Below are 57,671 nucleotides of genomic sequence, written 5' to 3' on the forward strand. Positions count from 1 at the left end.
GGTGGCTGAGCGTGTCGAAGCCTCCGCGGGCGTCGCGCGGGGGCCCGGTCCCTTCGACGGGCTCAGGGACCTGTGTTGTGCGGTGGTGGCTGAGCCTGTCGAAGCTTCCGCGGGCGTCGCGCGGGGGCCCGGTCCCTTCGACGGGCTCAGGGACCTGCGTTGTGCGGTGGTGGCTGAGCGTGTCGAAGCCTCCGCGGGCGTCGCGCGGGGGCCCGGTCCCTTCGACGGGCTCAGGGACCTGTGTTGTGCGGTGGTGGCTGAGCGTGTCGAAGCCTCCGCGGGCGTCGCGCGGGCGGCGGGGCGTGCAGCGGTGGCTGAGCCTGTCGAAGCCTCCGCGCCCCGAACGTGGCCGTGGCCATGAGGCCGTGGCATCCATCCCCCGAACGAAGGAGCCGCGTCGATGAAGATCGTGGTGCTGATCAAAGAAGTGCCCGACACGTGGGGCGAGCGCCGGCTCGACCTCGAGACCGGGCTGACCGACCGGGCGGCCGCGACGCCCGTGCTCGACGAGATCGACGAGCGCGCGGTCGAGGCCGCGCTCGCCCACGCCGATGCGCATGAGGGAACCGAGGTGGTCGTGCTGACAATGGCGCCGGCATCGGCCGCGGCCACGGTGCGCAAGGCGCTGGCGATGGGAGCGACGTCCGCCGTGCACGTCGTCGACGATGCGCTGCACGGGGCCGATCTGCTGCTGACCGCCGAGGTGCTCGCGGCGGCCATCCGGCGCACGGGATTCGACCTCGTGATCGCCGGCAACCTCTCGACCGACGGGGGTGGCGGCGTGCTGCCCGCGATGGTCGCCGAGATCCTCGCCGTGCCGAACCTGACCGCGCTGTCGAGCCTCGAGCTGACGGGCGACTCCGCTTCCGGCGACCGTGTGAGCGACGCGGGCACGATGCGGGTGTCGGCCGCGCTCCCGGCGGTCGTCTCGATCACCGAGGCGATGCCCGAGGGGCGGTTCACGACCTTCAAGGGCATCATGGCGGCGAAGAAGAAGCCGTACGAGACTCTGGATGCCACGGCCCTCGGCGTCGAGGCGGAGGATCCCGCCGTGCCCCGGTACATCATGCTGTCGGTCACCGAGCGCCCTCCCCGCGAGGCGGGGATCAAGATCACCGACGACGGAGACGCCGCCGAGAAGCTCGCCGCCTTCCTCGCCGACGAGGGGGTGCTGCGATGACCGTCGCGCTCGTGCTGCTCGAGGTACTCCCCAATGGGGCGCTCGCCGCGTCGTCCGCGGGGCTGCTAGCCGCGGCCGGCCGGGTGGGGGAGTCGGTCGCGGTCGTCGTGGGACCGTCGCGCGCCGCGGAGGAGGCCGCCGGCCTCGGCGCGGTGCGCGTGCTCACCGCCGACGCCGATTCCGACGCCCTGACCCTTCCCGTGGTCGACGCGCTCGCCGCGGCGGTCGCGCGCGAGCGCCCCGACCTCGTGCTCGCGTCGAACTCCATCGAATCGCGCGACGCCGTGGCCCGCTTGGCCGCACGTCTGCGGTTGCCGCTCGCTGCCGACGTGGTGGGTCTCGACCGCGACGAGCTCGGGATCGTGGCGCGGCATTCCGCCTTCGGTGGGGCATTCACGGTGGAGGGTGCCCCGACCTTCGGGCCGCTTGTCGCCACCCTGCGGCCGGGCGCGGTCACCGAGCGCCTCGACACGCAGCCTCTTGTCGTCGAGCGGCTGGAGGTCGTGGCATCCGGAGTCCCGGCGGGTCGAGTCGAGAGTTTCTCCGAGACCGCCGCGCCGTCGTCGCGCCCCGAGCTGCGCGGCGCGGACATCGTGGTGGCCGGAGGGCGCGGCGTGGGCTCGCGCGAAAACTTCGCGCTCGTCGAGCAGCTCGCCGACGTGCTCGGCGCCGCGGTCGGCGCATCGCGCGCGGCGGTCGACGCCGGATACGTGCCGGCCGCCGCGCAGGTCGGACAGACGGGCGTGACCGTGTCGCCGCGGCTGTACATCGCGCTCGGGATCTCGGGGGCGATCCAACACCGCGCCGGCATGCAGACCGCTACCACCATCGTCGCGGTCGACAAAGACGCCGAGGCGCCGATCTTCGCGATCGCCGACTTCGGTATCGTCGGAGATCTGTTCACCGTCGTCCCGCACCTGATCAGCGCGCTCGAGGCTCCGAAGAAATAGATGGCGTCCACACCACGCAACCCGCGTCGCGGGCTGCCGCGCGTCCCCGGCGGGGAGCCCTGGCCGCCCGCGGTCTCCGGCGCGCCCGAGGCGGGGGACGACATCTCCGTGGTGGGCGCCGCGCCGGTGCAGGGTGCGCGGGGCGACGGCGAGCCGTGGCCGCCAGGTTCCGTTGTTGCGGATTCGGAGAACGGCGGCGGATCCGGACGTAGCGGCGAGATCGATCCGAATCCGGTGACGCTTTCCGAATCCGCGGCCGTGTCGGTCGCGCAGGATGCGGCCGGTCTCGCGGATTCCGCGAGTTCCGGGCGTGAGCCTCTTTCGGATCCGGATGCCGCGGACTCCGCGCCCGCGTCGGAGGTGCGGCGGGGGCTGCCTCGCGTTTCGGGTGGCGAGCCGTGGCCGCCGGCTTCCGCGCGCGCAGATTCGGAGAACGGCGGCAGATCCGGACGCATCGGCGAGATCGATCCGAATCCGGTGACGCTTTCCGAATCCGCGACCCCGTCGGCCGCCCCTCGCCCGCCCCTCGCGGTGCGGAGGACGGTGTGGCCGGGCGTCGCGGCATCCGCACCTCGCCCCGCGAAGGCCGAACCGCACCGCATCGGCCCCTACACGCCGCTGCAGTGGCTCGGCTCGATGATCGTGCTCGGAGTCTTCGCGTTCGCGCTGGCCGGGATCGCGGTGCTGCTCGCGCGGTTCGTCCTGGCTCTCGAGCCGGGGCGCGACTTCCTGGCCGCCTTCCCGGGCGAGTACCCGCTCCCCGAGGGGGCGCCGGTGGGGCTCCCCGTATGGCTGAACTGGTCGCACTTCCTCAACAGCTTCTTCCTGCTCTTCATCATCCGCACGGGATGGCAGGTGCGGCGTGAGAAGCGGCCGAGCGCCTTCTGGTCCCCGCGGAAGAACAAGAAGCGCCGCATCAGCCTGACGCTGTGGTTCCACCAGGCTGTCGACATCCTGTGGATCGCGAACGGTGTCGTCTTCGTCGTCCTGCTGTTCGCGACCGGGCAGTGGATGCGCATCGTCCCGACGTCGTGGGAGGTCTTCCCGAACGCGCTGTCAGCCGCGCTGCAGTACGTCTCGCTCGACTGGCCCACCGAGAACGGCTGGGTGAATTACAACAGCCTCCAGCAGCTGTCGTACTTCGCGATCACGTTCGTCGCCGCGCCGCTCGCGATCGTCAGCGGCGTGCGGCTGTCGGGCGTGTGGCCCAAGAACGCCGAGAAGCTCAACCGGATGTACCCCCTCGAGTGGGCGCGCAGAATCCACTTCCCCGTGATGCTGTTCTTCGTGGCGTTCATCGTCGTGCACGTCGGGCTGGTGCTGGCGACGGGCGCCCTGCGCAACCTGAATCACATGTACGCCGCCCGCGGCGCGGTCGACCCCGACGCCTTCACGAGCGACCCGACCGGGTTGCTGATCTTCGCGGCATCCCTGCTCATGATGGCCGCGGGATGGGTGGCCGCGCGACCGCGCGTCCTGGCGCCGATCGCTCGGCTCTTCGGCGACGTGAAGATGCGCTGAGCGGGCAGGGCCTTGCGGCTACTGCTCGGGCGAAACGATGTGCGGCGCGCTGCGCGCTCATCGCGTGCGCGCGGGCGTCCGCGCGGCTCCGCGCGAGCCGCGCATAAACGCTGTTTGCGCGCATAAACGCGTGCACAGCGTGTTTCTGTGAGCGGATGGCGTTTATGGATGCCGAATGCCGGCCGCGGCCTCGCGCCCACCCAACCGCGGCTCCGTGCCACGCCTCCCGCGGCTCCGCGCCGCGCCTCCCGCGGCTCCGCGCCGCGCCTCCCGCGGCTCCGCGCCGCGCCATGCCCTCGCCCCCGCTCTGGTCCCGCGCTCCGGCCCCGCGCTCCGCGCTCCGCGCCAGCGCGCATAAACGCTGTTTGCGTGCATAAACGCGTGCAGAGCGTGTTTCTGTGAGCGGATGGCGTTTATGGATGCCGAATGCGCGGCTGCGGCCCGGCGTCTGCCCGACCGCTACCTCGCGCGGTCCCCGCGCGCCCCGCGGCTCTGCCCTCTGGCGGCCTCGCGCCAGTACGCATAAACGCTGTTTGCGCGCATAAACGCGTGCAGAGCGTGTTTCTGTGAGCGGATGGCGTTTATGGATGCCGAATGCCGACCCGCGCCGCCCCGCCCGCAGCCCCGCCGCGCCGCCCGCGCCCGCAACCCGCAGCCCCGCCCGCAACCCACCCCCTACGCGAGCGGCCCCGCGCCCGCGCGCGCCCGCAGCCCGTCGGCGATGAGGTCGAGTCCGAAGGCGAAGTCGTCGCTCTCGAGGCCCGAGGTGCCCTCGCGCGCGCCGAGGCTGTCGTACTGCAGGCGCTGCTGCTCGTGCCAGACGAAGCCCAGCACGTAGTGCAGCACCGTGGTGGCGCCGCGGCGCGCGGTGTCGGCGTCGAACCCGGCGGCGGCGACCGCGGCGGTCAGCCGATCGTGCGCCAGCGTCGACCCGAGGCCGAGCGCGAGGGTGCTCGAGACGACCTCGGCGCCGTCGCGGTACGCGAGCAGAGCGTCCCGCAGGGCGAGAGCTTCGGTGCGGAGGTCGACGGGGATTCCGGATGCCATCCGGCCGACGATCCTGTCCGAGAGCTCCGCGAGCAGGGTCTGCTTGTTCGGGAAGTGCCAGTACAGAGCGCTGGGCTGCACCTCCAGGGCTGCTGCGAGTCGGCGCATGGTGAGGTCGGGGAGTCCGTGATCATCGAGGATCCGCAGGGCCGTCTGGGCGACGTCGTCGGCGGAGTGTCCTCGGGGTGCCATGCGTCTGAGTATAGTGAACGCTGTTCAGGTGAACACCGTTCAGGAAAGGCGTGCTCATGACCCGCACTCTCGATGCCACCGACCTCGCCCGCGTCGCCGTCTTCGCCGCGCTCATCGCGGTCCTGGGGCTGCCCGGGAGCTTCCCCCTCTTCGGCGGCGTGCCGATCACGGCGCAGACGCTCGGAGTGATGCTGGCCGGCGCAGTTCTCGGACCGTGGCTCGGTGCGCTCTCGGTGTCGATCCTCCTCGCGCTCGCCGCAGTGGGACTCCCCGTCCTCGCGGGCGGGCGGGGAGGATTCGGCGTCTTCCTGGGACCGACTGCGGGGTACGCCCTCGGGTGGATCCTCGGGGCTATCGTTATCGGACTGATCGTGCACGCGGGCGGACGTCGTCCCGTGGCGTGGCGCACCGCCGCGGCGATGATCGTCGGGGGGATCGGCGCCATCTACGCCCTCGGCATCCCGGTGCAGAGCCTGGTGACGCGTCTGCCGCTCGCCGAGACGGCGCTGACGAGCCTGGTGTTCGTGCCGGGGGATCTCCTCAAAGCGGCTATTGCGACGATCGTGGTGTCGGTGCTGGTGCGTGCCTATCCGCGAGGTTTCCGGCGCGCGTGGCGCGGGGCTGCCGGTGAACGGACGCCGGCCGACGTGCACGCGTGATCCGCTGCCGGCGACTAACCGCCCGCCTCGGCGACACGGAGGTGCTCCACGACGTGACCCTGGACCTCGAAGCCCGGACCATCGCGATCATCGGCGACAACGGCTCGGGCAAGTCCACCTTCGCCCGACTCGCGGCCGGGCTCGTGCGGCGCGCGTCGGGAGAGCTGCAGGTTCTCGGTCTCGATCCGGACAGGGATGCCGCTGACCTCCGCCGTCGCGTCGCCCTCGTGCTCAGCAACCCGGACGCGCAGATCATCATGCCCACCGTCGCCGAGGATGTCGCGCTCTCGCTCCGTCCGCTCCGCCTCGCGCGCGAGGAACGAAACCGCCGCGTCGCCGCGGCACTCGAACGCTTCGGCCTGGAAGCCCTCGCCGACCGCCCCGCCCACGACCTTTCCGGGGGTCAGAAGCAGCTCCTCGCGCTGTGCGGTGCGTTCGTGCGCGAGCCCGACCTGGTCGTCGCCGATGAGCCCACGGCGTTCCTCGACGCGCGCAACGCCCGCGCCGTCGCCGACCACCTCTTCGCCGACACCGGGCACGCGCTCATTGTCGTCACGCACGACCTCGCCCTGGCACGCCGGTGCGAGGAGGCCGTGCTGTTCGCGGACGGCCGGGTCGTAGCATCCGGTGCCGCGGGCGCGGTCGTCGATGCCTACGAGAGCGCCCTGGCGTGCTGACGATGTACCGCCCCGGCGCGGGATGGATGCACCGGATGCCGGCCGGCCCGAAGCTCGCGGTTTTCGCGGTCGTGGCGGTCATTGTCGCGGCGCTGCCGCCGGTGTGGATCACGGTCCCGATCGCGGTCGCCGTTCCGATCGCGGTGTATGCCGCGGCGGGAATGGGCGTCGGACGGGGGCTTCGCGCGCTCGGCGGCCAGGCCTGGGCACTCCGCTGGATGATCGCCATCACGGCGGCGGGGCAGCTGATCTTCCTCGGGCTCGAGCCGGCCGCGGCGAACACCGCCCGGGTGGCGGCGGCCGTCCTCATCGCGGGGGTGGTGCCGCTCACGACCCCCGTCTCCGCGATGCTCGACGCGCTCGAGAGAGGGCTGCGGCCGCTGCGTCTCGTCGGCATCGACCCAGCGCGCGTCGCCCTGCTGTGGATGGTGACGCTCACGACGATCCCCGTCCTCGCCCGCCACGCCGCGGAGGTGCGCGATGCCCAGCGCGCGCGGGGGCTCCGTCCGTCGCTCGTGCGCGGAACCTTGCCGTTCCTGGTGGTCGCCCTGCGCCACGCGGATGACCTGGGCGACGCGCTCGCCGCTCGCGGCATCCGCTGACTGAGCCCCCTCGTCCCACTTCTGGTCGGTGCGGGCCTCTCCAGGTGACCACAAGTGGGACATGCACCCCTATATGTGGGACGAGGGGGGACAGGGGGTCAGTCGCACGCCGCGCGACCCGTCGCGAAGCCCTCGGCGTACGCCTCGTCCGCTCCCTGGCGGAACATGTCGCGCTCGGGATCCCGCACGATCGAGCGCGCGCCGGGCAGGTCGAGATCGCCCACGAGGTCTGCGCGTCCCCGCACGATCGCGACGGGGCGGCGCGACGCCTTGCCCTTCACGAGGTCGGTCGCCGCGGCGATCTCGTCGGCCACGCACGGCAGGGTGACGACGAGGGGGCGGCCCTCGGCATCCGACGTCCCGCGGAGGTCTTCGAACACATGGATGCCGCCGGCCCCGATCGCGTGATCCGTCTGGCCCTCGCGCCAGGCGCGGCCCAGGGTGTCGGTGATGATCACGCCCACTCGGGCGACGGAGCGCAGGCCCTCGGCGATGCGCCGGGCCGAGGCGTCGGGGTCGACCGGCAGCAAGAGCACCGTGCCCTCGGGGGTGTTGCTGGCGTCGACCCCGGCGGCGGCGGAGACGATTCCGAGGCGGTTCTCGACGATGCGCGTCACGTGCCCGGCGGGGGAGGTGCGGGATGCCACGAGCCGCACGGTCTCGCGCGTGATCGCGTCTTCGCGGTCGTCGGCGTGCAGGATCCGGCCCTCGGCCTTCGACACGATCTTGCTCGTGACGACGACGATGTCGCCGTCACGGAGCGAGCCGCCCGCGGCCTCGAGGATCACCCCGACCAGGTCGGTGCCGGGCGTGACCTCGCCGATGCCCTCGAGGGCCCAGATCTCCAGCACGTCAGCGGACGAAGCGCACCTCGGTGAGTTCCTCACCGAGGAAGGGCTCGACGTGCGACGCGCCGTCCAGCGCGAAGCCGTTCCGCGCGTAGAAGCGGTGGGCGCGGGGGTTGTCCTCCGCGACCCACAGGTACAGCTCTTCGCCCTCGTCGACGGCGGCGTCGAAGAGCTGCTGGCCGATGCCGGTTCCGTGGAACTGGTCGAGCAGATAGATGAAGTACAGCTCGCGCGCCCGCGGGGCGTCCTCGTCGCGGGCGGGACCCGAGCCGACGAAGCCGACGATCTCGCCGTCGACGAGGGCCGCACGCATGCGGTAGTCCTCGCCCTGGGCGGCCCAGTGGGTCCACAGCTCGGCCATGCGCTTGGGGGAGACGGCCTCGAGGGCGGCCGTGCTGATCAGGTGGTCGTACGTCTCGTGCCAGCACGTCGCGTGCACGCGGCCGAGGGCCTCGGCATCCACATCGCGTACCGGACGGACGACGATGTCGGTTCGGGTTTCCGCAGTCATGGCGCGACTCTACGCGGCCCTCCCGCCACCCGGAAATCGGATGCCGACGACCCCGCGATGCGGTAGGGCATCGGCGTCCTGCCAGACTCGCGTGCCACGATCCGGGGCATGATCGCGCGCCCCGCCCTCACGTCGGTCGAGGCCCGCATCGACGCGTACGCGAACCGGCTGCTGCGCTCGGCCCCCGCCACCGGTGCCCGCGCGCGTCTCGTCGAGTTCGCCGTCTTCGTGCTCAAGCAGGCGTGGGCGTGCGTGTTCGGGGCGGCGTTCCTCGCGGCCGTCCTCGCCGCGAAGCTCTGGTACCCCGACGACGCGGCGCTCGCCCGCAACGACGCCCTGACGATCGCCGCGGTCGTGATCCAGGTCGCGATGGTCGTCGGCCGGCTCGAGACGCTCCGCGAACTGCGCGTCATCGTGCTGTTCCACGTCGTCGGCACGGTGATGGAGCTGTTCAAGACCGACGTCGGGTCGTGGATGTACGCCGCCGACGGCGTCCTCCGCATCGGCGGCGTCCCGCTCTACAGCGGTTTCATGTACGCCGCGGTCGGCAGCTACATGGTGCGGGTCTACCGGCTGTTCGACCTGCGTTTCATGCGCTACCCGCGGCGGTGGCTCACGGCGATCGTGGCCGCCGCGATCTACGCGAACTTCTTCACCCACCACTGGATCGTCGACCTCCGCTGGGTGCTCGTCCTCGCGGTCCTCGTGCTGTGGGGGCGCACGATGATGCATTTCCGCTTCTTCCGGGGCACATTCCGGATGCCACTCCTCCTCGCCTTCGCCGGTGTCGCGGTGTTCATCTGGCTCGCGGAGAACATCGCGACGTACGCCGGCGCGTGGCTGTATCCGTCGCAGGTGGGCGGGTGGCATCCGGTCGACGCGTCAAAGCTGTCTTCGTGGTTCCTGCTGATGATCGTGTCGGTCGTGCTGGTGGCCTGGGTGTATCCGCCGCGCGGACCCGACCCCCCGGCGTTGTCGGCTGGGCACAAAGGAATCGCCGCTTCGTAGGAAGATCACTACGCTCGCGGCTCGTGAACGTCCTCTGGCGCACCCTTCTCGTCCTCCTCCGCGCGCAGCGTCGCCTGCGGCGCGAGGGCCCCGTCGACCCGAACTCGGTCGGACGCATCCGCATCCGCGTGCTGCCCACCGACATCGACCTGCTGCGGCACCTCAACAACGGCCGCTACCTGTCGCTGTTCGACCTCGGGCGCTGGGACCTGCTCACGCGCACGGGCATCGCGGGCGCGATGAAGGCGCACGGCTGGTACGCCGTGGTCGCGGCCGAGACGATCACGTTCCGGCGTTCGCTGGAACTGTGGCAGCGGTTCGAGCTCGAGACCCGCATGCTCGGCCACGACGACCGCGCCGTCTACCTCGAGCACCGCGCCGTCGTCGACGGCGAGATCTTCGCGCGCGCGATCATCCGCGCCCGCATCCTCCGCCGCACCGGCGGGACCGTGCCGCACGAGGAGCTGTTCGCCGCGGTCGGACGCCCCGAGGGCGTGCCCGACGTCGAGCCGTGGGTGCACGAGTGGGCCGCAGCCTCGGCGCTGCCCTCGACGAAGCGGCCCGCGCCCAGCGACTGGCGCTGAGGCCCCTGCACGTGAGTTGCCACGAGTTGTCGCCTCCGGGCACGGCCGGGCGACAAATCGCGGCAACTCACGCGCTCGAGGCGACGCCGAAGCGGGCGTCGAGCCACGCGACCTGACGCGCCCAGTGGCGTGATCCGCCGCCCTCGTGGCCGTTGTACGGGTAGATCTCGATCGCGGCGTCCTCGGATGCCAGGGCGTGGAACGCCGCGAACACCCCCGACGGCAGCACGATGTCATCCATCAGTCCGACCGAGAAGAACGCGGGCACCGCGATCCGTCGCGCGAGGATCGCGCCGTCGATGTGCGACAGCGTGTGCAGGGCCGTCGCGGTGTCGTCGCGGTGGATCGAGAGCCACCGCGTGACCTCGGTGAACGGCGGGGACGGGGTCCGCACGATCGCGTTCGGGATGTCGCACAGGAACGGCACGTCCGGCATCACCGCGGCGACCGCATCGCCCGACAGCGCCGCCGCGGCGATCGCGAGCGCGCCGCCCTGGCTGCCGCCGGTGACGGCGATGCGCGTGGCATCCACCCCGGGAAGCTCGCGGACCACGTCGACCAGGCGCGCGGCGTCGGTGTACAGGCGGCGGTAGTAGTACTCGCGCGGATCGTGGATGCCACGGGTCATGACGCCCGGGTAGGCGGCGATGGATCCGTGGGGGTCCGGGGTGTCGCCGATGCTCCATCCCGAGCCCTGGCCGCGGGTGTCCATGATGACGTGGACGTAGCCGGCCGCGGCCCACGCGATCTTGTCGCCGGGGAGGCCGCGCCCGCCGCCGTACCCGATGAACTCGACGACCGCCGGCAGCGGTTCGTCGCCGTGCGGGCGCACGACCCAGCCGCGGATCTCGTCGCCCGCGTACCCCGTGAAGGTCAGGTCCCGAACCGACAGGGCCCGGACGGGGCCGTCCACCGCGGTGAGCGTCGCGGGACGGGCGGCGGCGCGGGCCTCCGCGAGCGTCTCGATCCAGAAGGCATCCAGGCCCTCGGGCTCGAGGAGCTCCGGGCGGTACTCGTGCAGCAGGTCCAGCGGCATGTCGGTGAAGGTCTGAGCCATGGCGATCTCCAGTGGTCGGGGCGAATCGACAGTAGCGAACCAGGGTCGCGGCCGGGGGCCGGAGGCGCGTGGGGCCCAACACGCGCCGTCGTGTGTGAAGCCTCACATTTCGCGACCGGGAGCGCTACCACGGGTGATAGCTGTTGACACGGGGGTGGGGCAACCCCAAAAATGATGCAAAAGTGAGCGCTCACAATTCGAGCTCGCTTCCGCCGGCCCCGCCGGATCACCCATCGTCGAGGAGGACGATCTTGGTGCTGTCACGCCCCCGAACCCCTGAGGCCGCGCGCGGGAGGGCACTCCGTCGCGCCGGTTCTCTCCTGGCCGCTGCCGCCGTCGTCCTGAGCGGGCTCGTGCCCGCGGTGGGTGCGGCTGCGGCGCCGCTGCCCGTGCCCCTGGCGTCGTACGACTTCGCCGCGACGACCGGGACCACCGTTCCCGACGCGTCCGGCCACGGTCACGTCGCGACGATCCGCGGCACCGGCTTCGCCCTCGACGGCGACAAGCTGTCGCTCCCGGGCGGGGCCGCGGGGTCGAACGCGGCGTACGTCGAACTGCCCACCGGGCTCTTCGACGGCCGCAGCACCGTGACGGTGTCCGCGTGGCTGCAGGACCGCACCGGGGCGGGGAACCAGGCCGCGATGTTCTTCGGCACCACCGAGAACCTGCCGCAGCAGTACTGGTTGCTGAATCCGTCGAACCCCGCCGGCCGCGTGAAGTCGGTGCTCACCGACGGTCCGCGCATCGGCCAGCCGTGGACGCTCGAGCGCGGCATCTCGCCGACCGACGCGTCGCGCGGCGTCGCCGGTCCCGCGGCGACCGACGCGTGGGCGCTGTACACGACGGTCATCACGCCCACCTCGATCACGGCGTACCTCGACGGCACGAAGCTCGGCACCGTGGCATCCACCCGGACCGTCGCCGACTTCGGGACCGGGCTCGTGTCCTACATCGGCAAGTCGTCGTACCCCGACCGCATCTGGAAGGGCGGCGTGCGCGACGTCGCGATCTACGACGCCGCGCTCACCGACGACGAGGTCAAGGCGCTCGTCGCCGAGGGCACGCCCTCGAACCAGCAGGACGTGGATGCCGCGGCCGCGGCGCTCGCGATCCCCGGCGCCGACGACGTCCGGGGCAACGTCACCCTGCCCACCGCCGGACAGAACGGCACCACCGTCGCGTGGACGTCGTCCGACGCCGCGGTCGTCACGGCCACCGGCGAGGTGACGCGCCCCGCGCACGGCTCCGCCGCGAAGACCGTCGAGGTCACCGCGACCGTGAGCAAGGGGTCGAGCTCCGTGACCCGCACCTTCTCGCTCGTCGTGCAGCCACTGCCGGAGAAGCAGGAACTCGGCGCGTACTTCTTCCCGTTCTTCACCGGCGAGAGCACGACGACCGACGAGGAGATCTCGTTCGCGACGTCGCGCGGCAACGACCCGAAGAGCTGGCTGACCCTCAACGACGGCAAGCCCGTGCTCACCTCCGATCAGGGCGAGGAAGGCATCCGCGATCCGTTCGTGATGCGCTCGCCCGACGGGGACCGCTTCTACATGCTGTCCACCGACCTCAACATGTTCGACCGCTACAACGGCGACTTCGGCCGTGCCCAGGAGGTCGGCAGCCGCAAGCTCAACGTCTGGCAGTCCGACGACCTCGTGACCTGGAGCCCGCTGCGTCAGATCACCGTGTCCAGCGCGCTCGCCGGCAACACGTGGGCGCCCGAGGCCACGTGGGACCCGGACCGCGGCGAGTACGTCGTCTACTGGGCCTCGAACCTGTACCCGAGCGCCTCGACCGACGGCCGCCGCGCCGCCGACAGCTACAACCGCATGATGATGGTCACCACCCGTGACTTCGTCACGTTCAGCGAGCCGCAGCCGTGGGTCGACGTCAAGCGCGGCGCGGGCAAGGGCACGATCGACGCCACCGTCGTGCGCGACGGCGACGTGTACTACCGGTTCATCAAGGACGAGGCATCCATGACCGTCCGTCAGGAGCGCTCGACCGACCTGACCGCGACCGTCACCGGCTCGCTCCCCACGACCACCTCGACGCCCGGCTGGCAGCTCGTGAAGGAGCAGATCGGCGTGGGCCAGCCCAACCCGTGGGGCGGCACGTTCACCAACGGCGAGGGTCCGACGGTGTTCGCCGACAACGCCGAAGCCGGCCACTGGTACATGCTCATCGACCAGCCCAGCTACCACGGCGGCCAGGGCTACATGATGTTCGAGACGCGCGACATCGCGTCGGGGAACTGGACGTCGGTCCCGGATGCCGGGCTCCCGAGCCGTCCGCGTCACGGTACGGTCCTGCCGATCAGCGTCGCCGAGCAGCAGCGTCTGAACGCCGCGTACCCGACCGACGAGACCGCGGACTACTCGATCACCGCCGACCCGTCGAAGGACGGTGCCGAGATCTCGGACGAGATGTACGGCGTGTTCTTCGAGGACATCAACAACGCCGCGGACGGCGGGCTCTACGCCGAGCTCGTGCGCAACCGGTCGTTCGAGTTCCTCCCCGTCGACAACCAGGGCTTCACCGGCATGACCGCGTGGACGCCCGTCGGTCTCGGCGGCGGCGCGGGGTCGGCGAAGCCGGTCAACGACGCCGCGCGCATGAACGACCGCAACCGCACGTACCTGCGGCTCGACCTGAACAACGCCGGTGCGGGCACCTTCGGCGTGGAGAACGCCGGGTTCGACACGGGCATCGCGCTGACATCGGGCGGGTTGTACGACGTGTCGTTCTGGGCGCGGACGACGGCTCCGGCCGGCACGCCGGTCTCGATCGTGCTGCGTTCGGCCGGTGGCTCCGCGCTCTCCGACGCGGTCACCGCGACGGTGGCCGGCGACGGCTGGGTCAAGTACAGCGGCACCGTCACGGCATCCGCGACGACCGACGGCGCCCGTCTGCTCGTGCAGGCCGGCGGCGCCGGCACGCTGCGCCTCGACGAGGTCTCGCTCTTCCCGCGCGACACGTTCAAGGGCCACGCGAACGGGCTGCGCAAGGACATCGCGCAGAAGATCGCCGACCTGCACCCGAAGTTCGTCCGCTTCCCCGGTGGCTGCATCGTCAACGTGAACAGCCACGAGGACTACTCCGCGGCATCCGGCTACCAGCGTGCCCGGTCGTACCAGTGGAAGGACAGCGTCGGACCCGTGGAGACCCGCGCGACCAACGCCAACTTCTGGGGCTACAACCAGTCGCTCGGCCTCGGGTACTACGAGTACTTCCAGTTCGCGGAGGACATCGGCGCCAAGCCCGTGCCCGACGTGCCGGCGCTGTTGAACGGCTGCGGCCAGGGTCTGCAGCAGACCGATCCCGCGCTGCTCCAGCGCCACATCCAGGACACGCTCGACCTCATCGAGTTCGCCAACGGCGGCGTCGACACGACGTGGGGCAAGCTCCGCGCCGAGATGGGACACCCCGCTCCGTTCGGTCTCGACCGCATCGAGATCGGCAACGAGGAGAACTATCCCGAGGCGTTCATGGCGAACTTCGTGCAGTTCCGGGATGCGATCAAGGCGAAGTACCCCGACATGATCCTGATCAGCAACTCGGGTCCGGATGCCGAGGGCGCGAACTTCGAGAAGCACTGGGCGCAGAACCGGGCCGAGAACGTCGACATGGTCGACGAACACTACTACCGCGACCCGTCGTGGTTCCTCTCGCACAACATCCGGTACGACTCCTACGACCGCAACGGCCCGAAGGTGTGGATCGGCGAGTACGCCTCGCGCGACAACCGCTTCTACAACGCGCTGTCGGAGGCGGCCTACATGACCGGCCTCGAGCGCAACGCCGACGTCGTGAAGATGGCGTCCTACGCACCGCTCCTCGCCGACCAGAGCAGCAACCAGTGGCGGCCCGACCTCATCTGGTTCGACCGCGACCAGGTGTGGGGCTCGGCCAACTACGAGGTGCAGAAGCTGTTCATGACCAACACGGGCGGCCGCGTCGTGCCCACCACGGCCGACGGAGACCTGGCATCCACGGGTCTCGCCGGATCGGTCGGGCTCTCGACCTGGAGCACGTCGGCGCGCTACGACGACGTGAAGGTCACCGACCCGGACGGGAAGACGCTCTTCGCGGACGACTTCTCCGACAAGAACGACGACGGCTGGACGAAGCTCGCGAACGCGGGATCGTGGTCGGCGGCCGACGGCAGCTACGTGCAGTCGTCGACGACGGCGAACAACACCCTCGTCGCGGGTCCCGCCCTGGATGCCACGGACTACGACGTGTCGCTGAAGGCCACGAAGCTCGCCGGTGCCGAGGGCTTCCTCGTCGGGTTCGGCGTGAAGGGCTCGGCCGACTACCTGTGGTGGAACCTCGGCGGCTGGGGCAACACCCGCAGCGTCGTGGAGAAGGCCGTCGACGGGGCGAAGTCGATCGTGACCGACACCGGGACGCCGCGGGTCGAGGCGGGACGCACCTACGACCTGCGCATCCAGGTGCGCGGCCCGGAGGTGACGCTCTTCGTCGACGGGCAGCAGGCCGGCCACTTCACCAACACCGCGGTCGAACCGTTCGCCCAGGTGATGACGAAGGACGAGGTGACCGGTGACGTCATCCTCAAGGTCGTCAACGCGCAGGCGAAGGAGGCCGTGACGAAGGTGGATCTCGGCGGACTCCCGGTGCTGCCGACCGCGCAGATGACGGTGCTGGCCGCCGCCCCGGGTGCGGTGAACACGGCCGATGCCACTCCGGTGGCGCCGACCACGTCGGACGTGACCGTGAGCGGGAGCTTCACGCGGACGTTCGCGCCGTACTCCGTCACGTTCCTGCGGATGCACACCCGGACGCCCGACACCCAGGCGCCGAGCGTGACGGTCTCGAGCTCGCCCGCCGCGCCGGACGGTGCGAACGGCTGGTTCGTGTCGCCCGTCTCGGTCACCGCGACCGCGACCGACGACACCGACGCCGCCCCGCGGCTCGAGGTCAGCACCGACGGCGGCACGACGTGGGCCGCGTACAGCGGCGCGGTCACCCCGGCGGACGGCACGGCGAACCTCGCGTTCCGCGCCACGGACGCGGCCGGCAACGTCTCGGCATCCGTTCCCGCGACGGTTCGCGTCGACCGCGCCGCGCCGACGGTGACGAGCGCGGTGGATGCCACGACCCGCAGGGTGCGCCTGACCGCGGCCGACGCCGCCTCCGGCGTGGACCGCATCGAGTACCGTCTGGGCGACGCCGCGACCTGGACCGCCGTGTCCGGCGCCGAGGCCGTCGTGACCGCTCCGGCGGGTGCCGTCACGATGTCCTACCGCGCGGTGGACGTGGCCGGCAACGTCGGGGGGACGGGCTCGGCCTCGGTCGGCGCCACCGCGGGCGACCCGACGCTGGCGGTGTCGGGTGACCTGATCGCGGGCGGGACGATCACCGTCACGGGCACCGGCTGGCCGGCGAACGCCGACGGTCGACTCGAGCTGCACTCGGCGCCGATCGCCCTCGGCGCACTGCGCACCGACGGTGACGGGACGTTCCGGGTCACCGTGACGCTGCCGGCTGACGTTCCCGCGGGGACGCACGACCTGGTCGCGATCATCGGGGACGTGCAGGCGTCCGTGCCGGTGGAGATCCGCGCGGCGGCCGGCATCACGCCCCCGGTTCCGGCCGCTCCGACCGCGAGCACGCCCCTCGCGGTCACCGGCGGCACGGTGTCGATCGCCGCGCTCGTGCTGGGTCTGCTCGCGCTGGCCGCGGGCGTCTTGATCCGGCGGCGGCGCCGCGTCCGCGCGAACTGACGCGTTCGCCAGAGGAGGGGTCCCGTCGCTCGCGCGGCGGGGCCCCTCCCGCGTCGATTCGAGGCCACGCGGCGGGGCCGCCGGGGGCGGGCGCGTCGGCTCCTTAGGCTGTGGGGCATGAGCGAGAACGAGCCGCACGCGGACGGTCCCCTGCTCTCCACCGACCCGGTCGAGCGCGCCGTCTCCTACGCCGCGACGTTCGCGGCGTCCCCCTCCGCGTCTCCCGAGATCGCGGGGTTCCTGGCCCGCGCCGCGGACGGTGTGCTGCGGCCCGAGGGGACAGCCGCTCCCGCCGCCGCCCTCCCGCGGCTCTCGGGTGAGGTCCCGGCCGGACTGCCCTGGGTGGCGCGTGGCGCGGTCCAGCTCGGCGCGGCGATCGCCCCCGTGCTGCCGTCCCCGGCGGTCCCTCTCGCGCGGCGCTTCCTCTCCGACGCGCTGTCGTCCCTGTTCCTCGACGCGCGCGGCGACCACCTCGGTCCGGCGCTCGCCGCGCTGGGCCCCGACGTGACCCCCGACCTGCGGCTGACCGGGCCTGCCGTGCGGGGCGAATCGGCCGCGCGGCACCGGGTCGATGGCATCCGGGCCCTCGTCGCGCGCGAGGACGTGCCGCGCGTCTCCGTCGCCGTGACCGAGGTCGTCGCGGGGCTGTCGCGGTGGGCGTTCGAAGCCGACGTCGAGTACGCGGCCGAGCGGCTGCTTCCGCTGTTCCTGGATGCCGCGGGCTCGGGCACGCGCGTCACCCTCGTCGCCGAGGGGCGCGACGACCTCGACCTCACCGTCGCCGTCCTCACCCGCGTGCTCGAGGAACCGCGCCTGCGCGACGCGTCCGCCGGGATCGCGCTGCCCGTCGCCGTGCCCGAGACGCTGGGGGCCCTGCGCGAACTCGCCGCGTGGGCGCGGGTTCGCGTCAGCGGCGGAGGATCGCCGCTCGCGGTGCGCCTCGACGACGCGATTCCCGTCACGGACGACGCCCTCCGCGCCGCTCGGGGCGGCTGGCCCGCCCCGGCCGTCACGGCCCCGGCCGAGCTGGACGCACTCACGGTCGCGACGGCGCGCGAAGCACTCGGTCGCCGCGCGACCGAGGGACTGCGGGTCGAGTTCGCCACCGGCGACCCGGTGCGCGCCGCGATCGTGCGCGCCCTCGCCGAGGACGCGGAGGCGCACATCGATCTCGCGCTGCTGCTCGGCGGCTGGGCCGTCGACGGACAGCACGTCCTGCTCGCGCCCGTGGTGCATCCCGACGACGCCGACGCGGTGATCGCCGGGCTCGCCGCGCGGGCGGCGCAGCGGCATCCCGAGGGCGACGACGGCGACGGCGACCCCGAGACCCGCATCGCCGCCGCGTTCGCGACGCCCGAGGCGACGCCCGCGCCCGGCCGCGCCCCGCAGCGCGGCATCGCGCCGACCCCGCCGATCCTGCGCGAACCCGCCGATGCCGATGCCGAGGAGCCGGGCCTGACGCAGGCGGTGCTCGGCATCGCCCGCGACGCCGCCCCCGGCGACACGCAGGCGCTGGGGCCGGACGTGCAGCAGATGCTCTTCGGCGGTCAGGCCTTCGTCGACACCGCGGTGTTCTCGGTGCGCGAGACCGTCGAGCTGTCGGGCGCGGCACCCGGTTTCCGCAACGTCCCCGCTGCCGACCCCAGCGTCCCCGAAGACCGCGCGTGGGCGCACGACGTCCTCGCCGCCGTCGCCGGATCGACGGCCGGGGACGCGACGGCCGCCGCCGGTCGCATCGATGACGAATCGGGCCTGGATGCCGTGATCTCCCGGGTCCGCGACGCCGCGGAGGAGTGGGGGAGCCGAGCCGCGACCGACCGCGCCGCGGTGATCGAAGCGGCATCCCGGTCGCTCGCCGAGCGCCGGGCGGAGCTGGTCGAGGTACTCGCGTCGGAGGGCGGCGCACTGTTCGCCGAGGCCGACGCGGAGGTCGACCAGGCCATCGACGCCGCCGCGTACTACGCCGCGACCGCGAAGGAACTGGATCGGGTCGCGGGGGCCGTGTTCGTGCCCGACCGGCTCACGGTCGTCGCGCCGCGCTGGAACTCCTCGGTGGGACTGTGCGCGGCCGAGACCCTCGCGGCGCTCGCCGCCGGTTCCGGCGTCGTGCTCACGCCGTCGCCGCGCGCGCGGCGGGCCGGAGCCGTCGTCGCCGAGGCGCTGTGGGCCGCCGGGGTCCCGCGCGACGCGCTCGCCTACGTCGACCTGAACGAAGAGGCATCCGGTCGCGCCCTGATCGTGCACCCCGGCGTCGACCGCGTGCTGCTCGCGGGAGCCCGCGCGACGGCCGAGCGCTTCGTCGAGTGGCGCCCCGACCTGCCGCTGCAGGCGCTCACGGCCGGGCGCAACGCCGTGATCGTCGCGCCGTCGGCCGACCTCGACCGCGCGGTCGCCGACATCGTCTCGGGGGCTTTCGCCCGGGCCGGTCAGGCCGCGACGGCGTCGTCGCTCGTCATCCTCGTGGGGGCCGTCGCGCGCTCGACGCGCTTCCTGGCGCAGCTGAAGGATGCCGTCGGGTCGCTCCGCGTGGGGCCCGCCGACGATCCGCTGTCCGACGTCGGTCCGCTGGTCGAGGAACCCACGGGCGACGTCCGCCGCGCGCTGACCGTCCTCGCCGACGGCGAGCGGTGGCTCGTCGAGCCGCGCGAACTCGACCTCGGACCCGAGACCGCGGGCCGCTTCTGGACGCCCGGCGTTCGGACCGGGGTCCACGCCGGCTCGCACCTGACCCGGACCGCCGTCGCGGCGCCGGTGCTCGGCATCCTGCACGCCCCGACCCTGGCCCGCGCGATCGAGCTGCAGAACCTCGTCGGCTCGGGCTTCGTCGCCGGGCTCCACACCCGCGACGCCGCCGATCTCGAGCTGTGGCTCGACACTGCCGACGCCGCGATGCTGCGCGTCAACCGCCCCACTACGGGCGCCGTCGTGCAGCGCGAGCCGCTCGGCGGCTGGGGTACGGCGGGCGTGGGCCCGGGCGCGATGTCGGGCGGCCCGAACCGGCTCGTGGCGCTGGGGGCGTGGCGGCCGTCGTCCGGTGGCCCGGCGTCGTCGACGCTGCACCTGCGCGGGCTCGACACGCGCATCTCGTCGCTCATCGAGGCCGCCCAGCCGACGCTCGACTACGCCGCGTTCGAATGGCTCCGGCGCGGGGCGCTCTCCGACGCCGTCGCGTGGGACCGCGAATTCGGGCGGGTGAAGGATGCCTCCCGCCTCGGTGTCGAGCGGAACCTCCTGCGGTATCGACCGACCGACGTCGCGGTGCGCGCGACCGCCGACGCCCCGTGGCAGGCGGTGCTGCGCGTGCTCGTCGCGGCCGTCCGGTCCGGATCCCGCTTCACGCTGAGCACCCCCGTCGGACTCCCCGCCGCGGTGCGGCACCTGCTCGGCGAGAGCGGTGTGCCCGTCTCGGTCGAGTCCGACGAGGAGTGGCTGCAGCGCCTGGCGGGTGGCATCCCGGATGCCGAGTCCACCGACGACACGGCGGTCGCCCTTCGTCCGTCGCGCGTGCGGCTCGTCGGCACAGCGGCCTCGGCGGAGGGCCTGAGGGTCGCGCTGGCCGAGACCCTCGGCGGCGACTCCACGCTGACGGTGTACGCCGGCGAGGTCACGACGGCCGGCCGCATCGAACTGCTGCCGTTCCTGCGCGAGCAGGCGGTGTCGATCGAGGCGTTCCGTTTCGGCCTCCCCGACCCCTGGAGCGCGGCGGTCATCTGACCCGGTCGGGGCGCGGCCTGTGGGTGCTGGCATCCACATCACGTGATCTGGTCGAGGTGACCCGAAATGGCGTGTAACGGCGCGTGATCTCGGCCACGTCGCGTGATCTGGCGCCACCGCCGGGGCCCGCGCCACCGCTCGGGCATGCAACCCGGTCCTTCCGGCGGCGGGAGTTTCGAAAACGTTTTACGACGTCGAGCAGGGCGGGTAGCGTCGGGACCGACCGGAGGAGCAACGATGACCACCGCACGCCTGACCGTCGACCCCCGCTTCCCCATCGGGGCCGTGCGGCGCCGCCTCTTCGGCGGCTTCGTCGAGCACCTCGGCCGCCACGTGTACGACGGCATCTACGAACCCGGCCACCCCGAGGCCGACGAGCAGGGGTTCCGTCGCGACGTCCTCGAGCTCGTGCGCGAGCTGGGGGTGAGCATGATCCGGTACCCCGGCGGCAACTTCGTCTCGGGCTTCCGGTGGGAGGACAGCGTCGGCCCGCGCGACCAGCGCCCGCGCCGCCTCGACCTCGCGTGGCACTCGACCGAGACGAACGAGGTGGGACTGCACGAGTTCTCCGACTGGCTCGAGAAGGCCGGCAGCGAGCTGATGCTCGCGGTGAACCTCGGCACGCGCGGGACGCTCGAGGCCATCGACCTGCTGGAGTACAGCAACCTGCCCGGTGGCACCGCTCTGTCGCAGCAGCGCATCGACAACGGACGCGAGGCCCCCTTCGACGTGCGCGTGTGGTGCCTCGGCAACGAGATGGACGGACCCTGGCAGCTCGGCCACCGCTCCGCCGACGACTACGGCAAGCTCGCCGCGCAGACGGCGAAGGGCATGCGTCAGCTCGACCCGTCCATCGAGCTCGTGGTGTGCGGATCCTCCGGCGCGCAGATGCCGACGTTCGGCGAGTGGGAGCGCGTCGTCCTCACCCACACGTACGACGAGGTCGACATGATCTCGTGCCACGCCTACTACCAGGAGCACGACGGCGACATCGATTCGTTCCTCGCGTCGTCGGTCGACACCGACCGGTTCATCGAGGCGGTCGTCGCGACCGCCGACCACGTCGGCGCGGTGCGCGGCAGCGACAAGAGGATCGACATCTCCTTCGACGAGTGGAACATCTGGTACCAGACGCGCTTCCACGACGTGGATCAGCTCAGCGGTATCGACAACTGGCCGGTGGCTCCGCGGCTCCTCGAGGACGTGTATTCGGCGGTGGATGCCGTCGTCTTCGGCAGCCTCATGATCTCGCTGCTCACGCACGCCGACCGCGTGGCATCCGCTTCCCTCGCTCAGCTCGTGAACGTCATCGCGCCGATCATGACCGAGCCCGGCGGACCGTCGTGGCGTCAGACGACGTTCTTCCCCTTCGCGATCACCTCGCGTCTCGCGCAGGGCGACGCGCTGCGCCTCCGGGTCGAGGGGCCGACCATCGAGACCTCGACCTTCGGCGCGGTCCCCGCGGTGGACGCCGTCGCCACCCACGACGCCGAGACCGGCGCGACGGCGATCTTCCTCGTGCACCGCGGTCGCGACGAGAGCGTCGACATCGCGATCGACGTCAGCGGCCTCGGTGACGTCCGGATCGCCGAGACGCACCTGGTCCACGACGACGACCCGTACGCGCGGAACACGCTCGAGGAGCCGGAGCGCGTGACGCCCGGAACCGTCGACGCCCGGGTGGACGGCGGCATCCTGCACGTGACACTGCCGCCGATCGCGTGGGCCGCGCTCTCGCTCGCGGGCGCCTGACGCCGACTACCGCGCGGGGGTCGTCGCCACGAGCGCGACCTCCTCGTCGGTCCACAGGTACTCCTCCTGCAGAAGACGCAGAACATTCCGTGCCGCTGCGGGGCTGGAAACGCTCGCGCCCCCGTGGACGGGTAATGCCAGCGACTCGACTGCTGACGCCGCTTCACGTAGTTCGTGGACCAGCTCCGGCCGCTGCGCGGTCACGTCTTTGTCCGCGATGACGAGCAGCGTCCGAGACCCGTCGCACGCACGGTGCACATCGCGGTACACGGCGACCCAGAAGACAACGGTCGCCGCGCCCACCGTCACCATGGCGACGACGCCGATGGGAATCGCCGCGATGTCGGTGAACAGGGTGGGCAGCGGCGTGGCATCGGAGCCGGCGCGGACGAGGGCGATCGTGCGGACGCCGTTGTAGAACGCGTAGACCGCGACGGCGATCGCGAGGAGGCGGATGGAGGACCGCCGCGCTTCCGGCGAGATCGCCGCGGTCACGGCGGCGCACGCGCACACCACGGCCAGGGCGCCGGTCCGGCACGTCGCGGCCACATCCTCGTCCAGGAGAAGGGAGGTCACGGCGACGACCGCGACGGAGCCGAACGACGCCAGGACGCACGTCACCGCCGCCCTCGACGGACGAAGGGCGCGGAAGGCGAGCGGGATCATGGCCGGGCCCAGGACGAGCAACGCGTTCGCCGTCGCGAACGTCGCCGACCCGCCCACGTTGACCCACAGCAGGTACATCGCCGCCGCACCCACCTCGACGACGCCGGCGACGATTCCGTAGCGGATCGAGGTCCCGGTGGGGCCGTGACGCCCGGTGAGCCAGAGCCCTACGCCCAGGATCGCGCTCGTGACCACCAGGGCGGTCACGGAGAGGACGATCACAGAAAGGATCACGGGGCGGACTCCAATGCTCGGTGCAGGCGAGACGCTCAGGGCTTGAAGTCAACGACGCCGGAGTCGTCCAGGCAACCGGTCCGTCGGGGAGGCCCAGACCCACTACTGTTGCTGCCCGATTCGGCGGGCGCCGCGGGCACGCAGAAACGCCCGTTCCCCGCAGAATCCATCGGGACGACTGCGAAGAACGGGCGTTTCTGGGAGCTTCGACCCGGGTCTGGCCGGGCCGGGACCCGGCTAGGGGCCGGGGCGGCGGCGGCTCGGCGCGAGGCAGGCGCGGCCTGGCCGGGTCCGGGTGGGAGGTCAGGCCAGCTGAGCGCGGCGCTCGGCGAGCTGGTCGAAGGTCGCGAACGACTCGGCGATGGGGCTGCCGGTGAAGTGGCCCACCCAGCCGTCGTCGTCGTGGAAGAAGCGCACGCTGACGTAGTGGGGCGCGGTGCCCATGTCGAACCAGTGGGTGGTGTTGGCCGGCACCGAGATGAGGTCGCCCGCCTCGCAGTACACCGCGTGCACCTTCTCGTTCGCGTGTAGGTAGAACACACCGGCGCCCTTGGCGAAGTAGCGGTCCTCGTCGTCGTCGTGCTTGTGCTCGGAGAGGAACTTCTGGCGCGAGGGGGTCTTCACCTCGTCGTAGTTCTCCTGGGCGGGGTCGAGGGCGACGACGTCGACGAGCGTGTAGCCCTCGCGCTGCTTGACCTCGCCGATCTCGTCGGCGTACAGAGCCAGGACCTCGTCCTGCGACGCGCCGGCGGGAACGTCGCGGATCTCCCAGCGCGAGAAGCGCGCGCCGAGCTCGGCCAGCGCCTCGCGGATCTCGGCCTCGTCGGTGGTCTCGAGCACGGGCGTGCTCGGGTCGGTCTCTTTCCAGACGGTCAGGAGCGTCACGGCTCCTCCTCTCGGCGCGATGTGGGCGGAATGATCCGATTGTCTCGCCGATTCGACCCGAGTGCCCACTTCGCCGGTGCGATCGTCGGTGTCGGTGTAACAAAGTGCAACCTCGAATAACCCGTGCTCGGTCCGTGCTGCTTGACTGCTCGACGGCCCGACCGGCACAGCACCCGGACGGCCCCTCGCACCCGACTCCTCGACGAAGGGGACCCCGTGTCCGTTCGATCCCACCGCTGGGCGACGCTTCTCGCGACCGCCGGCATCGCCGCCCTCGCCCTCTCCGGCTGCGCACAGCAGAACACCGCGGCCCCCGCGGCCTCGGCGGCTCCCGTGCAGAAGGTCGAGAACCTGCCCGCACCGTTTGACGGCGCGCCCGTCAAGGTCGCGCTCGTGCAGCAGTCCGGCGCCGGCGACTTCTTCACCGCGTGGACGGCGGGAGCGAAGGCCCAGGCCGCCGCGATCAACATCGACCTCACCGTCTTCGACGCCCGCAACGACAATGCCAAGCAGGCGTCCGACCTCGAGCAGGCGATCGCCTCGAAGCCCGCCGCGATCATCGTCGACCACGGCCAGACCGACACGATCGAGTCGCACGTGCATGACGCGGTGGCCGCCGGCATCCCGGTCATCGTCTACGACCTCGCCCTCAACGACCCCACCGGCGTCATCGTGACGTCGCAGTCCGACGCGTCGATGGCGCAGGGCGTGCTCGACCAGCTCGTCGCCGACGTGGGCGACGGCGCCAAGGTGGGCCTGGCCAGCACCGACGGCTTCGCACCGCTCGAGCGCCGCAAGAAGGTGTGGGACGAGGTCGTCGCCGAGCACGACCTCGACCAGGTGTTCTTCACCGGCAAGGTCACCGAGTCGACCGCGACCGACAACATCCCGCTCATCGACGCCGCGCTCAAGGCCAACCCCGGGATCCAGGCGATCTTCGCGCCCTACGACGAGATCACGAAGGGCGTCGTGCAGGCCGTCCAGCAGAACAACCTGCAGGACAAGGTCAAGGTCTACGGCATCGACATCTCGAACGCCGACATCGAGGTCATGACCGCCGACGGCAGCCCGTGGGTCGCCACGAGCGCGACCGATCCCTCCGCGGTCGGCGCGGGTGTCGTCCGCGCCCTGGCGCTCTCGCTCGCCGGCCAGCTCGACGAGACGACCGTGCAGTTCCCCGCGATCACGATCACCCGCGACTTCCTGCTCGAGAAGGGCATCACCAACGTCGCCCAGCTGCGGGAGGCCGAGCCGTCGCTCCTGCTGAGCGACACGGTGGTGGCCGACTGGCTCCCCGCGATCTCGGGATGACCTCACCCCTCCACGCCGACGCCGCTCCGGTCGACGACACCCCTGTCGTCCGCCTGAGCGGCGTCGGCGTACGCTTCGGCAGCAATCAGGTGCTGCGCGACGTGTCGCTCACGCTCCGACCGGGCACGATCACGGCGCTCCTCGGCACCAACGGCGCCGGCAAGTCGACCCTCATCGGGGCCGTCTCGGGCGCCAATGCCGCCTACACCGGCGAGATCGCGGTCGGTGGATCGACCCAGCGCCTGACCTCGCCCGCCCGCGCCCGTCGCGCCGGAATCGAGACGGTGCATCAGCGCATCGCCGACGGGATCGTCTCGGGCCTCAGCGTCGCCGACAACCTCGGCCTCACCGACCTGGCGACTTCCGGGCATCGTGTCGTGCGCAGGGGCGAGTCGGAGCGGGTCGCGCGCGCCGCCCTGGAGCGCCTCGGCCTGTCGTGGTCGGACGAGGTGTTGAGAGCGGATGCCGCCCGCCTGGGCACCTCCGACGCGCAGCTCGTGGTGCTCGCCCGCGCCCTGCGCTCGACGCCGCGCCTGCTGATCCTCGACGAGCCCACCTCCGCCCTGACCGCCGCCGAGGCGGATCGCCTGTTCGCGGTGCTGCGGGTCCTGCGTGACGAGGGTCTCGCGATCCTCTTCGTGAGTCACCGTTTCGGCGAGATCGAGCGGCTCGCCGACCGGATCGTGGTGCTCCGCGACGGACGCATCGAGCTCGAGGCCGAGCGTCCGTTCGACTGGCACGCGGCCCTCGAGGCGATGCTGGGCGTCCCCACCGAGCTCCAACAGCACGTGGACGAGCCGCTCCCCGCGGGTGCGGAAGTCCTCTCGGTCGAGGGGGCGCGGCTTCTGCCCGGAAGCCGGCCGCTCGCGCTCGCGGTGCACGGCGGTCAGGTGACCGGCATCCTGGGTCTGCTCGGTGCGGGCAAGACCGAGCTCGCGGAGCTCGTGACGGGCGTCCGCCCGGATGCGGATGCGCACCTTCGTCTCGACGGCGCCGAGTACCGACCGGCCGATCCGGCCGCCGCGCAGGCGGCGGGCGTCGTCCTCGTGCCCGAGGATCGCCAGCGCCAGGGTATTCAGCCGGGGTGGTCGATCGCCCACACGGTGGGACTCCCCGTGCTGCGGACGCTGTCGCGCTTCGGCGTCATGGCCCCGGGCCGCGAGCGCGCGGCCGCCGACGCCGTGGTCGAGGATTACGACGTCGTCACGCCCTCGATCGAGGCGCGCGTCGACGACCTCTCGGGCGGCAACCAGCAGAAGGTCGTCGTGGGCCGCTGGCTGCGCACCGAGCCGCGCGTCGCGGTGCTCGACGAACCGTTCCGCGGCGTCGACATCGGCGCTCGTCGGCGTATCGGCACCGCTGTCCGCGAGCGGGCCGCCACCGGCGCCGCCGTGCTCGTGCTCTCGAGCGACGTCGACGAGATCCTCGAGGTCGCCGACCGGATCGTCGTCCTCGTGTCGGGCCGCGTCGCCCTCGATACCCCCGCCGGACGCCTCGACCGGGCGCGAATCGTCGCCGCGCTGCTCGACGACCCCGGCCACCGGAAGGAAACCGCATGACCACCGCCCTCGCTCCGTCGCGACCGAGCGTCGGCTCCCGGATCGTGGATGCCATCGCGAAATGGGGCTTCGTCGCCGTCACCGCGCTGCTCATCGTGTTCTTCGCAGTGACCCAGCCCGCGTTCGCGACCCCCGAGAACGTCTTCGGGATGCTGAAGTTCATCGCCCCGATCGGCATCGCCGGTCTCGGCGTGACGCTCGCGATGACCGTCGGCGGCCTCGACCTCTCGGTCGGCGCGAACGCGGGCTTCGCCGTGTCGATCGCCGCGTGGACGATGGTCATCGGCAATCAGGTCGGCGGGATCGCCGTCGGTGTCGTGCTGCTCTCCGGAGCGCTCATCGGCGCGATCAACGCGGCGCTGATCGTGTTCGCCCGCATCCCCGACCTGCTGGCGACGCTGGCGACGATGTTCACGGTCGTGGGGCTGAAGCTCATCATCGTCGACGGGAAGTCGATCTCGTCGCAGATGACCCTCGACGACGGCACGACCGCTCCCGGCCGCTTCACGCCCGACTTCCTGTGGTTCGATCGCGGGTCGATCGGCCCGGTCTCGGTGCCCGTGCTGCTGTTCCTCGGCCTCACGGTCGTGCTGTGGTTCGTGCTGGACCGCACGCGCTGGGGGCGCGCCCTGTCGGCGGTGGGGTCGAACCCCGAGGCTGCGCGGCTCGCCGGCATCCGCGTGAAGGCCTACCGCGCCGCGGCGTACATCGGCTGCGGCATCCTGGCATCCATCGCGGGTCTCGTGCTCGCCGCCCGCATCGGACAGGGCGACGTCTCGGCCGGCAACAGCCTGCTGCTGGATGCCGTGGCCGTCGCGCTCGTGGGCGTCTCGGTGCTCGGCATCGGACGCCCGAACGCGTGGGGCACGGCTCTCGGCGCTGTGCTCGTGGCGGTCATGGTCACCGGGTTCTCGATGATGGGGCTGCCGTACTACATCCAGGACTTCGGGAAGGGCCTCGTGCTGCTCGTGGCCCTGCTGTTCAGCTTCACGTTCCGCCGTCGCAAGACCACCATCGTCGCCGGGAGCACCACCGCATCATGACTCTTCTCACCGATCAGCTGACCGTCGAGTCCGTCCCCGCCTACCTCGTCGCCCGCCCGCACCTGGCGGGGCCGGTGGATCCGGCATCCATCGTCTCGGTCGTCGAGGTCGGCGACGGCAATCTGAACCTCGTCTTCATCGTGAAGGATGCCGCGGGCAACGGCGTCGTGGTCAAGCAGTCGCTCCCGCACGTCCGTGTCGATCCGTCGTGGCCGCTCACGCGCGAGCGGGCGGCGCGCGAGGCTGTCGTGCTCGGCGTGCACGAGAAGATCGACCCCGCGCACGTGCCCGCGTTCCACGGCTTCGACGCCGAGAACCTCGCCCTGTCGATCGAAGACCTCAGCGACCACGCGGTGTGGCGTGGAGAGCTGATCGCCGGGCGCCTGCACCCCTACGCGGCCGCGGAGCTCGGGCGGTACGTCGGCTCCGTCGGATTCGCGACGAGCGTGTTCGGCACGCCCGGCCCGGAGCGGCGGCGTCGCATCGCCGAGGCGACGAATCCCGAGCTCAGCGAGATCACCGAGGATCTCGTGTTCACCGAGCCGTACGTCGACCACGAGCACAACGGCTGGTTGCCCGCGAACGAGGAGGACGTGCGGGAGTTGCGCGCCGACCGGGCGTTCGTGCGCGAGATGGGGCTCGCGAAGCAGCGGTTCCAGGAGAGCACGCAGAGCCTCATGCACGGCGACCTGCACACCGGGTCGGTGTTCGTGCGCGCCGAGGGCGCCTCGGTCCGGGCGTTCGACTCGGAGTTCGGCACGTACGGCCCCACCGGCTTCGACCTCGGCGCCGTGTGGGCGAACCTCGTCATCGCGGCGGCGCGCGCGCACGTGCTCGGCCGGTCTGCCGCCGCCGAGACGCTGCTGCGGCTGCCCGTGGAACTCGTCGACGCGTTCGAGGCCGAGTTCCGGAGCCGCTGGCCCGAACGTGTAGACCCGCGCGTCTACGGCGACGAGGTGCTCGAACACACGCTGGCGCAGGTGCGGTCGGACGCCGCCGCCTACGCCGCGGCGAAAGCCGTGCGCCGCATCGTCGGGTTCTCGAAGGTCGCCGACATCCAGACGCTCCCCGAGCCCGAGCGCGCGGCCGCGGCGCGTCTCGTGCTCCGCGCGGCGCGGACGCTCGGCACCGCCCGCCTCGAGGACGCCGACCCGCGCGTGCTCACCGAGCGCACGGTGGCGTTGCTCGGCTGACGCGCGGGCGCATGGCATCCGCCGTTCGGGGCGGTGGTGCCGCGTCGTCGTGCGCCGGGGCGCCGTGTCGCCGTGCCGCGTCGCCGCTGCAACGCACCGCCGTGCCGCGTCGCCGGGCAGTCGTGCTGCGTCGTGCGCCACCGGCTCGCGCATAAACGCGATTTGCTCACATAAACGCGAGGAGCGCGTGTTTATGCGCGTGGATTGCGTTTATGCGTGGGGCGTGGGGTGCGCCGGGCCTGCGTGCTGGTGCGGCGCCTGGGCAGGGGCGCCGGGCGAGTGGCGGATGCCGGGTGCCGGCGTTGTGCGTGTCCGGTCGGCCTCATGCCGCCGTTGGCAGCGCCCATAAACGCGATCCGCTCACATAAACGCGGGGAGCGCGTGTTTATGCGTGTGGATCGCGTTTATGCGTGGGGCGTGGGGTGCGCCGGGGCCGGGACGCCGGTGCCGGGGCGCTGTTGCCGCAGTGGACGTGTCGCCGGGGCGAACGGTGGATGCCAGATGTCAGGGGTTGTGCGTGTCCGGTCGGCCTCATACCGCCGTTGGCAGCGCCCATAAACGCGATCCGCTCACATAAACGCGGGGAGCTCGTGTTTATGTGAGCGGATCGCGTTTATGCGTGCCGCCGCGCCCGCCCGACGGCCCCGGCCGTGCCGCGTCGCCGGCCGCCCAGCAGCGCCGGCCGCGCAGCAGCGCCCGCCGCACCGCGCCAAGCCGCCGCCCACCCGCGCGACCCGACGGCGCCCGCCGCTCAGCGCGTCGCGACGGCGAAGCGCAGCAGCCACTCCGTGATCTCGAGGTGGCGGCGCGCAGCGGCGACGTCTTCGCCCCACGCGTAGATGCCGTGGCTCGCGACGATGAGCGCAGGGACCTCGGGCACCTCGGCCGTGCCCGGGATGTAGACCTCGTCGAACCAGGCCGCTTCGACGGTCATGTCCTGGTGGTTGCGGATGACGGGAATCGTCACGGTCTCGTCGTGCGCGCGGTGGCCGATGCCCTTGAGCATCTCCATGTCGCGGATCTCGACGCCGCCCGGCCACCGGTGCCCGGCGACGACCGCGTCGAACGCGTGCACGTGGAACACCGCGTTCGCCCCGGTCCGGGCGGCGATGTGGGCGTGGAGTCCCGCCTCGGCGGACGGAGGCCGTGGGTCGCCGGGGTCGAGGGACTCGCCCGCGGCGTCGATCAGCACGACATCGCGGTCGGTGAGCTCGGACTTGTCGAGCCCCGACGCCGTCACGGCCAGCACGAGCGGGTCGCGGTCGACGACGACCGAGAGGTTGCCCGAGGTGCCGCGCATCCAGCCGTAGCCCGAGAATCGCGAGGCCTCGGCGGCGAGGGCGGCCCCGGCCGCGCGCACCCGCTCGGGTGCGGGCAGCGTCATCGCGAGAGCTCGATCTCGTTGAAGGATGCCACCGACGGCGCGGTGAACGATGCCCGGTGCCACGGTTCCCCGGCGCGGTCCAGCGCGACGACCTGCCAGCCGGCGGCACGCGCCGCGGTGACCTCGTCGGGGTGGTCGGTGAGGAAGAGCGCGCGCTCGGGGACGACGCCGAGCGCGGACGCGATGCGCTCGTACGACGCGGCCTCCTTCTTCGGCCCGGCGCTGACCGTGTCGAAGAAGTCCTCGACGAGCGGAGTCAGGTCGCCCTGTGGTGCGTGCCGGAACCACGGCACCTGCGACGCGACCGAGCCGGACGAGTACACGGCGAGCCGGATGCCGGCCTCGCGCCACTCCCGCAGCCGCGGCGGCACGTCCTCGAAGAACTGCGAGTGGATCTCGCCCGCGGCAAAACCCTCGGCCCAGATGATGCCCTGGATGGTCTTCAGCGGCGTCGACTTCACATCGGATGCCATGAGCCCGCGGAGCGCGTCGGCGACCTCGGCGTCGGTGGCGTCGGCATCCAGGCCCGTCTCGGCGATCGCGGCGGCACGGGCGGTGCGGACCGTCTCGTCATCGCGGCCGAGCACCTCGTCGAGGCGTGGGCGGGCGTAGTCGTACAGGTCGCCCAGGATGAATCCGGCGGCGCTCGTGGTGCCCTCGATGTCGAGCACGACCACGTCGGCGGAGAGGGAGGTCATTCGGAATCCTCGTCGGATCGGGCGTTCACGGGACGGAACGCGATGGTCTCGGGTTGAGCGGTGGATGCCACGGGGGCGGGGTTCTCGAGCGAGCGACGCCGGCGCAGCGCCGGGGCGGGCGGCTCGGCGGCGCTCGCATCGGGATCGGTCGAGAAGTGCTCGCCGACGCGGGAGGGCTCGAACGTGCCGCGACTGGTCGCGATGCGGGTCACGAGACGCGGCGGGGTCACGTCGAACGCCGGGTACCAGGCCTCGGTGACGAGCGGGCTTGCCGTGCGGCGGCCCAGCACCTCGAGAACCTCGGTCGGGTCGCGGTCTTCGATGACGACGTCGTCACCCGTGGGCGCGCCCGGGTCAGGGGCCTCGATCATCGCGTAGTACGGGATGCCGAACGCCGCCGCCGCGGCCGCGTGCGCGAGCGTGCCCACCTTGTTGACGACGGAACCGTCGAGCGCGACACGGTCGGCGGCCGTCACGACAGCGTCGATCGGTCCGGAGCCGACGCCCCGCGGCGAGGCGAGCGCGGCGGCTGCCATGCCGTCGGTGATGAGCGTGACTCTCTGGTCGAGCTCGCGCAGCGAATGCGCTGTCAGCCGCGCGCCCTGCAGGTAGGGCCGGGTCTCGGTCGCGATCCACTCGATCTCGCGGCCGGCTTCGCGGGCCGCGGTGACGAGTCCGAAGAGGTAGGCGTCGGCCCAGCAGTGCGTGAGGATGCGCGGCGACTCCGGCAGCAGAGAGAGGGTCGCACGGCCCAGGCGCAGGCTCGCCTCGCGGTAGTCGCGGTCGACGGCCCGGGCCGTGTCGAGGGTGGCGGAAACGAGGGCGTCGGTGTCGTCGGCATCCCTCCCCGCCTCGAGGATCCGGGCAACCGCGTCGCGCGGGTGGGCGTTCGTCGGACGCGCGGTGGCCAGGGAACGACCCGCGCGACCGAGCGCCGTGCGCGCCTCGCCGAGGGGGAGCCCGCGCGCCTGCAGCGCGGCGAGGCCCATGCCGGCGGTCGCGGCGTACAGCGGCCCCGAGCTCTGCGTCACCATGTCGCGGATCGCCGAGGCGACCTCGTCGGGGGTGGTGGCATCCACCCATTCCACGCGAGAGGGGAAGACGCGGCGATCGAGGATGCGGACGACACCGGCGGCTTCGTCGAGGACGACGGAGTTTTCGAGGGTGGCAGACATCGCCGTAATCCTCCCACGGCCCGCCGACACGCGCCGTGCGGATGACGCCGCGCGACGTTCGGCCGCGGCCGCGCCCGCCTTGGGCCGTGGGGAGGTCCCTGAGCCCGTCGACGGGACCGGCCGCGCCGTCGGGCCGGGCCGTGGCGGTGAGCCCCCACGCGCCTTCGCCGGATCGCCGCCGTGCCCGCACGCGCGCCGCTCGCGCCTCCCCGCACGCGCGCCGCCCGCGCCTCCCCGCTCGCGCGCCGCTCGCGACTCCCCGCACGCGCGCCGCTCGCGCCTCCCCGCGCGCCCGTGAGAGAATGAGCGCGGCGTGCTCGGACCGACCTTTCCCCGCACGGTGTCGCCACAAGCTGATCGGCACCGTACGGGTTCGAAGGGCCACCGAGCCCCAGGACAGCGTCCGCCGCACCTTTTCTCCGAGGAGCAGAGATGTCCGCTACCCCCACCGCCGCCGCCGTCGAGACCTCACCGGTCGAGCGCGTTCAGCAGCACCGCCGGTACCTCATGTGCCGTCCCGAGCACTTCACGGTCAGCTACAGCATCAACCCGTGGATGGAGCCGTCTCGGCCCACGGACACCGCTCTGGCGCTGCGCCAGTGGCAGTCGCTGTACGACACCTACACGCAGCTCGGCCACGAGATCGAGCTCATCGACCCCGTCGAGGGCCTGCCCGACATGGTCTACACCGCCAACGGCGGCTTCGTCATCGACGGCGTCGCGTACGGCCCGAAGTTCCGTTTCCGCGAGCGCGCCGCCGAGGCTCCCGCGTTCATCGACTGGTTCGCCGCGAACGGCTTCGAGGTCGCCGAGCCCGTCGAGGTCAACGAGGGTGAGGGCGACTTCCTGCTCGTCGGCAACACGATCCTCGCCGGCACCGGCTTCCGCTCCACCGGCGACAGCCACCGCGAGGTCGGCGAGGTCTTCGCGCGCGAGGTCGTCTCGCTGACGCTGACCGACCCGCGCTTTTACCACCTCGACACCGCGATCGCCGTGCTCGACCCGGTCGAGGGTCCTTCGACAGGCTCAGGAACCGGCGGCGTCGAGAAGGCGAACATCGCCTACCTGCCGAACGCGTTCGACGAGCGCAGCCAGGCGATCCTGCGCGAGCGCTACCCCGACGCGATCCGGGTCTCGGATGCCGACGGCGCGGTGTTCGGCCTGAACTCGGCCAGCGACGGCAAGAACGTCATCATCTCGCCGCGCGCCGTGGGCTTCGAGGCGCAGCTGCGCGAGCGCGGCTACACCCCCGTGAAGGTCGACCTGTCCGAGCTGCTGCTCGGCGGCGGCGGCATCAAGTGCTGCACGCTCGAACTGCGGGGGGCGTGATGGGCGCCACCCTCGAGAACCTCGGTCTCGCCCTCATCCAGGCCGAGAGCGCGCACGTCGCGCACAACTACCACCCGCTTCCCGTCCTCGCGCACAGCGCCGAGGGTGTCTGGGTGACCGACATCGAGGGCAAGCGGTACCTCGACCTTCTGTCGGCGTACTCGGCCCTCAACTTCGGTCACGGGCACCCCGCGATCCTGGCCGCGGCCCGTGAGCAGCTCGGGAAGCTCACGCTCACCAGCCGCGCCTTCCACAACGATCGGCTGGGCCCCTTCGCGACCGCGCTCTCGCAACTCTGCGGCAAGGACCTCGTGCTGCCGATGAACACCGGGGCCGAGGCCGTCGAGACCGGCATCAAGGTCGCCCGCGCGTGGGGATACCGCACGAAGGGCATCGCCCCGGATGCCGCGACGATCATCGTCGCGAACGGCAACTTCCACGGGCGCACGACCACGATCGTCGGCTTCAGCGACGACCCGGTCGCTCACGACGACTTCGGTCCCTACGCTCCCGGTTTCGTGCACGTGCCGTACGGCGACGCGGATGCCATCGCCGCCGCGATCGACGAGAACACCGCCGCGGTGCTCCTCGAGCCGATCCAGGGCGAGGCGGGCGTCGTCGTACCGCCGGAGGGTTTCCTCCGCCGGGTCCGCGAGATCTGCACCGAGAACAACGTGCTCTTCATCGCGGATGAGATCCAGTCGGGTCTCGGCCGCGTGGGCGAGACGTTCGCGTGCGACCGCGAGGGCGTCGTCCCCGACGTGTACCTCCTCGGCAAGGCCCTCGGCGGCGGCATCGTTCCGCTGTCGGCGGTCGTGGCGAACGAGGACGTGCTCGGCGTCATCCGTCCCGGTGAGCACGGCTCGACGTTCGGCGGCAACCCGCTCGCGGCCGCTGTGGGTCTGCGGGTCGTCGAGATGTTGGCATCCGGAGAATTCCAGACCCGCGCGAAGGCCCTCGGCGAGCATCTCGAGGCGGCGCTGCAGGCGCTCGTCGGCCACGGCGTCACCGAGGTGCGCATCGCGGGGCTGTGGGCCGGCGTCGACATCGACCCGGCGTACGGAACGGGCCGCCAGATCGCCGAGAAGCTGCTCGCCCGCGGCGTGCTCGTGAAGGACACGCACGGCCAGACGATCCGCATCGCCCCGCCGCTGACGATCCGCGCGACCGAGCTGGACTGGGCCGTCGAGCAGCTGCGGCACGTCCTGTCGGCCTGACTCGCTGAGGCGCCTTTCCGGTCCTCCGATCGGCCGTGTCCCACTTTGTGCGGTTCTCAGGTGTGATTCCTGCACAAAGTGGGACATGTACGAGGCGTGGGATCGGCTGCGCGGCATCCGGACGTATGCGTGTCCCACTTTGTGCAGATCTCCGTTGTGATTGCTGCACGAAGTGGGACATGAGCGATGCGTGGGATCGGCTGCACGGCATCCGGACGTATGCGTGTCCCACTTTGTGCGGTTCTCAGGTGAGATTCCTGCACGAAGTGGGACACGGGATGCCACGGGCCGACGCACCGCGGCCCAGACGCGGGGCGGGGTCAGGCGACCGAGATCGTGATCTCGTCCCAGCCCGTCGCGCCGTCGGGAGCGGGCGCCGCGCGATCCGGCGTCTGGGTCTCGCCGGTGGTCGAGATCGCGCGGCAGCGCAGCGTGTGGGAGCCGCTGGTCGCGGTCCACGGCAGGCTCCACTGCACCCAGGTGTCGGTCGAGATCGCGTTCGCGAGCTTCGCGGGCTGCCAGGCGCCGTCGTCGACCTGCACCTCGACGCCCTGGACGCCGACGTGCGTCTGCCACGCGACACCGGCGACGACCGCGTCACCCGCGGCGACCCGGGCGCCCGCGCGCGGGACGTCGATGCGCGACTGCAGTTTCACCGGCCCGCGCTCCGACCACCCGCGTGAGGTCCAGTAACCCTCGGCCCGGTCGTAACGGGTGACCTCGAGTTCGCTCACCCATTTGGTCGCGGAGACGTACCCGTAGAGACCGGGCACCACCATGCGCACCGGGAACCCGTGTGCGAGGGGCAGCGGTTCGCCGTTCATCCCGATCGCGAGCAGGGCGTCGCGGTCATCGGTCAGCGCTTCCAGGGGACTGGATGCCGTGAACCCGTCGACGGAGTGGGAGAGCACCATGTCGGCCTCCGCCGTCGGCTTCGCCCGCGCGAGGACGTCGCGGATCGGCACCCCGAGCCACCGGGCGTTCCCGATGAGGTCGCCACCGACCTCGTTCGACACGCACACGAGGGTCGCGACCGTCTCCTTCTGGGGGAGGGCGACGAGGTCGTCCCACCTCAGCACGACCTCCTGCTCCACGAGTCCGTGCACGCGCAGACTCCAGGTGGCCGGGTCGATCTGCGGCACCACGAGAGCGGTGTCGATGCGGTAGAAGTCGGACGACGGCGTGATGACCGGGGAGAGGCCGTCGATCTTCAGGTCGGCGGTGGCGGGCACCGCGGTCGTGGTGGTCGGGCTCGGAAGGCGGAGGGCGGCACGCACCGCGCTGACCGCTCGGGCGCCGCTGCTCAGCGCGACGGATCCGGCCGCGGCGAGAGCGCCGGCCAGGACCGCCACGCCCGAGAGCGCCAGGACCCCGCGGCGGGTGGGACCGGTGGAGGTCTCGGGGGAGGTCGCGGTAGGCCGAAGTCGGCCGATGAGCATTCCCGCCACGACGGCGGCTGCGGCGCCCGCGATCAACGACGGCACGGGTGACAGCAGCGCCGCGTCGGGGCGCGCCAGCGACACGAGAGCGCCGATCACACCGATCGCCGCCAGGATCACTCGGCCCCACGGGGGTCGACGCCGTTCGACGACTCCTGCGGTCCCGGCGACGGCGAGCAGCAGCACCGCGATGCCGACGAGCAGGGCGGTCTTGTCCGCCATCCCGAAGAGGCTGATCGCCAGGTCTTTCGCCCACGCCGGAGCGATGTCGATCATGCCCCCGCCGATCACTGCGAAGGGGCTCGCCGAGGGCGAGATGACCGCCGCGGCCAGCTCGCCGAGACCCGCCCCGAGAACCGTCGCCGCGATCGCCGCGACGATCGCCGGAAGGTCGCGCGGGCGGAAGGATGCGGGGGCCACGAGGGGAGCCTACGGAGCGCTGAGGCTCGTGGCGCCGGAGGCGCCGAATTCATAGCGAACCGGCATGCACCCCCGCGAGCCGCAGCGAGGTGTCCCAGACGCGCGTCGCCTCGTCGAGGTCGCGCAGCGGACGGTACAGGGGATGCGTCCCGGGCGTCCCACCGAGGTGGCCGAGGCCGGTCGGGCCGTAGAGCACGTCGCTGCGCGGGTCGTCGGTGGTGGCCGCGAGCAGCGCCGGCAGAGCGGCGGTGGCCGCCGTGCCCACGAGCAGCCCGCGCGCCGACATCCAGCGGATCACCCGCACGCCTATCGTGTCGGTCGCGCGGCCGATCTCGGGGCGGGCGGCGAGAAGGTTCGTCGGCGCGACGCCGGGATGCGAGACGACACTGCGCACGCCCCACCCCTCGCGCCGCGATCGTTCGTCGAGCTCTCGCGCGAACAGACCGAGGGCGATCTTCGACGCCGCGTACGCCCGCTGCCCGTCGTAACGACGCTCGCTCTCGAGGTCGTCCCACTCGATGCGCCCGCGAGCGGCGGCGATGCTCACCTGGCTGACGACGCGCGCCCCTCCGGCCTTCAGGAGCGGCAGCAGGTGACCGACGAGGGCGACGTGGCCAAGGTGATTCGTCCCGAACTGCAGCTCGTGCCCGTCGACGGTGGTCTGCCTCTTCGGGGGAGTCATGACACCGGCGTTGTTGATCAGGATGTGCACCGGCATCCCCTCCTTCTCCAGAGCGGCGCCGAACGACGCGACCGACCCGAGCGACGCGAGGTCGAGGTCGTGTACCGCGATCCGGGCTTCCGGGTGACGGTTCCGGATGCCACGCGCCGCCCGCTCGCCCTTCTCCCGGTTGCGGACGGGCAGCACGAGGTCGGCCCCGGCCGCCGCGAGGCGCTCAGCGATGACGAGTCCCATGCCGTCGCTGCCGCCGGTCAGGACGGCGCGCTTCCCGGCGAGGGAGGGGAGGGGGATGTCGCGGGTCATGAGGTCTCCTTCGGGGTTCGTCGTCTCAGTCTCACGCGATCGACCGGGCGGAGGCAGGGCCTGTCGATCCGCGGCTCGCGAGGACGCGGCACGGCAGAGGGGGATCGGCGCGCCCTGGTTCGCAGCGATCCGGGACGGTAGACAGGACGACGTGATCGATCGAGCCGCGCTGGCGGACTTCCTGCGCACCCGCCGCGAGGCGCTGCAGCCCGAGGACGTGGGGCTCCCGCGCGGCGCGCGGCGGCGCACCCGAGGGCTGCGGCGCGAAGAAGCAGCCGCGTTGAGCCACATGTCGACCGATTACTACGCGCGGCTGGAGCGGGAGCGCGGACCCCAGCCGTCCGAGCAGATGTTGGCATCCATCGCTCAGGGGTTGCACCTGTCGCGCGCCGAACGCGATCACCTGTTCCGCCTGGCGGGTCACGTGCCCTCCGAGCACGGGCTGGGCGGGGAGCACATCAGCCCGGGCCTGCTGCGCGTCCTCGACCGCCTGGACGACACTCCGGCAGAGGTCGTCACCGAGCTCGGCGAGACGCTGCGGCAGTCGCGGCTCGGAGTCGCGTTGACGGGAGACGCGGGCCTCCGCCGCGGCCCGATGCGGAGCCTCGGCTACCGCTGGTTCGCCGACCCCGCGTCGCGGTCGCTCTACCTCCCCGACGGTCACGCGTTCCTCAGCCGTCTCTTCGCCTCGGGGCTTCGCGAGATCGTCGGTCGGCGCGGACCCGGCTCTCGCGCCGCGGGCCTCGCCGACGACCTGCTGCGCCGCAGCGAGGAGTTCCGCGAGTTGTGGGCACGCCACGAGGTGGGCCTGAGACCAGCCGACACCAAGCACTTCGTTCATCCGACGGTGGGCGAGATCGAGGTGCACTGCCAGACGTTGATCGATCCGGGAACGAGCCACTCGCTGCTCGTCTACACCGCGGCACCCGGCAGCGAGAGCGCGGAGAAACTGCGCCTGCTGGCCGTGGTCGGGCCCACCGTCCCCGCGTGAGGCCGGCGCCTCGCCCGCGGCACCGCACGGACGGGTAGCGTGCTGAGCATGCGCGAGAACGTCCGCCGAGTTCGGCGCCCCGCCGCCGACGGGGCGCCGGCGTTCGACCTCGCCTACGTCCGTTCGGGACCGCGCGGAGCGACCCCCGTTCTCGTGATCCCGGGCGGCCCCGGGCTCGCATCGGTCCTGCCCTATCGGGGTCTGCGTCGCTGGGCGGCCCGCGGCGGCCTCGACCTGATCATGGTCGAGCACCGGGGCGTCGGTCGCTCGCGCAAAGACCTCGCCGGGAGTGCCCTCCCGCCCGCGGCCATGCGCATCACGGCGGTCCTCGACGACCTCGCGGCCGTCCTCGACGCCGAGGACGTCGACCGCGCGGTGATCGTCGGCTCGTCGTACGGCAGCTACCTGGCCATGGCGTTCGGGGCGCGGCATCCGGAGCGCGTCTCGGCGATGCTGCTCGACTCCGCCCTGCAGTCGGCGCACGACATCGACCTCGAACGTGAGTGCCTGAGGGAGTTGTTCTGGGATGCCGACGACGACATGGCGCGCGGGGTGAGGCGTCTCGTGTCCGCCGGGGTGTCGGAGCGGATCGTGCTCGACATCGTGCGAGCCGCGTACGAGCTCGGCGGCCCCGACCTCGTGCATCCGCTCGTGCGGCACGAGCCCGGTTTCGCGTGGCGTGCGCTGGGCGCCTACGCCACACGCGGCGCCGAGATCGCACGCTTCCCGGGCATCTACGAGTTCGACCTCGTCGGCACGATCGCCTTCCGCGAACTGGGATACGGCGGCACCCCCGACGGGCACCCGCTCGACCCGGCCCGCACGTATCTCCCACTCGCGTCGCGGTATCCGGCCTTCGCCGGGGAGCCGTACGACCTCATCGAGGCGGTGCGTTCGTTCGACTGGCCGCTCGTCGTGCTCTCGGGCGATCGCGACCTGCGCACCCCGTCGGCGATCGCCGAGCGCGTGGTCGCCGCGGCTCCGGATGCCACCCTCGTGCGCATCCACAACGGGCACAGCGCCCTCGACACCCACCCCATGGCGCTGCTGAACGCGGTGCGGCGGTTGGTCCGGGGCCAGCAGGATCGGCTGCCCGCCGACGAGCCCGCGCTCGATCGTCTGCCCCGCAAGGGCCTGTCTGCGTCGTTCCCCGCCCTGCTGCTGCACGTCGCCCACCTCGACGCCCTGCTGCGCAAGCGCGTGCTGCATCGCTGATCCGCGGCATCCGCTGTCCGTCCCTGCGGGGCTCGGTGGGGGCACAGGGGGTGCCGTCGTGCGGAGTTCGGGGGTGACACGCCGTGCGCGGTGGCCGCGGGGCGGCGTGTTGCCGGTGTTCTCCGCCGGACGGTACAGCCGAGGACGGCCGGAGCGGCGGCGGGGTCGGCAGTCGTCGGCGGGCCGGGTCGGAGTGGGGCCGGCCGGTGGGGTGCCTCCGCGGCCGTGGTCGGTGTGCCGTCGTGCGGAGTTCGGGGCCGACACGCGGTTCGGGGTGGCCGGTCAGCGACGTGTTGCGGGTGGTCTCCGCGTGACGGTACAGGGCGGGAGTCGGGCAGTCACGGCGTGCCTGCCCGGGATGAGTGACCGTGTCAAGGATCTGGCCCGATCCGACCACGCCGCAGAAGCTGGCGCGCGTGACCGACGGCGACCATCCCCGCTTCCCCCTCCTGCTCCCGCCCGACACCCCCGGACTCGACGACGTGCGCGCGGCGCTGACAGAGGCGGATGCCGTCGGCGACCTCGGCACCGACCTCGCCGCCACGCTCGCCTGGGTCACCGGCATCCGCCAGCCCTCCACACGCGCGGCGACGTGGGAGCTGCTCGCCTCGGTCGCCGCGCGCGACGTCGCCGCGGCGCGGATGCTGGAGCCGCACCTCGACGCCCTCGCGATCCTCGACGAGGCCGCCGCGGACGGCTTCGACCCCGACGTCGACCCCGGCGGGTCGTGGGGCGTCTTCGCCGCGGAAGGACCCGGCGTGCGACTGACGGCGACACAGGATGCCGGCACCTGGACGCTGCACGGCACCAAGCCCTGGTGCTCCCTCGCCGCCGACCTCGACCACGCGCTCGTGACCGCCTGGGTCGACGACGAGCGCCGGCAGCTCTTCGCCCTCGACCTGCGCGACCCCGCCGTGACGGCGCGCTCGGGACCGTGGCACGCGCGCGGCCTCGACAGTGTCGTCAGCGCGCCCATCGACGTCGACGGAGCTCCGGCGGTCCCGGTGGGGGATGCCGGGTGGTATCTGCGCCGTCCGGGGTTCGCGCACGGCGGCGTGGGCGTGGCGGCGTGCTGGTGGGGCGGCGCCGTTCCCCTTCGGGACGCACTCGCCGCGGCCGCGGCGGAGGAGCGCGCCGACCAGCTCGCCCGCGTTCATCTCGGCCGCGCCGACGTCGCCCTCTGGGCTGCGCGCGCCGTCCTCGTCGAGACGGCGACGGTGTTCGACGCCGGGAGCTCGGCATCCGAGGGTCTTCGGGCGAACCGCGCGCGCAGCGTCGTCGCCGACGCGGTCGAGACCACCCTCGCCGAGGCCGCTCACGCGCTCGGACCCGGCCCGCTCGTCGCCGACGCGGCACACGCCCGCCGCGTGGCCGACCTCCAGGTTTACGTCCGGCAGCACCACGCCGACCGCGACCTCGCGAGAATCGGCGGCGATGTCGCGGCGGGGAGGGGCGCGTGGTGAGCTTCGACCACCGTGATCCCGGCACGGACGAGGACGTCTGGACGTCGGCCCTCGTCCGCGACCTTCCCGCGCTCGACCTCGACGTCGATCGGGTGATCGTGGTCGCTGCGCACCCCGACGACGAAAGTCTCGGCGCGGCGGGTCTGCTGGCCACGGCGGCGAGCCGCGGCATGCCGATCGACCTCCTCGTCGTGACCGACGGAGAGGGGTCCCACCCCGACTCGCCCACGCACAGCCCCGCGACGCTGGCGTTGCGCCGCCGCCGGGAGGTGCTCGACGCGGCCGACATTCTCGGTCTGGTCGAGCCGCCGATCTTCCTCGGGCTGCCTGACGGGGGTACGGACCAGCATCGCGACACGATCGCCGAGGCGCTTCGCGACGCCCTCGACCGCGCGGGCCCGCACCGGGTGCTCGTGCTGTCTCCGTGGCGAGGCGACGGGCACCGCGATCACCGCGTCGTGGGAGAGATCGTCGAGGAGGTCTGCGCTGCGCGACAGGTGCGCTCGCGCGCGTTCCCGATCTGGCTGTGGCACTGGGGCGGCCCCGACGACGTGCCGTGGGATCAGGTCGAGCGCCTGCCCCTCGACCCAGAGGCTCAGGATGCCAAGACCCGAGCGCTCGCCGCGCACACGAGCCAGATCCTCCCGCTCTCTTCGGCTCCCGGCGACGAGGAGATGATCCACGCCCGCATGCGTGCGCACTTCGTCCGAGACAGCGAGGTGTTCTTCGCCCCGGTCCCGGCTCCCGCCGCGGCTTCGGACCCCGCCGGAGCGGAGGCCCCCGATGTCGGGACGGCCCCGCCCGCTGAAACGGCACCCGCCGCGCGCCCCTCCGTCGGGCAGGACTACTTCGACGACATGTACGCGCGACACGACGACCCGTGGGGCTTCGACTCGCGCTGGTACGAAGAGCGCAAGCGCGCCGCGCTGCTCGCGGCACTGCCCCGACGGCGCTACCGCGCGGCGTTCGAGGCCGGGTGCTCGACCGGTGCTTTGACGGCGGAGCTCGCCGAGCGGTGCGATCGGGTGCTCGCGGTCGACCTCGCCCCCGCGGCCCTCGACCGCGCTCGCCGGCGGCTCGAAGGCCGCGCGAACGTGGACCTGCACCGCGCCACGCTCCCCGCTGACTGGCCCGAGGGCGTGTTCGATCTCGTCGTGCTGTCGGAGGTGGCGTACTACTGGGCGGGCGCCGATCTCGGCCGCGGTCTCGCCGCGAGCGTCGGATCGGTGAGCGACGACGGTCATCTCGTGGCCTGTCACTGGCGGCATCCGGTCGCCGAGTACCCGCGGACCGGCGACGAGGTGCACGACGCGCTCGCCGCGCGGCCCGACCTCGTGCGGCTGGTGCGACACGAAGAGGAGGACTTCGTGCTCGAGGTGTTCGCCCGCCCCGGGGCGCGGTCGGTGGCTGCCGAGGCGGGACTCGTGCCGTGACGGCGGTGGCCGTGGTGATCCCCGCGCACGACGAGGAGGCGCTGATCGGGCGCTGCCTCGCCTCGGTGACCCGCGCGGTGGCGCACGCGCACGAGCGCGACCCGGATCTCGCCGCGACGATCGTTGTCGTGCTCGACGCGTGCACCGACACGACGGGCCTTCAGGTACGACGCTGGCCGGTGGAGGCGCTCGAGATCTCGGCGCGCAACGTCGGAACCGCCCGGCGCGCGGGGGTCGCACACGCGCTCACGTTCCGCGATTCGCCCCCGGGCGACACGTGGGTCGCGATGACGGATGCCGACACCGTCGTGCCGCGCGACTGGATCACGCACCAGCTCGAGCTGATGGATGCCGGGATCGACCTCGTCCTCGGCACGGTCCGCCCCGACTTCGCCGACCTCAGCGCCCGCCACGCGGCGTACTGGCGCGCGACGCACGAGCGGGGCCGCCCGCCGGGCAACGTGCACGGGGCCAATCTCGGCGTGCGCGCGAGCACGTACGTCGAGGCCGGTGGCATCCGGGATCTCGTCGAGCACGAGGATGTCGCACTCGTGCGCGCGGTGCGGGCTCTGGGCGCGCGCGAACGCGCGAGCGACGTGCACGAGGTCGAGACGTCGGGGCGGTTCACGGGACGCACCCCCGGCGGCTACGCGGCGTTCCTGCGGAGGGTGCACGCGTGGGTCGACGCCGCGCCGCTCGCGGCGCCGGGTGCCTGACCCATCCAGCGGGGGTTCGTCAACCACCTCGGCCGCTCTCGGGGTGCCGCGCAGACTGGCCGTCCCCCGGATAGAGAGGCACCACCATGAAGGCACTGACCTGGCAGGGCACGCGCAACGTGAGCGTCGAGGAGGTCCCCGACCCCGAGATCCTCGAACCGACCGACGCGATCGTTAAGATCACCTCGACGGCAATCTGCGGCTCCGACCTGCACCTCTACGAACTCTTCGGCCCGTTCATCGACAGAGGCGACGTCCTCGGCCACGAGCCGATGGGCGTCGTCGTCGAGGTCGGCTCGGCCGTCACGAACCTCGCGGTCGGCGACCGGGTCGTCGTGCCGTTCAACATCTCGTGCGGGCACTGCTTCATGTGCCGCCGCGGACTGCAGTCGCAGTGCGAGACGACGCAGGTGCGCGAGTACGGCAGCGGCGCGGCCCTCTTCGGCTACACCAAGCTCTACGGTCAGGTGCCGGGTGGCCAGGCGGAGTACCTGCGCGTGCCGCTGGCCGACCACAACCACATCCGCGTCGGCGACGACCTGCCCGACGACCGGTACCTCTTCCTCAGCGACATCGTCCCGACCGCCTGGCAGGGCGTGCAGTACGCGAACGTGCCCGAGGGCGGCACGCTCGCGGTGATGGGCCTCGGCCCGGTCGGGCAGTTCGCCGCCCGCATCGGCGTCCACCTCGGCTATCGGGTGCTCGCCATCGAGCCCGAGCCCGAGCGGCGTGCGATGGCCGAGCGGCACGGCATCCTGACTTATGACCTGACCGACACGGTGGTCGACGAGCTCGTCGATCTCACCGAGGGCCGTGGGGCGGACGGGGTCGTGGATGCCGTCGGCATGGAGGCCCACGGCAACGGCGGCGCGAAGCTGGCGCAGAACGCCGTCGGCCTGCTGCCCGACGCCTTCGCGCGGAAACTCATGGACAAGGCCGGGATCGACCGGCTCGCGGCGGTCTACGCCTCGATCGACCTCGTGCGGCGCGGCGGAACGGTGTCGCTCAGCGGTGTGTATGCGGGCGAGGCCGACATCCTGCCGATGAAGACGATGTTCGACAAGCAGCTGAACCTCCGCATGGGTCAGTGCAACGTCAAGCGGTGGATCGACGACCTGCTTCCGCTCGTCGAAGAGCCCGCCGACCCTCTCGGAGTGATGGATCTGGTGACCCACCACGCCCCGCTAGAGGACGCCCCCGACCTGTACGAGACGTTCCAGAAGAAAGAGGACGGCTGCATCAAGGTCGTGCTGCGCCCGGGGTCGTGAGGCCCCGCGCGCGTACCGTCGCGCGGAGATCGGCGGTGACACGCCGGGCGCGGGTCGTCCGTGGCGGCGTGTCGGCCGCGGACTCCGCGGGACGGTACGGGTCGCTCGGACAGGGATTCCGGATGCCGGGGAGTTACGCGCGACCCGCGTGCACGGCCTCGAGGGCCTCGGCATCCGCGTCGCTCATGCCCTCGATCGGTTCGCCGTTCCACACGATGTCGTCGCCGAGCGCCGCGAGGATCTCTTTGCGGTCGCCGTGCGAGATCTTCGCGCCGTGGACGATGGTCGCCGGGCTCCACAGCATCGCGGCGCCGTCCCACCAGCCCGCGCCGACGTCGCGCACGTGCAGCAGGTCGTGCAGCGTCTTCGGCAGGTGCGACAGCGGCTCGGTGAAGGCGTCGGCGAGCACCGCGAGGGTGATCTGGCGCTCCGTGCCGGGAATCGCGACGACGGGCTCGGTGAGCTCGCCCTGGATGGCCTTCGACACGTCCTCGGCCTCGAGCAGGATGACGCCGTTGGTCGGGCGCGGGTTGCACTCGATGATCTTGTAGTCGGGGGCCGCCTCGGTGCCGTGGTCGACGAAGTCGAACGAGATCTGGCCCGTGAAGCCGGGGTCGAGCGTGTCGACGATCTGCTGCGTGTACCGCAGCGTGTCGGTGCTGTCGACGGCGATGAACGCGATCGCGGTCGAGTGCGCCCACTGCTCGGCGGCCTTGTAGGTCGTGTGCGCCTGGACCTTGCCGTCGACGACGACGCTGTAGGTGCACACCATCGGGCCGTCGACGAACGGCTGGACGAGCCAGGGCTGCTCGGGCGTGGGGACGCACTCCTCGACGGGGATCTTGCCGGCGAGCGGACCGGTGTTCGTCAGCAGGCCGACGCCGCCGCGCGAGAAGGCCGCGCGGGCGAAGTACCGGGGGAACGAGTCGATCGCCGTGCGCAGTTCCTCGGGAGAGGTGACGACGACGGTCTCGGGGATGGGGACCCCGGCATCCTGAGCCAGGCGCTGGAAGCTCGCCTTGTCGTGCAGGCGCGCGAGGTCGGCGAAGGTGCCGGAGAAGAGGCGGACACCGGACGGGAGGTCGGCCACGCGCGCGGCGAGGTAGAAGACCTCCTCGAACGTGGGGATGATCAGGTCGATGTCGTGCTTCTCGACGTATTCGCTCACCGCGGCGATGAACGCATCGGTCTCGAAGCGCGGCGACGGGGTCGCCAGGTGTCCGGCGAGGAAGCGCGAGTGGTTGCCCACCGCGCCGTCGTAGGTGTCGCTCGCGAAGACCGTGTGGCCCACGCTCCCGAGCTTGCGGATGAGGTCGAGGGCGAAGGTGTTACGGGAACTGGTGACGAGCACGCGCATGGAGGCACCCTTTGTCGTGGCGGCAGACGTAGGCGTCACTCTATCCACCAGCCGGGGTCCCCGCCGGGAAACGTGTCGGCAACACGGCCGTGAGTAGAGTCGTCGCATGGGTGACCTGTTCGACGGTTACGGCTCCACGCTGGCGCCGCGCAAGACCGCTTCCGGCGTCCCGGCGTTCGATGAGATGTTCGGCCTTCCGGCGAGTCCCGGAGAAGCCGCCCCCTCTCGTGAGGCGTACCGGGAGCTGTACCAGACGCTCGCGAAGATGACGCAGGAAGAGCTGCGCGGCCGCACCGAGTCGCTCGCCAGTTCGTACCTCGCGCAGGGCGTGACGTTCGACTTCGCGGGTGAGGAGCGACCCTTCCCGCTCGACGCGGTCCCCCGCGTCATCGCGTACGACGAGTGGTCGCGCATCGAGGCCGGCGTCAAGCAGCGCGTCAAGGCGCTCGAGGCGTTCCTCGACGACGCCTACGGCAACCAGCACTGCGTGCGCGACGGCATCCTGCCCGCTGGCCTCATCTCGTCGTCGCAGTACTTCTATCGCCAGGCGGCCGGCATCCGCAGTGCCAACGGCGTGCGCATCCAGGTGTCGGGCATCGATCTGATCCGCGATGAGCACGGCGAGATGCGCGTGCTCGAAGACAACGTGCGCGTGCCCTCGGGCGTCTCGTACGTCATCTCGAACCGCCGCGTCATGGCCCAGACGCTGCCCGAGCTGTTCGTCTCGATGCGCGTGCGCCCCGTCGGCGACTACCCCAACAAGCTTCTCGCGGCCCTCCGCGCGTCGGCCCCACCCGGAATCGACGACCCGAACATCGTCGTGCTCACGCCGGGTGTCTACAACTCGGCGTACTTCGAGCACACGTTGCTCGCACGCCTGATGGGCGTCGAGCTGGTCGAGGGCCGCGACCTGCTGTGCATCGGCGGCAAGGTGTTCATGCGCACGACCCGCGGCCCGCAGCGCGTCGACGTCATCTACCGTCGCGTCGACGATGACTTCCTCGACCCGCTGCAGTTCCGCGCCGACTCGATGCTCGGAGCCCCCGGCCTCATGCTCGCTGCCCGCCTGGGCAACGTCACGATCGCCAACGCCGTGGGCAACGGCGTCGCGGACGACAAGCTGCTGTACACCTACGTGCCCGACCTCATCCGGTACTACCTCGCCGAGGAACCGATCCTGAAGAACGTCGACACCTGGCGGCTCGAAGATCCGGGCGCGCTCGAGGAGGTGCTCGACCGCCTTCCCGAGCTCGTGGTGAAGCCCGTCGACGGGTCTGGCGGCAAGGGCCTCGTCGTGGGTCCGGATGCCTCGCCCGCCGAGCTCGACGCGCTTCGCAAGCGCCTGCTCGCCGACCCCCGCGGGTGGATCGCACAGCCGGTCGTCATGCTCTCGACGATCCCGACGCTCGTCGAGGACGGCATGCGTCCGCGGCACGCCGACCTGCGCCCCTTCGCCGTGAACGACGGCGACGACATCTGGGTGCTGCCCGGCGGGCTCACGCGCGTCGCCCTCCCCGAGGGGCAGCTCGTCGTGAACTCCAGCCAGGGCGGCGGCTCGAAGGACACATGGGTGATCGGCGGCGCCGCCCCCTCGCACGTCGAGTACGGCCAGGGCAACGGTGTTTCGGGCCTCGTCGCCGATCAGGCGGCGGTCACCGAGTCGATCCCGATCATCTACGACGGTCAGCCGGCTCCCGCCACCGCTCCCCGCGACCCGCGCGCGGGCGGACGGGAGCAGCAGGAACAGCAGCAGCAGGATGCCGTCGTCGAGCACGGTCCGCAGGCCGAGCAGCAGCAGCAACAGGCGTTCGCGTTGGGCCCGGACCCTTCGACAAGCTCAGGGTCCTCGGCGGGCTCGGAGACGGGGGAGGACGGGTCATGCTGAGCCGCATCGCGGACCCTTCGACAAGCTCAGGGTCCTCGGCGGGCTCGGAGACGGGGGAGGCCGACTCATGCTGAGTCGCATCGCAGAAAGCCTGTTCTGGATCGGGCGGTACATCGAGCGCAGTGACGGCACGGCGCGCATCCTCGATGTGCACCTGCAGCTCCTCCTCGAAGACCCGTGGATCGACGAGGACACCGCGTGCCGGTCGCTCCTCAGCGTCATGGGGTCGGCGTGGCCCGAGAACGTCGACACCGTGCGCCGCGACGACGTGCTGGCCCGCCTCGCGGTGGACCGCATGAATCCGTCGAGCATCGCGTACTCGATCACCGCGGCGCGTGAGAACGCCCGCCGCGCGCGCGAGATCGTCTCGACCGAGCTGTGGGAGATCCTCAACACCACGAACTCCCGGATGCCACGGCGTCTGCAGACCGAGAAGGTGCACGAGTTCTTCCAGTGGGTGCGAGAGCGCGCCGCCCTGGCGATCGGCATCGTCGACTCGTCGACGAACCGCGACGAGGCGTGGCAGTTCTTCACGCTCGGGCGCAGCATCGAGCGCACCGACATGACCGCGCGGCTGCTTGCGACGCGGTCGCTCACCGAGGTGTCCGGTCCGTCGTGGACGACGATCCTCCGCTCGTGCGGCGCGTACGAGGCCTACCTGCGTACGTATCGAGGGATGCCGAGCGCCCGCAACGCGGCCGAGTTCCTGCTGCTCGACCGCCTGTTCCCGCGCTCGATCATCTACTCGATCCAGCGCGCCGAAGACTGTATGAGCGCGATCGACCCCCGCGCCGACCGCGTCGGCCACTCGAACACGGTGCTCCGCGCGCTCGGCCAGATCCGCAACGACCTCGAGTACCGCCCGGTCAGCGACGTGCTCACCGACCTGCCCGAGCACATGCAGCGCGTGCAGACGGTGACGCGCGAGGCGTCGGAGGCGATCCGATCGCGCTTCTTCCCAACGCAGGCCGAGCCCAGCTGGATCGGAGAGATCTCATGACCCTTCGACAGGCTCAGGGACCCTTGGCGCGACGCCAGGGTGAAGGGAACGTGCGATGAAGCGTCTGCGGATCGAGCACCAGACCGGCTTCGCCTACCCCGGCGACGTGTCGGCGTCGTACAACGAAGCGCGCATGCTGCCGCACTCGACCGACAGTCAGTTCGTGCTGAGCTCCTCGCTCGACATCGAGCCGTCGACGTCGGTCAACCAGTACGTCGACTACTTCGGTACGCGCGTCGCCGCCTTCGACGTGCTCTCTCCCCACGCCGCGCTCACGATCACGGCGCGCTCGCTCGTCGAGGTGCGCCCGCGACCGATCGAGCACGCCGACATCACGTGGGAGCAGCTCGCGGTCGAGGCGGCGGGGTCGATCGCGACGGTCGAGCAACTGACGCAGACGCGCCGCACGGCCCCGCACCCCGAGGTGGTCGAGCTCGCGCGCTCGATCGCCGCGCAGCACGATCGTCCCGGTCCCGCGGCGCACGCGATCGCCGAGGCGATCGGCGACGCGATCGATTACATGCAGGGCGTCACGGGGGTGCACTCGACCGCGGTCGACGCGTGGGAGTCGCGCAAGGGCGTCTGTCAGGACATCGCCCACATCGCGATCGGGGCCCTGCGTGAGGTCGGCATCCCGGCCCGGTACGTCTCGGGCTACCTGCACCCGAAGCCCTCGGCGGAGGTGGGGGAGGCCGTGACCGGTGAATCCCACGCGTGGGTGGAGTGGTTCGCCGGGGACTGGCAGGGCTTCGACCCGACGAACAACATCGAGATCGGCGACCGGCACGTGCTCGTCGGCCGAGGCCGCGACTACAACGACGTGCCGCCGCTGCGCGGCGTGTACGCCGGTCCCGGCAAGAGCCAGCTCAAGGTGAAGGTGACGATCACGCGCGAGACGTGACCGCCTGCGGGACGTCTCCTAACTGATCCGAAAAGACCTTCACGTCGTACCGGACACCGTCGAGCGTGAATGAGGACGGCTCGGTGTTCTCCGTCCCTTCGCTTACCCGGGCGAAGGAGGCGAGCTGAAGCCACTTCCAGAAAGTTCTGAGCCGCCCCACCGCTCAGCCAAGCGCCAGGAGCCCGAGCGTCCGGGCTGCTTCCGGTTCTGTGAGGAGCATGCGGTATGTCAGGTGCTCGCGGTTCAAGAACCACGCCAGCATCCCTTCATCGACCCACCTGCCGGGATAACCGCCGTTGGTCGCCATCCTGCGTACCTCGCTGCGCCGCTGGCTGAAGCTGCGCTGGGTGAGGTTGCGCAACGTCGCGTCGGTCAGCGGGCGGGGCGAGACGCAGGGGCGCAGGCTCAAGAACTCGCGGAAGATGTGGGCGATCGTGGTGAGATGCGGTGCCGTCAGCTCGACACGGGCATGCACGACGGGCGGCAAGATCGCGAGGTCTCCGGTTCCCGTCGGGATGCCCTGCGGCGTGCGTACTGGCTCACCCAAGCTCATCACCTCGACGAGAAGCCAGCAGGAATCTTCGTCACGCGGATGCCGAAGCTGAAGCGTCCGAGTGTGAGCCCTGCCGTTGCGCACCCACCAGAGGCCGTCGCCGAGCGCGCGACGGGCCGCGTGTCCGACCAGGCCCGCGGGGATCTCGGTGTCGTTGGCTTCGCCGAAGCCCCACCGGCGATACACGAGACCGTGGTTCTGCGAGAGATTCTCAAGGTAGACAACGCCGTCGAACAGGGCGAGACGCCCGGCCCGCGAGCTGATGTGCTCATACGTCTCGCCCGCGGCGTTGACGAGGCGCACGCGACTGCGCGATGACGAACCGAACTCGACGGCATGCCCGTGGCTCGACAGCACAGCGGTGCCTTGCCGATGAGCACCCACGTGTGGAATGACCCGTGCGCGTCGCATCACGTCACCACGAAGACGCAGTCGAGGTCGGCAAAACGCACGACGGCTCCATCGGCGAGGCGCGCAGTGGTGTCGCGGCCAACCCGCCCGCCCTGCACCCAGGTGCCATTTTTCGAGTGGTCGGTGACGTGCCACCCGCTCGCGTTCCACGCGATCGTGGCGTGACGGCCGCTCGCGTGACGGCTGGTGAGCCGGATGTCACACGACTGCAGCCTGCCGACGACGGCGCGCTCGGCGACGCGCTGCCGCGTGCCGTTCACGATCAGCCAGGCGCGGCGCGGGACGTCGGACTTCAGCGCGGTCAGCCGTGCAGTGCGCGCCTCGGCACCCAGCACGACTGTGGCCCTCTCAAGGCTCGCGGAGATCACGATCGCTTCCCCTCGGCGCACTGCGGGCACCTCGCGCAGCAGTAGCCGCACACCCGCGGTCGGCACACCCGACATCCGCAGGCGTTCGTTCACTGCGGCTTCAAGACCAGAGTGCTGCGCACGCACGGAAGGGTAGTCGCGGTCGGACACGCCCACTTCCACGCCGGTGGGCAGCTCGACGGCGTTTCGCGCACGCGTGAGAACCGTATCGGCGGCGACAGCCACCACACGCGCTGCAACGGCGCCGTAGTCCTCGGCGAATGGTCCGTCCCCCGACATTCGCGAACCCCCCGGGTTGCGACGATAGCGCAACTTCAGCTGCAGGCCCGCGTAGATGACGCCCGCCAAGATCAGAGAGATCACCAGGATGCTGATCACGGTCTCGAACACGACTTCCTCCTTCGTTGGCCGCGATTCTTCACTGCCTAATCTGGCGACGAATCGGGGCACGGCAGCGGCCTGCGGGGAAAGCCCCGCAAACGGCGGATGTCGGCAAGACCGGGGGCAGGATGATCCTCGTGAACACGCCACGACAGATGCTTGCCTGGCCGGTTTCGACCGCGTCGGGCTCGATCCTCGGAGCCCGCTCGGCCAACCACGACCGCGTTCTCGCCATGCCCGACGCACTCATCGTCGTCGACGGCGCCGGCGAATCGTGCGAGGCCGCCTGCACCGCTAACGCGGGTCTCAGCGGTGCCCTTTTCGGGTTGACGAAGGCCACCCAATCGCAGCAGCCGAGCGCGCTGACGGTCGTGCAAGAGGCGGCGAGCGCCGTCGCGACCTTTGGCCCATCGGGCGGGTCGGCGACGATCACGGTACTGCAACTGGTCGCCACCGACCTGCCGACCGCGCAGGTGGCGTGGCTGGGCGACAGTCCCGCATTCCTTCTTCGGGACGGCGTGCTGCAGCAACTCACCCGCCCCCACAACCGCGCGCAGGAAATGGCCGAACGACGTCTGCTCACCTATGACGAAGCGAAAGTCAGCCCGATGTCCACCGTGCTGACCCGTGGCATCGGAGCGCTCGACGGGGCGCCCGAGAGTATCTCGGTGCCGCTCGCCGAGGGAGATCGATTGCTCGTCGCGTCGGACGGGGTGCTGGCGATTCCCTATGAGCTGCTGGCGTGGGCACTTTCGCAGGGCGACAACGCGCGTGCCGCCGTGGATGCCGTTCTGGAAGCCGCGGTGGACCACCGCGCGAGCGACAATGTCGCCGTCGCTGTGCTCGTCGTCGACGTGGCGCCGTGGTCGGCGTCCGGGGTCTTCGTCGCGCCCGACCCGCGCGAGCGCGCGACCACTTATGACACCGATGAACTGCTGCTCGATGCGGGGCTCTCCCCAGCACCGGAGGCATCCGGCCTGCGCTCAACGCGCGAGGCGAAGGCGTCGCTGCCGGACGGCCACCCGGGCCGGCGCCCCCGCCGCAAGCTGTTCGGACGTGGCTCGCGTCGCTCTCGCAACGACCCGGCCACCGGACCGCTGCCCGACTGAACCCCGCCTGGCCGCATCCCCGACTCCCGCCCACCGCCGACCCGAAAGGCACTCAGATGAGCCAGTCGCTGCCGCCCGCATCGCCCAACGATGACACCCCTGACGAGCCCGGTGACCTGCCCACCGCCCCACTGCCGACCTCGGACGGCGAGGAGCCGCACACCCCGACCGCGCCGCTGCCCGATAGCCCCGTCACGCGCTCGTTCGCCATCACGCCTGACCGCATTCTGGAAGAGCTACCCACCGAGTCGGGCGAAACTGCGTCCGAGGCGTTGCACTACATCGCCTTCGTGTCGCGTGATGGACGTCTCGACCGCGTCGGTCTTGGCACCTTCAGTGACGTCTACGCCGGGCACGACCGCGACGGCGCACCGGTGGCGATCAAGATCTTCCGCGGGGACGACGCTGAGACCATCCGCCCGCTGGTGGCCAAGGAGTGGCGAGCGTCGCAGCGCGACTTCGGACCGCGCGTCGTGCACTCATACGCCGCGTACCTCGTGAGCAACGAGCGCGGCGATCGCGCGTGGGCGCTCATCATGAACCTCGTACCGGGCCAGAATCTCGCGCAGGTGATGACCGATGTGGCGCTCGGAGCGAGCATCGACCACGAGACCCAGGTGCGCTGGCTGCGCGCAGCTCTCGACGGCCTACAAGCGCTCGCCGCGGCGCGGCACCAGTTGCGCGACGTGAAGCCCGAGAACATCGGGCTCGACCACGAAGACCGGGCGCAGGCGCTACCGGTGTTCTTCGACCACGGCGCCGCCAAGCGTGAGGGCACGATGACGCTGATGTACGCGGGTACCCCTGCCTACGCCGCGCCCGAGTGGACCCGCCGCACAGAAGGCGGTGACCTGAGCAAGGTCGACATCTACTCGCTTGGCGCCTCGCTCATCGACGTCTTCACTGGCGGGCAGGGCTTCGAGGGGGGCGTGATGGACGACGAGCGCGGCCTAGTCGGTCGACCTCGACTCGACGATTTTCGCCTGTCTCCCGACGTCGCACGCGTGTTGCGCGGTGCGCTCGTGAAAGACCCGGCGCTGCGTCCAGGTGTCGACGAACTACTCGACGTGCTGACGATCCCGACACTCACGACACCGCCATGGGATCCCTACCGCCCCTACGCGGCAGGAGCGGGCGCCGCAGCACCCGACGCGACGACGCCCCTGCCTACCGATCGCGCAGAGGCGTCGTCAGAATCGGACACCGCCCCCCTTCCCGACTTGCACGGTGCCGCATCCGGGTTCACCGCCACCCCATCCCCGCCGCTGCCCACCGGACTACAGGGGCGGCCCGACCCGGTGCGCGTGCCCGCGGCCCGGTCCGTGTCGCCGCTCGCCGACGTACGCCTGCTGCCGCTCACGGAGGACATCGCGTCGCTCGAGAAACGCGGCACGATGACCCCGGTGCGGGGTCGGTGGCTGGAGAAGTTCGCAGGCGTGGATCCCCGCTACGTCGTCGAGCGCAGCAACCGTGTCGTCTACAACATTGTGGGGCTACTGCTCATCACCTACGCGGTGTACGCAACATTCGCCATCACGGCGCTGGTCACGATGGCCACCGGGGACACCAGCGTGTGGCGGGTCACCGTCGGCATATCCATCGGCGCGCTCGTGGCGACCGTCGTGGTCAGTGTCGACCGCTCGATCATGGCGATGTCGAGCGTCAATCTCAAGGACCTCGACGACCCCGCGCTCGACGGCAACCCGGTGGGGAAGCGAGTGAGCGCGACGATGATCCTGCGCGTGCTGTTCGCCGTGCTGTTCGCAGTGCTCGTGGGTGAGGCCGCGAACCAGGTGATCTTCGAGCGCGACATTACGGCCCACATGGCCGACGTGAACGAGGCGCGCGTCGCCGAGCGGCAGGCCGGCATCGACGCAGACTACGCCGCCGAGCGCGCCAACCAAGAGGCGAAAGTCGCCACCGCCGAGGCCGCGATCGCCGACTATCAGTCGCAGATCGACGGCGCGCTGGCCCGCGCCGCTGGCGAGGAGGCCGGCACATTCGGAACCATGGCCGCCGGATGCGAGGAGCAGTGCCTGCTGCACCTCAACCAGGCATCCGCGCTCATCGCCGGGCAGGCCGCATTCAATGAGTTGCGCAACGGCGAGATCACCGCCGCACGTGCCGAGCTCGACACCCTCGATGCGGCTGCGGCCTTGGATCTTGACGAGGCTCGCGTCGAGATCGGTAACGACGACGGTCTGCTGTCGCGCGAAGAGGCACTGTGGGAGATGTTGACGGCCGACCTGTGGATGCTGGCCCGCTACGCGATCGTCAGCCTGCTTCTGCTGTTCGTCGAGCTTGCGGCGGTGCTCATCAAGTTCGCGACCCGCGGCAATAACTACGAGCGCGCGCTCGCCCGTGCGCTGCGTCAGGAGGAGCGCGCCGACCGCCTGCGCCACGGAATGCTGCGTAACCTCGCCCGCCGCCGCGCTCGGGACAACGAGAAGACTCTGGCCGACGCGGATCGGGCGTTCTACACCTCGCCAGCGCGGCGCTCCGCAACATGGGGATGAAGCCGGGCCGCCCGGAGAGGCCGAGCGCGAGGATTCGCCCCAAGTCATCCGGCCGCGGTTGTTCGTTCGAGCAAGGGCTGCTGTGCGTCATGCGGGCGTCGTCCCCCTCGGTGACTTCTGCCGAGTCCTCGCGGTGAGCCGCGTCCGGCGAGCATGAGCCCGACCTCATCCGGAGGGGAGCGAGGCGTCAGGACCTCAGCGCACCGGCGAAGCGGGCCTGGACCTCTCGGTGCAGGTCGACGAGGTTCCGCGTCTCGCCGGCCTCATGGCGGCGGGCCCACTCGTCGAGGGTCGTCCTCATCTCGAGGCCGGCGATGCCCAGGGCCGTGCGGACGTCGAGTTCGGCGAGGCCGATCCGCTCGGCGATCTCGGGCACGAAGCGGTCGGCCGAGGTGACCTCTCGGCGGACGGCAGCGCCGAGCAGCGCGGGCTCGTGGGCGATGAGCCGACGCACGCGCAAGAAGCGCTCGCGCGCTCGGGCGTCGGCATCCAGGAGCTCCAGCTCGCGCGCGAACACCTGACGGAGCGCGGTCAGCAGGGCTGCGATGTCGTCGCCGACCTCGGCGACCCCGGCGAGGGCGTCGGCGAAGCGACCGTCGTCGACGAAGACGGCGTCTTCCTTCGTGCCGGCCAGGCGGAAGAACGTGCGCGGAGAGACGCCCGCGCGCGCGGCGATCTCGTCGACCGTGGTGCCGGAAACGCCCTTCTCCTCGAACAGATCGAGGGCGGCAGCGCAGATCTCCACCGCGGTCTCGCGACGGCGGCGGTCGCGCAGGCCCTCGACGGGGGCTGCCGGGGTGCTCATGTCCGATACAGTAGTCGATGTCTTATTGGCAGTAACTGCCAACTTGCCCGTCACTGCTCAGATTGGTCGCTCATGGTCGCCACCGGAACCGTTCCCGCCGCTGCCCCACCCGGAAAGCCTGCCGTCCGCCCGGGCGCCGTCATCGCGCTGCTGGTCGTCGCCGCGTTCGTCGTCATCCTCAATGAGACGGTCATGGGTGTCGCCCTGCCCGAGCTCATGCGCGAGCTCGACATCTCGGCCGCCACGGCGCAGTGGCTGACCACCGCGTTCCTCCTGACGATGGCGGTCGTGATCCCCACGACGGGCTTCCTCATCCAGCGCCTGCCGCTTCGGACCCTGTTCTTCACGGCGATGGGCCTGTTCACCCTGGGCACCGTGATCGCGTCGTTCGCGCCCGGTTTCGGCGTGCTGTTGGTGGGGCGCATCGTGCAGGCGTGCGGCACCGCGATCATGCTGCCGCTGCTGTTCACGACCGTGCTGAACGTCGTGCCGGCCCACCGGCGCGGTCGCATGATGGGGCTCATCTCGATCGTCATCTCGGTCGCCCCGGCCATCGGGCCCACCGTGTCGGGCCTGATCCTCTCGGTCTTCCCCTGGCGGGCGATGTTCATCGTCATGATCCCGATCGCCCTGATCGCCATCGCGCTCGGCGCGCGCTGGGTGCGCAACCTGACCGACACGCGACGCGTCACCCTCGACGTCGTCTCGGTCGTGCTCTCGGCGCTGGCCTTCGGCGGCCTCATCTTCGGCCTGTCGAGCATCGGCGAAGCGGCGGGCGGTCACGAGATCGTCCCGGTCTGGATGCCGCTGGCCCTGGGCGCGATCGCTCTGGCCGTGTTCATCGTGCGTCAGCTGCGTCTCGGATCGACCGATCGCGTGCTGTTGAACCTCGGCGTCTTCCGGCACTCGTCGTTCACTGTGGCGGTGATCCTCGTCGTCGTGGCGATGACGACGTTGTTCGGCGTGCTCATCCTGCTGCCGCTGTACCTGCAGAACGTCCTCGGGCTCGGTACGCTCCCCACCGGACTCATGCTGCTTCCCGGCGGTCTGCTGATGGGTCTCATGGCCCCGCTCGTCGGCAACCTCTTCGACCGCTTCGGCGCGCGCCCGCTCGTCCTCCCGGGCGCCGTCGTCGCCGGTGTGGCGCTGTGGGGTTTCGCCACTCTCTCGGCCACGACGCCCGTCGGCTTCGTCATCGCCGTGCACTGCCTGCTGAGCTTGGGGTTGGCGTTCATGTTCACCCCGCTCATGACCTCGGCGCTCGGCTCGCTCCCGCGTGAGCTCTACCCGCACGGCTCCGCGATCGTGTCCACCGTCCAGCAGCTCGCGGGAGCCGCGGGCACGGCGGTGTTCGTGACGCTGATGACGGTGGGTGCCGCGTCGGCGGCGAGCGGGGGAGCGAGCATCGTGGATGCCACGGCCTCCGGCATCCACACCGCCTTCTTCGTCGCGGCGTGCCTGTCGATCGCCGTGATCGTGCTCGCGGCGTTCGTGCGGACGCCGAAGCCGGCCGAGGGTGTGGAGGGGGTGCCAGGGCACTGAGTCGTGCGGTGCGGATTCGCGTGGTGGCGCGCACCCGCGCTGAGCGTCCACGAAACCCGGACGAGGCGACGAGCATGTCCGGGTGTTCTGGACACTCGACGTTGCGGGCCGTGGGCCGGGAGCGCCGCGGCTCGCTGCGGGCTGCGGGCGCCGGGGGCTCGGCGCCGCGC

Annotated in this window: 44 protein-coding genes; 29 read left to right on the forward strand and 15 right to left on the reverse strand. The window is 71.5% G+C overall.

Annotation, left to right across the window (positions count from 1 at the left end; genetic code table 11):
• The first annotated feature begins 400 nt into the window (after positions 1–400).
• Genes AB0O24_RS16175 through AB0O24_RS16185 form a run of 3 tightly spaced genes read left to right on the forward strand, consistent with a single transcriptional unit; the run spans position 401 to position 3,651 of the window.
• Positions 401–1,180, forward strand: coding sequence for an electron transfer flavoprotein subunit beta/FixA family protein (locus AB0O24_RS16175; protein ID WP_275801748.1), 780 nt, complete (start codon positions 401–403; stop codon positions 1,178–1,180).
• A complete protein-coding gene (locus AB0O24_RS16180) occupies positions 1,177–2,130 on the forward strand; it encodes an electron transfer flavoprotein subunit alpha/FixB family protein (protein ID WP_275801749.1) in 954 nt (317 codons plus the stop codon). Before AB0O24_RS16175 ends, AB0O24_RS16180 begins: the two co-directional genes overlap by 4 nt.
• On the forward strand, positions 2,131–3,651 hold the full coding sequence (locus AB0O24_RS16185; protein WP_363376368.1) for a cytochrome b/b6 domain-containing protein: 1,521 nt from the start codon (positions 2,131–2,133) through the stop codon (positions 3,649–3,651). It abuts the gene before it with no gap.
• A gap of 675 nt (positions 3,652–4,326) precedes the next feature.
• On the opposite strand, the gene AB0O24_RS16190 is transcribed toward AB0O24_RS16185, so the two are convergent.
• Positions 4,327–4,890, reverse strand: coding sequence for a TetR/AcrR family transcriptional regulator C-terminal domain-containing protein (locus AB0O24_RS16190; protein WP_363376371.1), 564 nt, complete (start codon positions 4,888–4,890; stop codon positions 4,327–4,329).
• Positions 4,891–4,946: 56 nt separating this feature from the next.
• Here AB0O24_RS16190 and AB0O24_RS16195 point away from each other — a divergent pair, with 56 nt between their 5' ends.
• Genes AB0O24_RS16195 through AB0O24_RS16205 form a run of 3 tightly spaced genes read left to right on the forward strand, consistent with a single transcriptional unit; the run spans position 4,947 to position 6,828 of the window.
• Positions 4,947–5,549, forward strand: coding sequence for a biotin transporter BioY (locus AB0O24_RS16195; protein WP_275799485.1), 603 nt, complete (start codon positions 4,947–4,949; stop codon positions 5,547–5,549).
• Complete coding sequence (locus AB0O24_RS16200; protein WP_363376374.1) at positions 5,546–6,226, forward strand: ABC transporter ATP-binding protein; 681 nt, start codon at positions 5,546–5,548, stop codon at positions 6,224–6,226. The genes AB0O24_RS16195 and AB0O24_RS16200 overlap by 4 nt, the downstream gene beginning before the upstream one ends.
• On the forward strand, positions 6,220–6,828 hold the full coding sequence (locus AB0O24_RS16205; RefSeq protein WP_307384645.1) for an energy-coupling factor transporter transmembrane protein EcfT: 609 nt from the start codon (positions 6,220–6,222) through the stop codon (positions 6,826–6,828). The genes AB0O24_RS16200 and AB0O24_RS16205 overlap by 7 nt, the downstream gene beginning before the upstream one ends.
• 98 nt (positions 6,829–6,926) lie before the next feature.
• Here the strand turns inward: AB0O24_RS16205 and cofE are convergent, their stop codons facing one another.
• On the reverse strand, positions 6,927–7,679 hold the full coding sequence (gene cofE, locus AB0O24_RS16210; RefSeq protein ID WP_363376376.1) for a coenzyme F420-0:L-glutamate ligase: 753 nt from the start codon (positions 7,677–7,679) through the stop codon (positions 6,927–6,929).
• Position 7,680: 1 nt separating this feature from the next.
• Positions 7,681–8,187 carry a GNAT family N-acetyltransferase gene (locus tag AB0O24_RS16215; protein WP_022879470.1) on the reverse strand — a complete coding sequence of 169 codons (507 nt, stop codon included), beginning with the start codon at positions 8,185–8,187 and terminating at the stop codon, positions 7,681–7,683.
• A gap of 108 nt (positions 8,188–8,295) precedes the next feature.
• On the opposite strand from AB0O24_RS16215, the gene AB0O24_RS16220 reads away from it, so the two are divergent.
• Positions 8,296–9,195 carry a DUF817 domain-containing protein gene (locus AB0O24_RS16220; RefSeq protein WP_363376380.1) on the forward strand — a complete coding sequence of 300 codons (900 nt, stop codon included), beginning with the start codon at positions 8,296–8,298 and terminating at the stop codon, positions 9,193–9,195.
• 23 nt (positions 9,196–9,218) lie between these two features.
• Positions 9,219–9,779, forward strand: a complete 561-nt coding sequence (locus AB0O24_RS16225) for an acyl-CoA thioesterase (protein ID WP_363376383.1) — start codon at positions 9,219–9,221, stop codon at positions 9,777–9,779.
• Positions 9,780–9,846: 67 nt separating this feature from the next.
• Here the strand turns inward: AB0O24_RS16225 and AB0O24_RS16230 are convergent, their stop codons facing one another.
• On the reverse strand, positions 9,847–10,836 hold the full coding sequence (locus AB0O24_RS16230; RefSeq protein ID WP_363376386.1) for an acetylxylan esterase: 990 nt from the start codon (positions 10,834–10,836) through the stop codon (positions 9,847–9,849).
• A gap of 254 nt (positions 10,837–11,090) precedes the next feature.
• On the opposite strand from AB0O24_RS16230, the gene AB0O24_RS16235 reads away from it, so the two are divergent.
• The 3 genes from AB0O24_RS16235 (at position 11,091) to AB0O24_RS16245 (ending at position 22,049) form a co-directional block, all read left to right on the forward strand.
• Positions 11,091–16,583 carry an alpha-L-arabinofuranosidase C-terminal domain-containing protein gene (locus AB0O24_RS16235; protein WP_363376452.1) on the forward strand — a complete coding sequence of 1,831 codons (5,493 nt, stop codon included), beginning with the start codon at positions 11,091–11,093 and terminating at the stop codon, positions 16,581–16,583.
• 117 nt (positions 16,584–16,700) lie between these two features.
• Positions 16,701–20,297, forward strand: a complete 3,597-nt coding sequence (locus AB0O24_RS16240; RefSeq protein WP_363376388.1) for a proline dehydrogenase family protein — start codon at positions 16,701–16,703, stop codon at positions 20,295–20,297.
• A gap of 237 nt (positions 20,298–20,534) precedes the next feature.
• Complete coding sequence (locus AB0O24_RS16245; RefSeq protein ID WP_363376391.1) at positions 20,535–22,049, forward strand: alpha-N-arabinofuranosidase; 1,515 nt, start codon at positions 20,535–20,537, stop codon at positions 22,047–22,049.
• A gap of 6 nt (positions 22,050–22,055) precedes the next feature.
• On the opposite strand, the gene AB0O24_RS16250 is transcribed toward AB0O24_RS16245, so the two are convergent.
• Both AB0O24_RS16250 and AB0O24_RS16255 read right to left on the reverse strand, forming a co-directional pair.
• On the reverse strand, positions 22,056–22,949 hold the full coding sequence (locus AB0O24_RS16250) for a hypothetical protein (RefSeq protein WP_363376394.1): 894 nt from the start codon (positions 22,947–22,949) through the stop codon (positions 22,056–22,058).
• 303 nt (positions 22,950–23,252) lie between these two features.
• Positions 23,253–23,834 (reverse strand): cupin, encoded by a 582-nt coding sequence (locus tag AB0O24_RS16255; protein ID WP_363376396.1) that lies wholly within the window; start codon positions 23,832–23,834, stop codon positions 23,253–23,255.
• Positions 23,835–24,050: 216 nt separating this feature from the next.
• On the opposite strand from AB0O24_RS16255, the gene AB0O24_RS16260 reads away from it, so the two are divergent.
• Genes AB0O24_RS16260 through mtnK form a run of 4 tightly spaced genes read left to right on the forward strand, consistent with a single transcriptional unit; the run spans position 24,051 to position 28,940 of the window.
• Complete coding sequence (locus AB0O24_RS16260; RefSeq protein WP_363376399.1) at positions 24,051–25,145, forward strand: substrate-binding domain-containing protein; 1,095 nt, start codon at positions 24,051–24,053, stop codon at positions 25,143–25,145.
• Positions 25,142–26,704, forward strand: a complete 1,563-nt coding sequence (locus AB0O24_RS16265; RefSeq protein WP_363376402.1) for a sugar ABC transporter ATP-binding protein — start codon at positions 25,142–25,144, stop codon at positions 26,702–26,704. Before AB0O24_RS16260 ends, AB0O24_RS16265 begins: the two co-directional genes overlap by 4 nt.
• Positions 26,701–27,747 carry an ABC transporter permease gene (locus AB0O24_RS16270; protein ID WP_363376404.1) on the forward strand — a complete coding sequence of 349 codons (1,047 nt, stop codon included), beginning with the start codon at positions 26,701–26,703 and terminating at the stop codon, positions 27,745–27,747. The genes AB0O24_RS16265 and AB0O24_RS16270 overlap by 4 nt, the downstream gene beginning before the upstream one ends.
• Entirely contained in the window at positions 27,744–28,940 is a 1,197-nt protein-coding gene (gene mtnK, locus AB0O24_RS16275) for an S-methyl-5-thioribose kinase (RefSeq protein WP_363376407.1), read from the forward strand. The genes AB0O24_RS16270 and mtnK overlap by 4 nt, the downstream gene beginning before the upstream one ends.
• Positions 28,941–29,691: 751 nt before the next feature.
• On the opposite strand, the gene mtnB is transcribed toward mtnK, so the two are convergent.
• Genes mtnB through AB0O24_RS16290 form a run of 3 tightly spaced genes read right to left on the reverse strand, consistent with a single transcriptional unit; the run spans position 29,692 to position 32,197 of the window.
• Complete coding sequence (gene mtnB / locus AB0O24_RS16280) at positions 29,692–30,324, reverse strand: methylthioribulose 1-phosphate dehydratase (RefSeq protein ID WP_275801630.1); 633 nt, start codon at positions 30,322–30,324, stop codon at positions 29,692–29,694.
• On the reverse strand, positions 30,321–31,022 hold the full coding sequence (gene mtnC, locus AB0O24_RS16285; RefSeq protein WP_275801629.1) for an acireductone synthase: 702 nt from the start codon (positions 31,020–31,022) through the stop codon (positions 30,321–30,323). Before mtnC ends, mtnB begins: the two co-directional genes overlap by 4 nt.
• Positions 31,019–32,197, reverse strand: coding sequence for a hypothetical protein (locus AB0O24_RS16290; protein WP_363376412.1), 1,179 nt, complete (start codon positions 32,195–32,197; stop codon positions 31,019–31,021). Before AB0O24_RS16290 ends, mtnC begins: the two co-directional genes overlap by 4 nt.
• 432 nt (positions 32,198–32,629) lie before the next feature.
• On the opposite strand from AB0O24_RS16290, the gene ddaH reads away from it, so the two are divergent.
• Both ddaH and rocD read left to right on the forward strand, forming a co-directional pair.
• Positions 32,630–33,526: a dimethylargininase gene (gene ddaH / locus AB0O24_RS16295; RefSeq protein WP_363376414.1), complete on the forward strand. Its 897-nt coding sequence runs from the start codon at positions 32,630–32,632 to the stop codon at positions 33,524–33,526.
• Positions 33,526–34,743 carry an ornithine--oxo-acid transaminase gene (rocD, locus tag AB0O24_RS16300; protein ID WP_363376417.1) on the forward strand — a complete coding sequence of 406 codons (1,218 nt, stop codon included), beginning with the start codon at positions 33,526–33,528 and terminating at the stop codon, positions 34,741–34,743. The genes ddaH and rocD overlap by 1 nt, the downstream gene beginning before the upstream one ends.
• A 320-nt stretch (positions 34,744–35,063) precedes the next feature.
• Here the strand turns inward: rocD and AB0O24_RS16305 are convergent, their stop codons facing one another.
• The gene (locus AB0O24_RS16305) at positions 35,064–36,602 is read right to left on the reverse strand and encodes a molybdopterin-dependent oxidoreductase (RefSeq protein WP_363376420.1); all 1,539 of its coding nucleotides are present in this window, start codon (positions 36,600–36,602) and stop codon (positions 35,064–35,066) included.
• A gap of 49 nt (positions 36,603–36,651) precedes the next feature.
• Positions 36,652–37,587, reverse strand: a complete 936-nt coding sequence (locus AB0O24_RS16310) for an SDR family oxidoreductase (RefSeq protein WP_307384686.1) — start codon at positions 37,585–37,587, stop codon at positions 36,652–36,654.
• Between the two features lie 151 nt (positions 37,588–37,738).
• On the opposite strand from AB0O24_RS16310, the gene AB0O24_RS16315 reads away from it, so the two are divergent.
• From AB0O24_RS16315 to AB0O24_RS16340, 6 genes are all read left to right on the forward strand, one after another.
• Positions 37,739–38,578, forward strand: a complete 840-nt coding sequence (locus tag AB0O24_RS16315; RefSeq protein ID WP_363376423.1) for a helix-turn-helix transcriptional regulator — start codon at positions 37,739–37,741, stop codon at positions 38,576–38,578.
• Positions 38,579–38,626: 48 nt separating this feature from the next.
• Positions 38,627–39,793 carry an alpha/beta fold hydrolase gene (locus AB0O24_RS16320; RefSeq protein WP_363376426.1) on the forward strand — a complete coding sequence of 389 codons (1,167 nt, stop codon included), beginning with the start codon at positions 38,627–38,629 and terminating at the stop codon, positions 39,791–39,793.
• Positions 39,794–40,161: 368 nt separating this feature from the next.
• The gene (locus AB0O24_RS16325; protein WP_363376427.1) at positions 40,162–41,256 is read left to right on the forward strand and encodes an acyl-CoA dehydrogenase; all 1,095 of its coding nucleotides are present in this window, start codon (positions 40,162–40,164) and stop codon (positions 41,254–41,256) included.
• Positions 41,253–42,689, forward strand: coding sequence for a bifunctional PIG-L family deacetylase/class I SAM-dependent methyltransferase (locus AB0O24_RS16330; RefSeq protein WP_363376429.1), 1,437 nt, complete (start codon positions 41,253–41,255; stop codon positions 42,687–42,689). Before AB0O24_RS16325 ends, AB0O24_RS16330 begins: the two co-directional genes overlap by 4 nt.
• Positions 42,686–43,405 (forward strand): glycosyltransferase family 2 protein, encoded by a 720-nt coding sequence (locus AB0O24_RS16335; RefSeq protein WP_275801613.1) that lies wholly within the window; start codon positions 42,686–42,688, stop codon positions 43,403–43,405. Before AB0O24_RS16330 ends, AB0O24_RS16335 begins: the two co-directional genes overlap by 4 nt.
• 86 nt (positions 43,406–43,491) lie before the next feature.
• Positions 43,492–44,673 carry a zinc-dependent alcohol dehydrogenase gene (locus AB0O24_RS16340; protein WP_363376431.1) on the forward strand — a complete coding sequence of 394 codons (1,182 nt, stop codon included), beginning with the start codon at positions 43,492–43,494 and terminating at the stop codon, positions 44,671–44,673.
• 133 nt (positions 44,674–44,806) lie between these two features.
• On the opposite strand, the gene AB0O24_RS16345 is transcribed toward AB0O24_RS16340, so the two are convergent.
• Positions 44,807–46,030, reverse strand: a complete 1,224-nt coding sequence (locus AB0O24_RS16345; RefSeq protein ID WP_363376434.1) for a carbamoyl-phosphate synthase large subunit — start codon at positions 46,028–46,030, stop codon at positions 44,807–44,809.
• Positions 46,031–46,136: 106 nt separating this feature from the next.
• Here AB0O24_RS16345 and AB0O24_RS16350 point away from each other — a divergent pair, with 106 nt between their 5' ends.
• The 3 genes from AB0O24_RS16350 (at position 46,137) to AB0O24_RS16360 (ending at position 49,816) form a co-directional block, all read left to right on the forward strand.
• Positions 46,137–47,915: a circularly permuted type 2 ATP-grasp protein gene (locus tag AB0O24_RS16350; RefSeq protein ID WP_363376436.1), complete on the forward strand. Its 1,779-nt coding sequence runs from the start codon at positions 46,137–46,139 to the stop codon at positions 47,913–47,915.
• Between the two features lie 67 nt (positions 47,916–47,982).
• On the forward strand, positions 47,983–48,915 hold the full coding sequence (locus AB0O24_RS16355; RefSeq protein WP_058596140.1) for an alpha-E domain-containing protein: 933 nt from the start codon (positions 47,983–47,985) through the stop codon (positions 48,913–48,915).
• A gap of 55 nt (positions 48,916–48,970) precedes the next feature.
• Positions 48,971–49,816 carry a transglutaminase family protein gene (locus tag AB0O24_RS16360; RefSeq protein WP_275801607.1) on the forward strand — a complete coding sequence of 282 codons (846 nt, stop codon included), beginning with the start codon at positions 48,971–48,973 and terminating at the stop codon, positions 49,814–49,816.
• Positions 49,817–49,979: 163 nt separating this feature from the next.
• Here AB0O24_RS16360 and AB0O24_RS16365 read toward each other — a convergent pair whose 3' ends face one another.
• Positions 49,980–50,726 carry a hypothetical protein gene (locus tag AB0O24_RS16365; protein ID WP_363376439.1) on the reverse strand — a complete coding sequence of 249 codons (747 nt, stop codon included), beginning with the start codon at positions 50,724–50,726 and terminating at the stop codon, positions 49,980–49,982.
• A 53-nt stretch (positions 50,727–50,779) separates the two neighbouring features.
• The gene (locus AB0O24_RS16370) at positions 50,780–51,538 is read right to left on the reverse strand and encodes an FHA domain-containing protein (protein ID WP_363376442.1); all 759 of its coding nucleotides are present in this window, start codon (positions 51,536–51,538) and stop codon (positions 50,780–50,782) included.
• Positions 51,539–51,657: 119 nt separating this feature from the next.
• Here AB0O24_RS16370 and AB0O24_RS16375 point away from each other — a divergent pair, with 119 nt between their 5' ends.
• Both AB0O24_RS16375 and AB0O24_RS16380 read left to right on the forward strand, forming a co-directional pair.
• Complete coding sequence (locus AB0O24_RS16375; RefSeq protein WP_363376444.1) at positions 51,658–52,638, forward strand: hypothetical protein; 981 nt, start codon at positions 51,658–51,660, stop codon at positions 52,636–52,638.
• 56 nt (positions 52,639–52,694) lie between these two features.
• Positions 52,695–55,154, forward strand: a complete 2,460-nt coding sequence (locus AB0O24_RS16380) for a DUF4407 domain-containing protein (protein ID WP_363376446.1) — start codon at positions 52,695–52,697, stop codon at positions 55,152–55,154.
• Between the two features lie 187 nt (positions 55,155–55,341).
• Here AB0O24_RS16380 and AB0O24_RS16385 read toward each other — a convergent pair whose 3' ends face one another.
• On the reverse strand, positions 55,342–55,959 hold the full coding sequence (locus AB0O24_RS16385) for a helix-turn-helix domain-containing protein (RefSeq protein WP_363376448.1): 618 nt from the start codon (positions 55,957–55,959) through the stop codon (positions 55,342–55,344).
• A gap of 72 nt (positions 55,960–56,031) precedes the next feature.
• Here AB0O24_RS16385 and AB0O24_RS16390 point away from each other — a divergent pair, with 72 nt between their 5' ends.
• Positions 56,032–57,501, forward strand: a complete 1,470-nt coding sequence (locus tag AB0O24_RS16390; RefSeq protein ID WP_363376450.1) for an MDR family MFS transporter — start codon at positions 56,032–56,034, stop codon at positions 57,499–57,501.
• The last annotated feature ends 170 nt before the right edge of the window (positions 57,502–57,671 follow it).

The sequence above is a fragment of the Microbacterium sp. NPDC086615 genome, from assembly GCF_040686055.1.
Classification (GTDB): Bacteria; Actinomycetota; Actinomycetes; order Actinomycetales; family Microbacteriaceae; genus Microbacterium.

What these genes read in the sequence shown, in the direction of transcription:
- AB0O24_RS16240 (WP_363376388.1), top strand. Translation starts at nt 16,701, where the DNA reads ATGAGCGAGAACGAGCCGCACGCGGACGGTCCCCTGCTCTCCACCGAC.
- AB0O24_RS16345 (WP_363376434.1), bottom strand. Translation starts at nt 46,030, where the DNA reads ATGCGCGTGCTCGTCACCAGTTCCCGTAACACCTTCGCCCTCGACCTC.
- AB0O24_RS16375 (WP_363376444.1), top strand. Translation starts at nt 51,658, where the DNA reads ATGATCCTCGTGAACACGCCACGACAGATGCTTGCCTGGCCGGTTTCG.
- AB0O24_RS16230 (WP_363376386.1), bottom strand. Translation starts at nt 10,836, where the DNA reads ATGGCTCAGACCTTCACCGACATGCCGCTGGACCTGCTGCACGAGTAC.
- AB0O24_RS16180 (WP_275801749.1), top strand. Translation starts at nt 1,177, where the DNA reads ATGACCGTCGCGCTCGTGCTGCTCGAGGTACTCCCCAATGGGGCGCTC.
- AB0O24_RS16175 (WP_275801748.1), top strand. Translation starts at nt 401, where the DNA reads ATGAAGATCGTGGTGCTGATCAAAGAAGTGCCCGACACGTGGGGCGAG.
- AB0O24_RS16265 (WP_363376402.1), top strand. Translation starts at nt 25,142, where the DNA reads ATGACCTCACCCCTCCACGCCGACGCCGCTCCGGTCGACGACACCCCT.
- rocD (WP_363376417.1), top strand. Translation starts at nt 33,526, where the DNA reads ATGGGCGCCACCCTCGAGAACCTCGGTCTCGCCCTCATCCAGGCCGAG.
- AB0O24_RS16355 (WP_058596140.1), top strand. Translation starts at nt 47,983, where the DNA reads ATGCTGAGTCGCATCGCAGAAAGCCTGTTCTGGATCGGGCGGTACATC.
- AB0O24_RS16390 (WP_363376450.1), top strand. Translation starts at nt 56,032, where the DNA reads ATGGTCGCCACCGGAACCGTTCCCGCCGCTGCCCCACCCGGAAAGCCT.
- AB0O24_RS16350 (WP_363376436.1), top strand. Translation starts at nt 46,137, where the DNA reads ATGGGTGACCTGTTCGACGGTTACGGCTCCACGCTGGCGCCGCGCAAG.
- AB0O24_RS16310 (WP_307384686.1), bottom strand. Translation starts at nt 37,587, where the DNA reads ATGACCCGCGACATCCCCCTCCCCTCCCTCGCCGGGAAGCGCGCCGTC.
- AB0O24_RS16340 (WP_363376431.1), top strand. Translation starts at nt 43,492, where the DNA reads ATGAAGGCACTGACCTGGCAGGGCACGCGCAACGTGAGCGTCGAGGAG.
- AB0O24_RS16380 (WP_363376446.1), top strand. Translation starts at nt 52,695, where the DNA reads ATGAGCCAGTCGCTGCCGCCCGCATCGCCCAACGATGACACCCCTGAC.
- AB0O24_RS16190 (WP_363376371.1), bottom strand. Translation starts at nt 4,890, where the DNA reads ATGGCACCCCGAGGACACTCCGCCGACGACGTCGCCCAGACGGCCCTG.
- mtnK (WP_363376407.1), top strand. Translation starts at nt 27,744, where the DNA reads ATGACTCTTCTCACCGATCAGCTGACCGTCGAGTCCGTCCCCGCCTAC.
- AB0O24_RS16385 (WP_363376448.1), bottom strand. Translation starts at nt 55,959, where the DNA reads ATGAGCACCCCGGCAGCCCCCGTCGAGGGCCTGCGCGACCGCCGCCGT.
- AB0O24_RS16270 (WP_363376404.1), top strand. Translation starts at nt 26,701, where the DNA reads ATGACCACCGCCCTCGCTCCGTCGCGACCGAGCGTCGGCTCCCGGATC.
- AB0O24_RS16185 (WP_363376368.1), top strand. Translation starts at nt 2,131, where the DNA reads ATGGCGTCCACACCACGCAACCCGCGTCGCGGGCTGCCGCGCGTCCCC.
- ddaH (WP_363376414.1), top strand. Translation starts at nt 32,630, where the DNA reads ATGTCCGCTACCCCCACCGCCGCCGCCGTCGAGACCTCACCGGTCGAG.
- AB0O24_RS16195 (WP_275799485.1), top strand. Translation starts at nt 4,947, where the DNA reads ATGACCCGCACTCTCGATGCCACCGACCTCGCCCGCGTCGCCGTCTTC.
- AB0O24_RS16290 (WP_363376412.1), bottom strand. Translation starts at nt 32,197, where the DNA reads ATGTCTGCCACCCTCGAAAACTCCGTCGTCCTCGACGAAGCCGCCGGT.
- AB0O24_RS16360 (WP_275801607.1), top strand. Translation starts at nt 48,971, where the DNA reads ATGAAGCGTCTGCGGATCGAGCACCAGACCGGCTTCGCCTACCCCGGC.
- AB0O24_RS16320 (WP_363376426.1), top strand. Translation starts at nt 38,627, where the DNA reads ATGCGCGAGAACGTCCGCCGAGTTCGGCGCCCCGCCGCCGACGGGGCG.
- mtnB (WP_275801630.1), bottom strand. Translation starts at nt 30,324, where the DNA reads ATGACGCTGCCCGCACCCGAGCGGGTGCGCGCGGCCGGGGCCGCCCTC.
- AB0O24_RS16245 (WP_363376391.1), top strand. Translation starts at nt 20,535, where the DNA reads ATGACCACCGCACGCCTGACCGTCGACCCCCGCTTCCCCATCGGGGCC.
- mtnC (WP_275801629.1), bottom strand. Translation starts at nt 31,022, where the DNA reads ATGACCTCCCTCTCCGCCGACGTGGTCGTGCTCGACATCGAGGGCACC.
- AB0O24_RS16220 (WP_363376380.1), top strand. Translation starts at nt 8,296, where the DNA reads ATGATCGCGCGCCCCGCCCTCACGTCGGTCGAGGCCCGCATCGACGCG.
- AB0O24_RS16215 (WP_022879470.1), bottom strand. Translation starts at nt 8,187, where the DNA reads ATGACTGCGGAAACCCGAACCGACATCGTCGTCCGTCCGGTACGCGAT.